The following is a 57441-nucleotide window of genomic DNA, read 5'->3' as shown; positions in this document are numbered from 1 at the left end:
CGGATTGATCACCGCCACCGGAAACCGGATCGCCGCCGCGGTGAGCGGCGCGGACACGCGCGCAGAGTCTCCCGAGGAGGAGATCCACGACCTGGTGCGATCCAGTTTCCTGATCGCTACGGTCGGCGGGATCGTCGGCGGTGCGGTGTTGATCGGTCTCGGCTGGGCGCTGCCGTGGCTCGGACAGGATCCCGGAGTGCTGGCCGACACCCGGCCCCTACTGGTGGCGCTCGCACCGGGCCTGGTGCCCTGCTTGTGGTTCCAGGTGTTGCGGCAGTACACCGTCGGTATGCAGCGTCCACAGGCGCTGCTGCTGGTGACACTGGGCTCGGTCGTCGTGAACCTGGTACTGGCTCTGGGGTTCATCCACGGCCGAGCCGGGTTACCCGCCGTGGGTCTCACCGGGATCGGCGTGGCGACCTCACTGGTGCACACGATCACGGTCGGAGTGTTCTGGGTGATGGTTCGGCGCGACAGCCGACTCGGGCCCTCACTGCCGGTGAGCCCCCTGCCCGCGCGGGCCACAACGGTCCGGGCAGAACTGCGACTGGGGATCCCGATCGCACTCACCTATGGCTCCGAGGCGGGAATGTTCTCCGTACTCGCTCTGGCGATGGGCGCACTCGGACCGGCGGCCCTGGCGGCGCACAATGTGGTCTATCAGATCATCTACATCGTGTTCCAGGTGGCCATCGGCCTATCGCACGGGGTGTCGATCCTGGTCAGCCACGCCGTCGCCCGGGACGAACGCCAGCGAGCACGGACTCTGGCCCGGCTCGTGCTGCGCCATGCCGCGGTGGTCGCAGCCGTCACCGGCCTGCTGTACGCGGTTGTACCCGGCCTGGTGCTGTCGCCCTTCTTGGACTCCGCCGACGCCGATGCCATCCGGATCGCGCACACGCTGTTGCTGATCGGCATCGTGCTGCAGTTCTTCGATGCCGCCCAGAACATCGGGATCGGCCTGCTGCGTGGTCTGGGGGCGACGCGCGCGGGCTTGCGTCTGTCCCTGATCGGCTACTGGGGTGTCGGTCTGCCCGGCGCGGTGCTGCTCGCTTTCCCCGCTGGACTCGGCGCCGCCGGCATCTGGTGTGGACTGACCGCGGGCCTGGCCGCTACGGCCGCTCTCTTGCTCCACCGCTACCTCACACTGCTCGACACGACGCGGAGCGACCGGCCGCGGCCACACCCGGAGCGGAGAACTCTCGAGACCCAAGTGGGCCAACAACATTGACACTCACGCACCAGATTGATAGTTGTTCGATATGACCAATCCTTCCTCTGATGCAGTGTTCGAATCCTCCTATCGCGGTGACGATTCCGGTCCGTGGCTGGGCCATCGGCCACCGTGGAGCCTCGGCGAACCCCAGCCCGAGATCGCTGCGCTCATCGACGCCGATCTGTTCCACGGCGACATCCTCGACGCCGGCTGCGGCGAGGCCGCTCTGTCGCTCCACCTCGCCGAACGCGGGTTCACCACCGTGGGGCTGGACCGATCACCGGCGGCGATCGAGCTCGCGCGCACCGAAGCCGGCAAACGTGGCCTGAGCACAGCCAGCTTCGAGGTTGCCGACATCAGCTCCCTCACCGGCTACGACGGCCGCTTCAGCACGATCGTCGACAGTGGTCTGTTCCATTCGATGCCGGTCGAACTACGGCAGGGCTACCAAGAGTCGATGGTGCGCGCCGCGGCGCCGGGCGCCTCCTACTTCGTCTTGGCGTTCGACGGGGCCAGCGTGCCCGTGGGGCGCACCAACCCGGTCACCACCGATGAGTTGCGCACCCTGGTGGGTCGATACTGGGTGATCGACGAGATCCGACCCGCCCGCATCCACGCAGACGATCCCGACGACCTGCCGGCATTCCGCGAGTTCTGCGGTCCCGACCTCCGCGACGAAGGCAATGGGCGCAAGTCGGCTCCCGGTTTGCTGCTGTCGGCTCATCTGGCCTGACGGTTCCGACCCTCAGGTCGAAGGTATGAGGTAGTCGTCGCCGCCGATGTACACGGTGTGCCCGTCGGGAACCGGGGCGTCGAGAGCCTGCACGATGGCATCTGCGAATTGGTCCAAGGTCGGCAGCTGCCCGGTGCTGCGCCGGGCGGCGACTGCCCCGGGGTCGCGGCGCTCGAGCAGACGAACGATGATCGTTCCATCGACCATGTCACCGGAGACGACGACGAATTCGATTCCACGAGTGCCGAATTCAGGGATGAGTGCCCGAAGCGCATCCTCGCCGGCGCGTTTGCTGGCCGCGATCGGTTCGTATCCCTCCGGTAATGCCCTGCCCGTGCTGTGGAAGTGCGCTTGATGGCTGGTGACGAACACGATCCGCCCACCAGGGGGCATCAGCGGCACCACGAGGCCGGTCAAGCGGACCTGAGCATCGCGATTGATCCGAAGCGCATAGCCGGGCTCGGCATCTCGTTCCAGTCCGCCGGACGCGTTGAGCACGACCGCGTCCAGACGACCGAACTGTTCGCCGATCTGCCCCACCATCGCGGTGACGTCCGCGGTGCTGGCAAGATCTGCACCGATGGCCGACGCGCTGCCGCCAGCGGCGATGATGTCGTCGACCACGGCCTGTGCGCGTTTGCTCTTCTCGCGGTAGTTGATGACGACGTGAACATCCGGTGCAGCCAACCTCCGCGCGGTCTCCGCCCCGATGCTGCGCGAAGCACCGGTCACCAACACGACCCGCCGCGCGGTGCTGTCCACCCGATCCATCAAGCGCCTCCTTGTGCCCCTGCAGTACTTCTCGATCAGAATCAACTATGGTGGTTCGAAATGAGAAGCGCAAGTGATCACTCGGGCGCCACGAGTCGCGCCGACGATCCCTCCTATGCCTCGACCCTAGCCGCGATCGACCTGTTGGGGCAGCGGTGGATACTTCGCGTCGTGTGGGAACTCGAATCAGGGCCCCGCGGATTCCTGCAATTGCGGCGCAGCATGGGCAACTGCTCGTCCAGCATGTTGGCCGATCGCCTCCAGCGGCTGCAGTCGGCCGGCTTGGTCGACAAGCACGGCCCACGGGGAGCCTACGAACTCACCCCCGCCGGCACGCGACTGATCGCGTCGCTGCAGCCCCTCTGGGATTGGTCCCAGACCTGGACAGCCGACCGACGACATGCCCCCGGCCCGGCGGCCGACCCGCCATCGACCTGACCGGGAGAGCCCGAAAACCGCCGGTCGGATGCCGTATGCTGAGCAAGCTACCACCCGTGGTGCCTACGGGTCGTAGGGCGGTGGGACCCGCCGCACCACAACCGCGACATCCGTCGCCAACGGCCCCTACTCGACGCCACATTCTTTCCTGCCGGTCAGGGAAGCGGGATGAGTAGGAGACTGCCGTGTCGATACCCGAACCGGGTCTCACCGACAAGCCCGGTCCGTTCGCGGTCCGTCGCCGCAGGGCGTGGCGCACTCACGTGCCGGTCATCGCCGCAGTCGCTGCCGGAGGTGGGATCGGTGCCACCGCCCGCTACGCCGCCACGGTCGTGTGGCCGACGTCGCCCAGCTCCTTTCCCTGGACCACTCTGGTGGTGAACGTCACCGGCTGTGCACTCATGGGAACGCTCTTGGTGCTGATCACCGAAGTCCGGACCGGACACCGGATGCTGCGCCCGTTTCTGGGGACCGGAATCCTCGGTGGCTACACCACCTTCTCCGCCTACGCTGCCGACACCCACCACCTCCTCGACACCGGCCACGCCGCGACCGCGTGGATATACCTCGGCGTGACGCCGATCACAGCGCTGATCGCCACATGGACCACCGCCGCCCTGACCCGCCACCTACTCCTGCGGAGGACAGCATGACCCGGCTCACCGGACCCGCCCTGCGTCTGACGGTGTTCGTCGGCGAAAGCGACACCTGGCGCCACAAACCGCTGTTCAGCGAGATCGTGCACCGCGCCCATCGCGCCGGCCTCGCGGGGGCCAGCGTGTTGCGCGGCATCGAGGGGTTCGGCGCCTCCTCGCGCATCCACACCACCCGCGTACTCTCGCTCAGCGAAGACCTGCCCGTCGCCGTCATCGTCGTCGACGATCCCGACCGTATCCGGGCCTTTCTGCCCCAGCTCGACGAGCTCGTCACCGAAGGATTGGTCATCCTCGACGACGTCGAGGTCATCCGTTACATCGGCCGGCAGGGCGAGCGCCGATGACGTGGCTGCTCGTGGTGATCGGCGGCATGGTGGGCGCGACCCTGCGCTACGTCACCGATCGGGCGGTGCAGTCCCGCCACGACACGGTGTTCCCCTGGGGAACCTTCACCGTCAATGTCATCGGTAGCTTCGTCCTCGGCGTCCTCGCCGGCGCGTCGAGCAGCACCCATGTGCAACTACTGGTCGGCACCGGCCTGTGCGGGGCCTTGACCACCTACAGCACCTTCAGCTACGAAACCCTGCAGCTGGCCGGCACTGGCGCCCGCATCTATGCCCTCGCCAACCTGCTGGGCACACTCGGCGCGGGCCTCGGCGCCTACTTCACCGGCAGCACCATCGCCGATGTCATTCGGAACTGAACCCACATCGCTGCTCGGGCGCCGACCGGGCGCCGACGCTATCCTGACGGTGAACCACATCGGTGGCGGATGTATCGCCGGGAGGGATGGTCTGTGCGGTGCCCACAACCAGAGTCGCGGAGCACCCCCGTCCCGATCATGTGCTGTTCCACTTCAGCGATACCCATCTCGTCGCGGGACGAGACCCGCTCTACGGCGATGTCGATGCCGATCTGCGCCTGCGCGAACTCCTCGACCACGCCGCGGCCAGCCGGATTCGACCGACCGCCATCGTGTTCACCGGCGACCTCACCGACCGCGGAGAACCAGCCGCGTACACCAAGCTGAAATCCATTGTCGAGCCATTTGCCAATACCGTGCAGGCCCCCGTGGTCTGGCTCGGCGGAAACCACGACGATCGCGGCGCCCTGCGGGACCGACTACTCGGCGAGCCCCCCGCACTGTCCCCGCTGGACCGCGTGCATCTGATCGACGGCCTGCGCATCATCGCCTTGGACACCTCGGTACCCGGCGAACACCACGGGGAGATCTCCGACGATCAATTGCAGTGGCTGGCCACGATCTTGGCCGAACCGGCCCCCTTCGGCACCATTCTCGCGATGCATCACCCACCGGTGCCCTGTGTGCTCGATCTGGCCGTCATCGTGGAGTTGCGCGATCAGCACAAGCTGGCCGCCGCACTCGACGGCAGCGACGTGCGCGCCATCCTCGCCGGACACCTACACTTCTCCACCAGCGCGATGTTCGCGGGGATTCCGGTATCGGTGGCGTCGGCGAGCTGCTACAGCCAAGACCTCGGTGTGGCCCACGGCGGGTTGCGCGGCCGCGACGCGGCGCAGACATTCAACTACGTCCACATCTACCCCGAGACCGTGGTGCATTCGGTGGTCCCCATCGACCGGGGCGAGACGGTCGGCGCCTCGGCCACTCCAGAACAGGCGCGACGGCGGCTGGCCGACGAAGGCATCGTGATCCCATCGGCCAGCCGGATTCCGCGGGTCATGCGACGCCCGGTGTCGGCTCCGGAATCGGATGACGAGGCGGTGCGCTGAGCCGCTCCCACGGTGCGGGATCCGGATAGTAGTCGGCGAGAAATGCCGAGACGGCCCGTACCCGCTCGGCTTCGGCCACCTCGGGGAAACTGCCATCGTTGAGGCAGAAGAAGTCGACGTCGCGGTGCTGGGCCAATCCACTCAGCATCGCGAGTCCGGCGCGACTGGTCGTGTCCACATAGCGCGTTCTCGCCACCTCCTGTGGCGCTGCACGACCGGTCAGCAACGCATAATAGTGATACAGCGAATTGGTGACCGAGATATCGGACGCCGCCCGGAAACGGCTCGAGCTCGTGCGAGCGAAATCGGCGGCGAATTCTTCTTCCATCTCCTGGAGCACACTGCGACGCAACGGCACCGGTGTGTGCTCCAAGTGCCGCGTGATGACACAGCCGAAACGCTCGGCCAGCAGCATCCGATTCACTCGAGCGGCATTTTCGAAACCGCTGCGACGCGCATGGGTGCGCCCCGGACCGATCCTGGTATCCGCCTCGATGAACCGGCTCACCCCGCCGGGGGTGAAGAACATCGACGGTCGCACCGGCCGAGCGAAGAACATGTCGTCGTTGGAGTACACGAAGTGTTCGCTGAGTCCCGCGATATGGTGCAACTGCGCTTCCACTGCGTGGGAATTGAAAACCGGCAACCCCGCTGTTCCGCGGAAGTGATCCGCCGCGCGCACGACGGTTACCTTCGGATGGGCCACCAGCCACGCCGGCGGTGTGGAATCGGTCGCAATGAAGATCCGGCGAATCCAAGGCGCGTTCTTGTAGACCGACCGCAGGGCATACCTCAACTCGCCGACCTGCCGGATTCTGGCGTCGGCGTCATCGCCCTCACCCACGACCGTCTGGGCGAGCATTCCGGCCCGCCGTGCGCGGAAATCGGGATCGGAGCCATCGACCCAGGAAAACACCACGTCGATATCGAATCCGACGTCGCCGGTATGCGGCGCGAACATGTCCACCAGGGTGGGCCAATTCCGGTCGAAAAGCCGCACCCGGGTGCGCCGGATATCGGCGACATCGAAAACTCGGCGGGTCAGTGCGTTCGGGCGCGGACACCTCACCACGCCCCCGCGGTATTCCCACAATTCCAGATCGACATGATGCACCGGGTCGCGGTCGCGCCCGAGCCGGAACACATTGTGCTGCAGGTGCACACACGAGAAGCCGGCGGACATGGCCGTCGCGATCACCCGGCGCACAATCGGTCGGTACGCCGCGTCGGCGGCGAGCACCACACGCTGCCCGCCGTCGCGCACCAGCAGGAACGGCACCTCCGCCGCCGCCAATTCGGCACGCAAGTACCCGAGATCGTCGATCGTTGCGGCAGACACGGCGAGATTGCTCACCGTGGGCCGCGTCACCACTTCTATTGCCCCCGAGTCGGTCGCTGCGTTGCCAGCCATGACTGTCTCCACTTCGTCTGTCCACCGGTGTCGTGCCGTTCGGTGCGCTGGGTAGAGCCGCGATCGCGTCGGTGCGGTGGCATCGACATGCGGCCCACGCCCAGCGCGGTGCCGTTCAGGGATGGGGAATGGTGCCGTAGCGGGGGTACGACGATGTGGTCTCCTGGTATGCGGACGACTGGTGGACCATTTCGTTTTCACCTCACTCACGGCCGGACGCCGGGGGCGTCGAGACAGAATCGTCATGGACGAAGACGCTGCACTGGTCGGTGCGCGACAAAAGGGTCGGTAGCGGTCATATGGCCGCTACGACGGTCCCGGACGGCATTCGCCGGCCGAAATGTGGCGTGTCCGATGAATCGGGCGCCTCTACGCATGATGCAACGTCGGTTACATTCCGTCAAACGACGTAGATCGTCCCCGCTGTCGCGCCCGGGACCGCCTCGCGTCCCGATACGTCCATGTGCCATTTCAACCGGGACAATTCTCGATACACTGGACGAGTACCGATCGGCCGAAGCGAGACCGAGATGGGCACGAATTACGACTCAGGCCACGTCGCCGACCACTATCAGCAGGCCAAACAGCACCCATGGCGCTCACTGGTCGAGGAATACTCCCTGCTCTCGCTGGTCGGGGATATCAGCGGCAAGAAGGTAGTGGACATCGCGTGCGGCGAGGGATACTTCACCCGGCGGCTGCGCCGCGCCGATGCCGCGACCGTGGTCGGTATCGATATCTCCGAACGCATGATCGACATGGCGCGTGCGCAGGAGGAGTCTGATCCGCTCGGTATCGACTACCGCGTCTGCGACACCCGGACGATCGGGCCACAGCGCGATTTCGACGTCGCGGTGTCGGCCTGGCTTCTGAGTTACGCCGATAGTCGCGCGGAGCTGGCCCGCATGTGTCGGGGCATAGCATCCTGGCTGCGCCCTGGAGGTCGCTTCGTCACCCTGACGTCGAATCCCGAAGTGTACTTCTTCAGACCACCGCCGGACTATCGCAAATACGGATTGCGGATGACGCTGATGGACCACGTCTACGAGGGCGCCCCGATCCGGTGGACCATCGATCTCGGTGACACCGAATTGGAGATCGAAAACTACTATCTGCCCCTCGACGCGTTCGAACCGACATTCCACGACGCGGGCTTTCGCGATTTTCGGATTCATCCACTTCAACTCGATCCCGGCTCCCAGACCGTCGAGAACAAGCGATACTGGCGCGAGTTCATGGACAATCCGATCGCCCTGTTGATCGACTGCATGAAGGCCTGACCTGTCCGACGACGAGCACCAGGCGAAGTTCGGACAACCAGGTGCAGTCCCAGCAGACAAGCCGCGCAACACCTTAGACTGCTAGCAGCGTGGTCGGCCCACCGCGCGCGACGACCGATGAGGTGACGAAGATGGCAGTCGGAGCCCGCCCCACCCCCCGTCGACCCGACGTGACGAATCATCCCGAACTGGATACGCTCCCGGAATGGCCGCTGGAGACGATCGGGGTGCTGGTGACGACCGATCCGACGCCGCATGCAATTCCGGTGTCGTGGCCGGTGCGGGCCGGCGACCGACAGATCTTGATCAGCCTGAAGTCCAACCGCGGCTCGCTGGCTCGGCTACGCGAGCGTCCCGAGGTGGCGCTGCTGATCCTCGGCGGCGGCGACGTGGCGCTGTGCGCTCGGGGTACCGCACGCGTCATCGCCGAGCAGATGCCTTCCGCCGAGGATTACGTGGCCGTTCGCATCGACATCGACGCAATCGACGACCACCGGCAGTCGGCTTTCGCGGTCACGAAGGGAATTCAGCGCACGGTACTCGACGACGAAAGTGAGTTGCGCGGATTGCGCAGTCGAGTGAACACGTTGCGGTCCTGGTCGCAGAACCAGGCGGCGCAGAACCAGCCGGCGCAGAACCAGCCGGCGCAGGGCCGGGCATAGCATCGAGACACCGTTTCCGGTTTACACGAAAGATCTGCGGCACGACGGTGCCGCGTGGAAGGGGATCATGAGCGTCACATTGGCCAAAGGCGGCAACGTTTCGCTGTCCAAGCAGTCGGTCGATCTCACCGCGGTAGCGGTGGGTCTGGGCTGGGATGTGCGCACGACCAGCGGCGCCGACTACGACCTCGACGCCAGCGCGCTCGCATGTGGGTCGAACCTGAAGGTGCTGTCCGATCAGCACTTCGTCTTCTACAACAATCTGCGGTCGCCCGAAGGGTCCATCGAACACACCGGTGACAACCTCACCGGCGTTGGCGACGGTGACGACGAGACGATCAATGTCGACCTGACGGCAACACCACCGACGATCACGAACATCTTCTTTCCGGTGTCGATCCACGACGCCGACGCCCGCCGCCAGTCCTTCGGCCAGATCCGTAATGCCTATATCCGCGTCGTCGACGCCACCACCGGAACAGAACTGGCCCGCTACGACCTCACCGAAGACGCGTCCACCGAAACCGCCATGGTCTTCGGCGAGCTGTACCGCTACAACGACGAATGGCGATTCCGCGCCATCGGCCAAGGCTACGCGTCCGGACTCGCGGGAATCGCCCGTGACTACGGCGTCAATGTCTGAAGGCCGCCGGACTCGGGAACAACACGCTCTACCTGCCACTACCAGGCCAGAAGGCGCGCCAATCCTGCGCCGACAGCGGAAGGCGTTGCCCGCGATCTGCCTCTGCGGAGTCCTCGGCCGCGCGAATAGCCGCGGCGAAGGTGACCGTCGCCCTGCGCAGCCGGTCCTCGGCGCTGTCCGGTCCGCCGAGTCGCACGACGTGCAGCGCTTCGGGGATCAGGTCGACAGGTAGCCCGGCGCTGGCGCTGCGCGAGATGATCTTCTCGGCCAGCGCCAGTGCCGGTTGGGCCATGGCGATTCCGTCCAGACAGGAGCGCCGGGACTTCTCCGCGGATTTGCGTTCCTCCCACGCCTGTTCCTGCGCGGCGACCTTATCCTCCACCGAGGCGTGCGGATCGGGCTCGACGTCGAGAAGGGGACTACGATCGACCAACTTGGCGACCAAGGCGGCGGCAACGTCGTCGACCGTGAATTCCCCTGCGGCCTCGGCGATCCGGGAGTGGAAGAGCACCTGCAGCAGCAGGTCACCGAGTTCTTCCTGGATCGTCTCCACGTCGTCGTGCTGGATGGCATCGAGCAACTCGTAGGTCTCCTCCAGCAGATACGGCCGGAGCGACTCGTGGGTCTGGGTGACCTCCCACCCGCCGAATTGCCAGAGGCGGTCCATCACCTGGACGGCTTCGGCCAGGCCGGCCGCGATCGCGGCCGAATCGACTCCCACAGCCGGTGGCTCATCCGGCACAGCAGCGCCCTGCCCACTGTGCGCCGCCCGCTGCGCCGCACGGTGTCGCGCCGCACGTAGCACGGAGACGTCCCGGTCCATCGCGCTCATCGGGGCGCCAACTCGGCGGCGACGGTGAGATCCACTGCACCCTGCGCCTTTCCGTCCAAGGCCAGCAGCAAGTCGGCAATGAACTGCAGCAGCACCACATCGCGAACCCGGTCGGCTCCGACGCTGTCGTGCACCCGCGGCAGCGGAAGCTGCACCACCCCGGACGCGGCGCGATACCCGGCCGACGGGTAGACCCGCTTGAGTCGCAGCTGCTTGGAATCGGGCAACTGCAACGGCGAGATCTTCAAGGTCGTTCCAGTCACCGCGATGTCGGTGATCCCGTATTCCCGGGCGAGCAGGCGCAGCGTGGCCACCGACACCAGACGACCGACTTCGACCGGTAGTGGCCCGTAGCGGTCGACGAGTTCCTCCACCACCAATGCCAGTGACGAATCCCCTTGGGCAGCAGCAATTTTTCGATATGCCTCCAGGCGGAGGCGATCACTGGCAATGTAGTCCGGCGGGATGTGTGCATCCACTGGCAAGTCGATACGCACCTCCTTGATCTCCTCGGTGGTGATCGGCTTGCCGTCGGCAGCGGCGCGATACGCCTCGACCGCCTCGCCGACCAGACGCACATAGAGGTCGAAGCCGACACCCGCGACGTGGCCGGACTGTTCGGCGCCGAGCACATTGCCCGCTCCGCGAATCTCCAAGTCCTTCATCGCGACCGCCATCCCCGCACCGAGATCGGAGTTCTGCGAAATAGTGGCCAATCGGTCATAGGCGGTCTCGGTGAGCGGCTTCTGTGGCGGATACAGGAAGTAGGCGTACCCACGTTCTCGGCTGCGGCCGACTCGACCGCGCAACTGGTGCAGCTGCGACAGCCCGAGCGCGTCGGCGCGCTCCACGATCAAGGTGTTGGCATTGGAGATGTCCAACCCGGTCTCGATGATCGTGGTGCACACCAACACGTCGTACTCACGCTGCCAGAAGCCCTGCACGGTGGACTCCAGTGCATCTTCGTTCATCTGGCCATGCGCGACGACCACCCGCGCCTCCGGAACCAGATCACGAATCCGCTTGGCCGCCTTGTCGATCGACGACACCCGATTGTGCACATAGAACACCTGGCCGTCGCGGAGCAATTCTCGCCGAATGGCCGCGGTGACCTGCTTGTCGCTGTAGGAGCCGACATAGGTCAGTACTGGGTGGCGTTCCTCGGGCGGGGTGAGGATGGTCGACATCTCGCGGATGCCGGCCAGACTCATCTCCAGCGTCCGCGGAATCGGCGTCGCCGACATGGTGAGCACGTCGACATGAGTACGCAGCGCTTTGATGTGCTCCTTGTGCTCGACGCCGAAGCGCTGTTCCTCGTCGACCACGACGAGACCGAGATTCTTCCAGCGCACCCCGGTCTGCAACAGCCGGTGAGTACCGACCACGATATCGACCCCACCGTCGGCCATTCCTTCCAACACGGCGCGGGCCTCGGCGGGATCGGTGAACCGGGACAAGCCGCGCACCGCCATCGGGAAGCCCGCTACCCGGTCGGTGAACGTCTGCAGATGTTGCTGCGCGAGCAACGTCGTGGGAACCAGCACCACGACCTGTCGGCCGTCCTGCACCGCCTTGAACGCCGCACGCACCGCGATCTCGGTCTTGCCGTAGCCGACGTCGCCGCACACTACCCGGTCCATCGGGACCGGCTTCTCCATATCGGCTTTCACTTCGGCGATGGCGGTCATCTGATCGACGGTCTCGGTGAACGCGAACGCGTCCTCCATCTCCTGTTGCCACGGAGTGTCGGGCCCGAACGCGTGTCCGGGCGCTGCTTGCCGGGCAGCGTACAGCTGCACGAGTTCGCCGGCGATCTCACGGACGGCTTTGCGCGCCTTGCGTTTGGTATTGGCCCAGTCGGAACCGCCGAGCTTGGACAGACTCGGCATTTCACCACCGACATAGCGCGACAGCTGATCGAGCGACTCCATCGGCACGAACAATCGGTCACCGGGCTGACCACGCTTGCTCGGCGCGTACTCGATCACAAGGTACTCACGGCGGGCATTGCCGACAGTGCGCTCGATCATCTCGACGAACTTGCCGATGCCATGCTGATCGTGCACCACCATGTCACCGGCGTTCAACGCGAGCGGATCGACCTGGTTGCGGCGCTTGGCCGGCATGCGCTTGCCCTCCGCCGGCGCGGTGACTCGGTTGCCGGTGAGATCGGACTCGGCGACGATCACCAATCCGGCGTCGGCGAAGATCAGTCCATCGTGTAGCGCTCCACACAACACGCCGACCACGCCTCGACCCGGTTCGGCCCCGGGCTCGAGCGTCGTGGCGGGCACGTCGGCGTCGGCCAACCGTTCCAGAATACGTTGCGCCGTACCATGTCCCGCGACGACCACAACCGCCCGACCACCGGTCGAAACGTGCGCGCGCAACGTGGCGAACATCGTCGCCACCAATTCGTCCGACCCCCGCGCAGCAGGGCCGGGCTGCACCGGCAGCACGACCTCTGCGCTGTCGCCGGAGGCCAGAGGGCTCAATGTCCACCAAGGCAGGCCCCGATGGCCGGCGCCCGCTCGAATCTCCGGCAACGGTCGATAGCCGGAGGCGGCCAGATCCAGGCCTTGTCCGCCCAGCGGCGCGGCGCCACCGAACGACGCCGCGGTCCACGATGCCTCCAGAAACTCCTCGCCCGTACGGACCAAGTCGGCTGCGCGCGTACGGATCTTCTCCGGGTCGCACAGCAGCACGTGCGTACCTTCGGGCAGCACGTCGGTGAGCAGGCGCAGCTCACCCGGTTGCAATACCGGCAACAATGCCTCCATGCCGTCGACCGGGATACCCTGGACGAGCTTGTCCAGCATCTCGACCAACGCCGCGTCCTGCGCGTTGTTCGCGGCGACATCGGCAGCGCGCTCGCGTACATCGGCAGTGAGTAGCAGTTCGCGGCAGGGCACCACGACGATCGCATCCACCGTGACGTCGGGCAACGAGCGCTGGTCGGCGACAGCGAACGGCCGCACATCGGTGATCTCGTCGCCCCAGAATTCCACCCGCACCGGATGATCCGCGGTCGGCGGAAAGACGTCCAGAATTCCTCCGCGCACCGCGAACTCACCGCGTTTGCCCACCATGTCGACCCGTGAGTAGGCGAACTCCACCAGCCGCACGAGCAATCCATCGAAGTCGAGCTCCGCACCCACCTGCAATACGATCGGCTCGATATCGCCCAAACCGGCCGCCATCGGTTGCATCAACGACCGCACCGTGGTGACCACCACCCGCAACGGCGCCGGATAGTGCGGATCGTCGGGGTGCGCGATCCGGCGTAGTACCTCCAGTCTGCGTCCAACGGTGTCCGCTCCCGGCGAGAGCCGCTCGTGCGGCAACGTCTCCCACGAGGGAAACTGCGCAACCGCGGGACCGAGTATCTCGGTCAATTCGACGGTCAGGTCGTCGGCCTCACGACCGGTCGCGGTGACCACCACCAGCGGCCGCACAGCCGCGGCCGTCGCCGCGACGAACGGTCGCACCGCCGCCGGCGCGACCAACTCGACCGATGTGGTGCCGATCAGCTCTGCGACGGTCCGAAGCGAGGAATCGGCACCGGCCGCGGCGGCCAGTCCTGCCAACGGCGGGCGGTGGGTGGACATCGACAACTCCTGAGCACAAGCGGGCGTTTCGAGCGGCCAATCGAGTCTAATGGGGCCGCTGTCGGCCCCGACTCCGGCACCACTGGTGTTCTGCGTCCTCGCTCGGGCAGTGTCGGTGTCCCTGTGGTCTCGGTGGGGCCACACCGCCGCAGGGATACCGATCACACGGAGTTCGCCCCGGCACATCGACCCACACCGCGCAGATCCCGCGCAACGCGCCCGGCCACCACCGGTGCGGCCGGCAACGGGGCCACGGCTAGGGGATGTATCGGCCGCTAGGGGATGTATCTGCTCAGTCGCCGAGCAGCGAACTCGCGGAAGTAGGACAGTTTTTCCGAAGGAACGATCGAGGGAAGAACGAAGTGCCAGGCACGCTCCATTCGAACCGCAACCTGATCGATGGTTTCGGTACCAACCGCGATGATGTGAACGCCCGCGGCCATCTCCTGCAACAGCAGCCCGATGACCTCGGCCTCCAGGTCGGGGAGCAAGTCGCCTTGGGCAATGGCCCGCTCGGCGAGCAGTCGATAGGTGTCGCCCCAGGTCTTTGCAATATTCTCGCCCTGCGCACCGCAGTAGTCGCCGATCTGGTGGGTCAACTTGAGCATGGCGCCGACCATCGGGTCGTTCATCGATAGATCCGCGACGACATAGGTGATGCCGATACACGCTTCCAACGCCGGTACCCGGGAATCGAAGAAGCCCTGGCACGCGCTCACCAGTCGCTCGTTGCCCTGGTCGACCACCGCGCGGGCCAGCTCTTCCTTCGAGCCGAAGTGAAAGTACAAGGCGCCCTTGGTCACGTTGGACTGCGCGATGATCTCGCTCAGGCTCGCGTTCGCATACCCCAAGCGTAGAAAGACATCGGCAGCGCCTGCCAGAACAGAGTCACGGGTTATCTCCGCGCGCGCTTGCCTAGCCATCAGATCCGCCTGTCATCCCAAAACCAGCCATCCTGAAGTAGACCGACATTCCGAAGTTGACCGACTTACCGCCCGAACAGCACCCAAAGGATGGGTGAACCGTACCACCAAGCGCGCGCGTGACAGCCGATTCGAGCATTTGGACAGCCCCACCGCGCAATTTGCCGGTTAACAATTCGGGTCACTCACCAGTGCCCGTGCGCCATTCCGAGCTCAGCTGCGGATCGGCCTCCAGATGGCTCAACCCATTCCAGCACAAGTTCACCAAATGTGCCGCGACAACCTCTTTCGAGAATTCGCGCTCGTCGAGCCACCAGGTCGCGGCCGTGGCGACCTGACCCACGAGGGCCTGCGCGTACAGGGTGGACAGGCTCGTGTCGAACCCGCGCCGCTCGAAATCACCTGCCAGGATATGGGCCACCTGGTTGGTCGCCTCGTTGAGCAAACTGGAGTACCGGCCCTCCGCGGCGGCAGCGGGCTGATCGCGCACCAGAATCCGAAACCCGTCGGTCCGTTCCTCGATGTAGGTCAACAACGCCAGTGCAACCTGTTCCAGCCGAACTCGGGATCGGTTGCGAGTGAGCGAGGAGGTGATCATGTCGAGCAGCATCGACATCTCGCGGTCGACGACCACCGCGTACAGCCCCTCCTTGCCGCCGAAGTGTTCGTAGACCACGGGTTTGGAGACTCGAGCGCGCTGCGCGATCTCCTCGATCGAGGTCGCGTCGTACCCACGTTCGGCGAACAGCGCGCGACCGATCTCGATCAACTGCCTACGCCGCTCGGTACCAGTCATACGGGGACGGGACACCCGATGCGACTCGTTCGACGACACCGCTCCACCTCCTCGCCCAGCATGCAACCATCACCAGCGCCCACGTGTGGCTGCGTCAACCCTTCCAGATCGAGCCGCGACGCACCCGGTCGACCCTTGATCTCCTCGGAACGAGTCACGCGACGACGTTCGGGTACCCGGTCCACACACCAGGCCGCCGCGCGCGGAGCGTCACATGCAGCAGAACACCCGGAACACGAGGTCACCGCGCCGGCGGCACGCCCGGGTGGCCCTGGCATCCGGGCCCGCGAGGCTCTGGCATCCGGGCCCGCGAGGCTCTGGGAACCGGACCACAGAGGCGCTGGGAACCGGGCGCGCCATACCCTCCGAGAAACGGACACACGAGACCGATCGGTCGAACCGATCTGCGGATCGGTTCGACGGATGGGACCTCGGCATGCGAGGATCGTTCCCGTGCCGAGGCACAACGGCGGAGTGTCCCAACCCGCCGAAGTGGCAGTCCGCCGTGGTGTAATGGCAGCACATCTGATTTTGGTTCAGAGAGTTCAGGTTCGAGTCCTGGCGGCGGAGCTCGAGAGCACGATGACTACGTTGGCCCGCGCATCGCTGACCAAGCACGACGACAGCACAGCACGATGACAGGCAGCCGAGGGAGATCCATGCCACAGCAGACCGCCGTCGTCGTTCTCGCAGCCGGTCCCGGGACGCGAATGCGGTCGAAAACCCCCAAGGTGCTGCATTCGCTAGCCGGTCGAAGCATGCTCGCACACGCGCTGCATGCGGCGAACGAGATCGACCCCGCCCACCTCGTCACCGTGGTAGGGCACGATCGCGAACAAGTCGGCTCGGCGGTGTCCGCGGTGGCCGACGAGCTGGGCCGGGAGATCACCCCGGCCGTGCAGGAGCGTCAACTCGGCACCGGGCATGCCGTGCAGTGCGCGCTCGAAGCGCTGCCGCCGGACTTCACCGGCGACGTCCTGGTCACATCCGGCGACGTCCCACTGCTGGACGGACACACCTTGGCTGCGCTGCTCGACGAGCACCGCAGCTACGCCGAACGCCCGGCAGTCACCGTGTTGACCTTCGTACCCGAGGATCCGAACGGATACGGGCGCATCATCCGCGACGAGGACGGACAGGTCACCGAAATCGTCGAACATGCCGACGCCACCCCGGAGCAGACTGCGATCACCGAGGTGAACTCCGGCGTGTACGCGTTCGACACCCGCGTCCTGCGCACCATGATCGGCCAGTTGTCCACCGCGAATGCACAGCACGAGCTCTATCTGACCGACGTCGTGCGCCTCGCCCGGGAAGCCGACCACCCCGTACACGGCGCCCGATTGGTCGACGCGGCCAAAGTCACCGGCGTCAACGACCGCGTTCAGCTCGCCTCCGCGACGAGCAGGCTCAACCGTTACATCTTGGAACGGCACATGCGCGCGGGCGTCACCATCATCGACCCCGCCTCCACCTGGGTAGACGCCGGCGTGCGGATCGGTCGGGACGCGGTGCTGCGTCCCGGTGTGCAGTTGCTCGGCAACACCGTGATCGGAGAGGACGCCGAGATCGGCCCGGACAGCACCCTCACCGACGTCGTCGTAGGTGAAGGGGCGCGGGTGGTGCGCACTCATGGCGACGGCGCGACGATCGGGCCGTCGGCGACGGTCGGCCCGTTCAGCTATCTACGCCCCGGCACGGTCGTCGGCACCCGAGGCAAGCTGGGCGCATTCGTGGAGACCAAGAACGCCTCTATCGGCGCGCACTCGAAAGTGCCGCATCTCACCTACGTCGGGGATGCGACGATCGGCGAGCACAGCAACATCGGCGCGTCCAGTGTCTTCGTCAACTACGACGGCGTGAGCAAACACCACACGGTGGTCGGCTCACATGTGCGTACCGGCAGCGACACCATGTTCGTCGCACCGGTGACCGTGGGTGACGGCGCCTATACGGCCGCGGGTACTGTACTGCGCAGGAGCGTTCCGCCCGGGGCTCTGGCAGTCTCGGGCGGACCGCAGAAGAACATAGAGGGCTGGGTGCAGCATCACCGTCCGGGAACGGACGCGGCGCGCGCGGCGGCCGAGGCCACAGCGGCCGGCGAGATGTCGGGTCAGACAATAGAGCAAAAGGATGGCAAACAGCAGTGACCGCGTCATGGATCGACAACCAGAAGAACCTGATGCTCTTCTCGGGACGCGCTCATCCTGAGCTGGCCGAACAGGTCGCCAAGGAACTCGACGTCGATGTCACACCCCAGGTTGCGCGAGACTTCGCCAACGGCGAGATCTTCGTCCGATTCGAGGAGTCGGTCCGCGGGTCCGACGCCTTCGTCCTGCAGAGCTTTCCTGCGCCATTGAACGAATGGCTGATGGAACAGCTCATCATGATCGATGCGCTCAAGCGTGGCTCCGCCAAGCGGATCACCGCGGTATTGCCGTTCTACCCGTACGCCCGGCAGGACAAGAAGCACCGCGGCCGCGAGCCGATCTCCGCCCGGCTGGTCGCCGATCTGTTGAAGACCGCGGGCGCGGACCGGATCATCACCGTGGACTTGCACACCGACCAGATTCAGGGCTTCTTCGACGGCCCGGTCGACCACATGCACGCCCAGTTGCAGTTGGCGGACTACATCCGCACCAACTACAGCCTCGAACACATCACTGTCGTGTCTCCGGATTCCGGTCGCGTACGGGTCGCCGAGAAGTGGGCCGACTCGCTCGGCGGCTCACCGCTGGCGTTCATCCACAAGACACGTGACCCGCTGGTGCCCAACCAGGTGAAATCCAACCGGGTCGTCGGCGAAGTCGAGGGTCGCACCTGCATCTTGATCGACGACATGATCGACACCGGTGGCACCATCGCGGGGGCGGTGAAGATGCTCGAGGAAGCCGGCGCCGGTGACGTGGTGATCGCCGCGACACATGGTGTGTTGAGCCCACCCGCCGCCGAGCGCCTCACCACCTGCGGCGCCAAAGAGGTGGTGGTGACGAATACCCTGCCGATCAGCGAGAGCAAGAAGTTCCCGCAATTGACCGTGCTGTCCATCGCGCCGCTGCTGGCGCGCACGATCCGTGAGGTGTTCGAAAACGGCTCCGTCACAGGTCTTTTCAACGGCAACGCATAGCTGACGCCCGGCGCAGACCGGGGCTGGCAGTTGCATCCGGTCAGGCGCGATACTGGGGTTATGGCGCGTGATCGTGTAGAAACCGAGATGGGTGATGACGCTCAGGCCGACGAGATCCGCGAGTACCAGCGCAACATCGTGGATCCTCCGGAGGACCTGCGCATCCGCTACCACGAGAACGACGATGACGGCAGGCTCGGTATCGGCGACGAACTCGACCAGGAGTGGACTCAGGACAACGGCCGGATCGAGGAGGACGAGGCGGACGACCGGCCCGCAGAAGTTGCTGCGATCGAGATCGTCGACGAGGCAGACCTGTGAAGGCCTGCCAGCCGAACCGTCGTGCTGTCACCACGGGGATCGAGTGACGTTCCCCGGCCGGCGCGTGCCGTGACCGGCACCAGCACGGCTAGGAGGGCGCAATGAACATGCCGAGGTATCCCGAACCCACAGACGACGCACAGCGCGAACCCGATCCGCTGTCGTTGTCGAAGCATCCCGAGGATTCCCACGCCGGCCAGCGCACACCTCCACCTGCCGCCGATGCCTCGGTGCCGACGCTCGACGGCAGCGCCGATAGCTCCGTGCAGCCGCCCAGCACCCCGTTCGCTCCCCCACCCACGTCCCCAGTCGAGCAGTGGCAGTCGACCGGCTACCCGCACGAGCAGTCGCTCGGTCCCGCTGCCTACCCACCGGTCGTGCCGCCGCCACCGGGTCCACAGCAGCCGTATCTCCCGGACGCACAGCCGCAGCCCTACCCGGCGGGGGGTTATTGGGGCTATCCGCCATCCGAACCACAGGCGCAGGGCAACTTTCCACCACCCGGACCACACTCGCAGCATGGCTATCCGTCACCCGGATACCCGAACTACCCGGGCCCGGGATACCACCCGTATCCCCCTCCGCAGCAGTCGGGCAAGGTGTACTCGATCGTCGGATTCGTCTGCGCTGCGACTGCGCTGCTGTTCTGCCCGATTGTGATCGGTACTGCCGGAATCGTCCTCGGCGTCGTCGGACATACCAAAGGCGAGCCACTCGGCAAATGGGCCGCGATCGCAGCAGGTGTCGGTACGGTGGTCGGAACGGTGCTCGGACTCTGGATGTACTCCGACATCTTGGGTGGCTGAGCTCGCGACACGAGCATGCGTTTCGTGTTCTCGTTTCTCTGCGCCGACTGCGACGAGCTCAACCGGCAAGCCGGGGATCCAACGATATTCCGGACTGCGCGCCGAGGCCGACACCTCGCCTTCACCTGGAACACACCCGACAGCCATACGAGACCACTGGGAGCACGAGCATGACTGGATTCACCGGCTTCCCGCTGGCCGGACTGGACTTCTACGAAGATCTCGAGGCCGACAACTCGAAGACGTTCTGGACGGCACACAAAACTGTCTACGACGAGTCGGTGCTGGCCCCGATGAAGGCGCTCGCCGCCGAACTGGAGACCGACTTCGGCCCGGTCAAGATCTTTCGCCCCTATCGCGACGTGCGATTCGCCAAAGACAAGTCACCGTACAAAACCGGCCAGGGAGCGGTGGCCGGCGCAGCGCCGGGGGTGGGCTGGTATGTCGAGATCAGCGCGGCGGGGTTGCACGTCGGTGGCGGGTTCTACATGGGTACTCCCGCCCAGCTGGCGTCGCTGCGCGCCGCGATCGACGACGACACCCGGGGCGTCGAACTCACGCCGATGCTCGGCAAGCTCACCAGCGAAGGGTTCACGGTCGGCGGGGAGAAGCTGAAAACCAAACCCAAGGGATATGCCGCCGACCATCCGCGCATCGATCTGTTGCGGCACAAATCACTGACCTGCGGCAAACAATTCGGCGCACCCGCCTGGCTGGAAACGCCGCAAGCTGCGAAGGAAGTGCGCGGCGCATGGCAGTCGATGCGGCCGCTGATCGAGTGGCTGACTGCGGCGGTTGGTGGCGAGCCGGCATGACGACCCGCCACCACCCGTAGTGCAATCAGCGTCGCTCGGCGAGGATCAGCGCGAAACGATCGTCGGAATCGGTCCAGACTCGCCTGGTGGCGAAACCCGCGTGGGCGAGCTCGGCATCGAGGCCCGCTACTCGAAATTTCGCCGAGACCTCGGTGCGTATCTGCTCACCGCGACCGAAACCTACCGTAAGGTCCAGGTCGGCGACCGTGACGGTCATATCCTCGGTCGCTTCCAACCGCATCTCGATCCACCCGTTCGCCGAATCCCACACAGCGACATGTCGGAACTTCTCCGGCACGAAGTCGGCACGAAGTCGGGAATTCAACACGTGCAGCACATTACGATTGAATTCGGCCGTGATCCCCGCAGCGTCGTCGTACGCGGGAACGAGGATCGTCGGCTCGATGATCAGCCCCACACCGAGCAGCAGAAACTCGCCGGGCGCGAGCACGTGGTGGATCCTCGCCAGGAATCCGGCCCGTTCCTCGGGGATCAGGTTGCCGAGGGTGCTGCCGAGAAAGGCGATCATCCTGCGGCCATCATGGGGCAGGGTCTCCAGCGTGTCGGTGAAATCGCTGACCACGCCGTGCACGGCGAGCCCAGGGAACTCGGCCGCGACCGCATCCGCCGCAGCACGCAGCGCCGATGACGAAACATCCTGCGGTACATATGCGCGCAGCGGCGCATGCGCACTCAATGCGGTGAGCAGCAATCTGGTCTTCACCGCCGAACCCGCACCGAGCTCGACCAGCACCTCGGCCTGAGCCACGCGGGCGATGTCGCCGACCACCCGCTGCAGCAACGCACGCTCGGTGCGGGTCGGGTAGTACTCGGGCAGCTCGGTGATCTGTTCGAACAGCGCGCTGCCCCGAGCGTCATAGAACCACTTGGGTGGTAGCCACTTCGGACTGGCCGACAACCCCCGACGCGCGTCGACGCGCAGCGCCCTGGTCAGGTCGTCGTCGGTCATGTGGATGTCCAGTGTCGCAGCGGTCATGTCGCAGGCCTTTCACATCAGAAGAGAGCGTCCACGGACAACGCGCCGGGTCGGGCTGCTACCACGCTGCGATCACCGATCGCCTGCCAGCGTGGGTCGTCGTCGAGCGGTTCGGAGGAGACTATGGCGAAGGTGTCGGTGACCAGCGCCGATAGCGAGTGATGGCATGTCGTGGCCCACACTTGCGTCCCGTCGGAGAGCAAGAGATTGAGCCGAGCGTCCGGTGTTCGATCGAGAATCGCGGCAACGAGCAGCCGCACCGCAGCCGCAGCCGCCGACCATTCGCCGTCCGGTGATCCCGTCGCCAGCAGATCACACAGGAGCACCCACAGCATTGCCGCGTCGGTGGCGGACTCCACCTCCAGCAGCCGCGCCGGCGCGAACAGCTCCTCGGCGCCGAGCTCGGCCGCGGTGAGCGCGAACTCCGCGGCCACAGAGGTCAGCGTGCGACGCCAGTCGGGGACGACGCCGTTGTGGCTGAAAGCCCAACGGTCACGGACGAACGGCGCGCACGCCGAGCGTTCCACCGGCATGCCGACAGTCGCCGACCGCACCGCGCCCAGCACTGCGGTGGATTCCAGCTGCGGGAGCACCTCCTCGACGGCGGGATCGGTCCAGATCGGCGCAGCATTGCGATATCGGCTGACGGTGACCGACTCGTCCGGAGCCGCGACCCACCACGCGACGCCGAAACCGTCGGCGTTGATGGTGCCACCATGGCGCATGTCGCGCGGGACCCACGCCTGGGTGCGCAACGAATGCGACCCGAGGGTGAGCATCTCCCCCACACGCACCGACGGGCCGACGTAGGCGAGATGCCTACACATCGGCGCCCGCCGGCGGCGCCCCAGAAACACCAGCGCCCACTCGCACCCGCGCCACGCATCTCGAATGGATCTGTGTGCCCTCCGGTCCCCTCGATCGGCGCGGAGCACGCTGTGTGCAGGTCACTCGCCCTCCCCCGGTCGAAGTCCCCGCGCCAAGCGAAATCCAGAGAAGATCTGGCGTCGGATGGGGTGGTCCCAATTGCGAAACGTCCCGCGGCAAGCGACCGGATCGGTGCCGAAAGAGCCGCCACGCAAGACTCGGTAGTCGCCACCGAAGAACACCTCTGAATACTCCCGATAGGGGAAGGCGTGGAAACCCGGGTAGGCATCGAAGCTCGAGGCGGTCCACTCCCAGACATCGCCGATCATCTGGTGTGCGCCGATGGCCGATGCTCCAGCCGGGTATGCGCCGACCTCTGCGGGCTCCAGATGACGCTGCCCCAGGTTGGCGGTGGAGGCCCCGGGCTCCGTATCACCCCACGGGAATCGACGTACGGCGCCGGTCGCCGGATCGAACCTGGCCGCCTTCTCCCATTCGGCCTCGGTGGGCAGCCGTTTGCCCGCCCAATTCGCATAGGCTTCGGCCTCGAACCAACACACATGCACGACCGGCTGACGCGGACGTAGCGGCGTCGTCACCCCGAACACTCGCCGACACCAGCTTCCCGACGAATCACGTTCCCAGAACTGCGGCGCGACCAGCTCGGCCTCGATACGGTGTGCCCAACCTCGAGCAGACCAGAGTTCCGGGCGCTGGTATCCGCCATCATCGATGAACGCGACGTACTGCGCGTTGGTCACCGGCGCGGCATCGATGGCGAAGCCCGGCAACCACACCTGATGCGCAGGGCCTTCATTGTCCAAGGCCCAGGCGTCGGTCGAGGTACCCATGGTGAATTCCCCGGCCGGGACGACGACATCCCCGGTGACGGCGACCGAGGCCGTAGGGGCGGCCGGCGCGGACAGCACGGCAGCGCCGGCACGCAATTGGTGGGTGGCCAGCATGGTCTCGTCGTGTTGCTGTTCGTGCTGGGCGATCATGCCGAACGCAAAACCGCGGTCGACAAGCCGGGTGCCCTGTAACGTGCTGCGCTCCAGCACATCCCACACCATGTCCCGCACGGTACCGATGTAGCGGCGCGCCTGGGTCGGGTCCAGCAATGGCAACCCGGGGCGATTCGCTCGGGCATGCTTGAAGGCATCGTAGAGTCCGTCGATGTCGGCACGCACCGATTCCCGGCCGCCGACCTCGCGGACAAGCCAGAGTTCCTCCTGGTTGCCGATATGCGCAAGATCCCAGACCAGCGGACTCATCAATCGTGAGTGCTGAGCCACCAACTCGGCATCCTCGACACAGTCGGTGAGGGCGAGCGTGCGCTGGCGTGCCCGAGTGAGCACACCAGCGATCCGTTCTCGCAGTTGTGCCACATCGGAATGGTCGATCGACCCGGGGGGCGATACGGTCACGGGAAACATCTCCCTGGTTCGTGGGGATTCGGGCTGCTCACTGCAGTGTCATACGGTGCGGACAACACGTCACACGATGCGGACGACACGTCACACGATGCGGACGACAGCGATGCGGTCTCTGCTGGCGAGGTGATGCGTCGCACGCGCGGCGATGCCGATGCGCACCGTGTCACGGGCCCGCCGCCGGGGGGCGCGCACCGGCGGCGGTTTCGGTGTCGGTCGGGGTGCGCCCACGGCGACATCGTTCAGCAGCGGCCTCGATCGCGCGAGCGGCCGATTCGCTCGTCGCGTGCGCGCCCGCAAGGCACAGCAACGCGACTGCCGCGGCGCGAATATCGGGGTTTGCCAATCCGTGGCGGGCGGCGTCCACCCAACGACCGGCGAGCGGCGCGGCCAGCGAGGTCGCCTCTGCCACCACTGCCGGGCCGGACATGAGGGCGTCGATCACGTGCACCGGGACTGCCCACGACTCGCCCGGCTGAGCGTCGAGGTAGCGGACCTCCAAATGGCCCGAGGCGCGCACCGGAGGAAACAACGTGGTGAGGTGATAGTCCAGATCGCTGGTATCGGGGCGGCGCCCCACTTCGTCGTCCAGCGCGCCGGACAGCCAGTCTGCGAAGGTAGCGCCGGGCGGAGCGGCCCATCCCCCCTTGGGATCGGTGGACTCGGCCTCGTCTGGCCTGCGGACGCACAGCAGCGGGACGTCCAGCGCCCATCTGCTGTATGCGGCCATGGGGTCGGTCCACTCCGGCACCGGAGGACGGGTTCGCGCCGTGTCCACCCGCAGCCACGCTCGCATACGCTGCGAGGCCCATGCTCCAGGCGGCGCGCCCCGCAGGGCGGGGGAACAGGCGAAGGCAGCGACCAAGGCGGGACCGATGGCATACAGCGCGGTCCAGCGCGCGGTCACATCTGCGGCATCGGTACCCGCATCAACGCTGACCTGCGTCGATGCGGTATTGCACATCATCAGCTTGCCGAACGGCCCGATACCGCCGAAGGAGCGCTCCATGGCACGATACCGAGGCAACTGCAGGATGCGCTCGGGACTGCGCTCGGCGTCCGCGGCAACGGAAACAGTTCGAATGGAGCGGGATTGGAGAAGATTCTGCAACTGGTGAGCGTCGTCGCGCAGCCGGTCGCACAACTGGTCGACAGTGGGGCAGGGAGCGCTGGACAATTCGATCTGACCGCCGGGTTCCAGCGTGACCCGACTTCCTCCCGGCAAGGGGAATGCCGGCGAATCAGCAGCGATGGTCCGTGGGGCGTGGGGGCCGAGAGCATCCGCCAGGGCGGAGACGTGCGGGCGTGAGGCAGCCGCAAAGTTCGACGCCGAAGACCGTTCCTGCACGGTGAGCCACTCGAGTTCGGCGCCGATCAAGGTTGGAGGTCCGAGCTTGAAGCACACTCCGCCGACATAGGCTTCCGCCGCCGCGCGGGAGGCCAGTTCTCCCTGCTCGACGGTATGATCGGCCGACCCAGGACTCTCGAGCGTGACCGCCATGCCAACCTCCACTGGGCATCCGATATGTTGTCCACTGCTCTTCGACCAACACTGCTGCTCTTCGACTATCACTGCTGCTCTTCGGCTATCGCTGCCCGCCACGGTGGCCCGGACGCGCTGATCTTCGAACCGCGCTGATCTCTTGAGCGTAGCCACCCGCACCGACAGAAAACCGGTATGGAGTCGATCAATCGACCCGATAAGGTCAGCTGCATGCTCGATGACCTCCGCGTACGATCCGACACACCCGGATGCAGGACCGATTCCGAACCCGGTCCGGTCTTCCTCGACAGCGCCGGGTCGTCGCTGCCACCACGGGTGGTCACCGACACTGTCATCGCGCATCTTCGCCGAGAAGCCGAGGTCGGTGGCTATCGAGCGGCGAATGAACGACTCGACGATCTCGCCGACGTCAAGACAGCCATCGGCACGCTGATCGGCACCGACCCGAGCACCATCGCGCTGAGCGACAGCGCCAGCCGTTCATGGTCGGACTTCTTCTATGCGGTCCCTTTGACCCCCGGCGACCGTATCCTCATCTCGGAGGCGGACTACGCGAGCAATGCCGTCGCTGCGCTCCAGCGTGCACGTGCCACCGGCGCGACCGTGGAAAAGATCCCCAGCGACAACAACGGCCAGATCGACCTCGACGCATTCGCCGCACAGGTCGACGAGCGGGTCAAGCTGGTGTCGGTGTTGCACGTGCCGACCAATGGCGGCTTGGTGAATCCCGTCGCCGAGGCGACCCGAATCGCGCACGGGGTGGGTGCGTTGGTACTGCTCGACGCCTGCCAGTCCGCCGGCCAGCTCCCGGTGAACGTGGTCGAACTCGGCGTCGACGCGCTGTCGGCCACCGGCCGCAAGTGGCTCCGCGGCCCCCGGGGCACCGGATTCCTGTATCTGCGGGCCGACCTCGCGCGATCCATGGAACCTGCGCGGCTGGACCTGCACAGCGCGGAATGGACCGGGCCCTGGGACTACCGGCTCGCCCCCGACGCCAGACGTTTCGAATTCTGGGAGTCCGACATCGCGGGGCGGCTCGGTTTGGGCGCTGCGGTGCGCTACCTGCTCGATCTCGGGCCGGACAATGTCTACGCCGCGATCGCGGCTCGGGCCGAATACCTGCGCCGAGCATTGCCGGAGATCCCGGGCGTGACAGTCCGCGACCTCGGCGTGCTGCGCAGCGGTATCGTGTCGTTCACCGTCGAGGGCATCGACGCCGTCGATGTGCGCGACCGGTTGCTGAAACACGACATCACGGTCACGGTCAGCCACGCCCGCTCGACGCTGCTGGACATGACCGGCCGCGGTCTCGCGGCCGTGGTGCGCGCCTCGCCACACTGCTTCGTGAGCTTCGAGGACCTCGATCGATTCGTCACCGCGGTGGCGGGGCTGTCGCACTGACCCCGGACGCCCACCGAGCGCCGGACGCCGAGGAGCTCGCACCGTCCGCGCAACACGCAACCCCGATGAATCGGTCGAGACAGACTCGGCACCCAATTGTCTTGCGGCACTGCCGAACCGGTGCCGAGGTTAACATCACACCGCGACCTCGGGATACTTGTGGTAAGACGCTGTCCCCTTCTGCCGTGGGTGTTGAGGAGTTGGACGTTGAGCAGGTTCACCGTCACGATGTACGCCACAGCGCACACCTCGGAGCGTGGGCTGGTGACCGGTGAACCGGACGCTCCGCTACGTCGCACCTGGGGCGACATACACCGACTCGCCCGGCGCATGGCGGGCGGACTGGCCGAGGCGGGTATCGGACACGGCGACTCGATCGGGGTACTCGCTGGTATGCCGGTGGATATCGCGCCCGCGTGCCAGGCCATCTGGATGCGGGGCGCGTCGATCACCATGCTGCATCAGCCGACCCCGCGCACCGATCTCGTCAGGTGGGCACGCGACACCCAGACCGTACTGACCATGATCGACGCGCACGCAGTCGTGCTCGGCGCCCCGTTCGAGGCGGCGGAGCCGCTGTTGCGTGAACGTGGCATCGCCGTGGTGCGCATCGATCGGCTGCCCTACGGCCGCGGTATCGACCCGATCGTCACCGCCGAGGACGACATCGCGCTGCAGCAGTTGACGTCTGGTTCGACGGGGGCTCCGAAAGCAGTGCAGATCACGCACGCGAACTTCTTCGTCAACGCCTGCGCCATGTTCGACCGGGTGAAGTTCCAACTCGACGACGATGTGATGGTCAGCTGGCTGCCTCTGTTCCATGACATGGGCATGATCGGATTCCTCAGTGTTCCCATGCAATTCGGCGCCGAAGTCGTGTGCGTGACGCCATTGGACTTCTTGACCCGGCCGCTGGTGTGGGCACAGTTGATCGACAAATACCGTGGAACCGTCACCGCCGCGCCCAACTTCGCGTATGCATTGCTGGCCAGGCGACTACGACAAGCCGAAGACGACGCGTTCGATCTCAGCGCAGTGCGCTACATGTGGAACGGCGCAGAACCGGTCGATCCGGACACCATGGACACACTGGCCGCGGCCGGACAGCGATTCGGGCTCGACCCGCACGCGCTCACCCCGGTCTACGGCATGGCCGAGACCACGTTGGCGGTTGCGATCCCCGGTCCTGGGCAGGGACCCGTGTACGACGTGATCGACGCCGAACTGCTCGATGCACTCGGCAAGGCCGTGCCGGTGGCGCGAGAACAGACTCGGCCGGCCAGCACGCGCCGGCTGCCCACGCTGGGTCACCTGGTCGAGCATCTGGAAGGCCGGATCGTCGACGGCGAGCGCCGCCCGCTTCCGGCGCGGTCGGTGGGAACGATCGAATTACGAGGTCCCGCCGTCACATCCGGCTATGTGACAGTGGATGGGTTCCGCCCCGCCTGCGACGCCGACGGCTGGCTCGATACCGGGGACATCGGCTACTTCACCGACGAAGGCCTGATCGTGATCTGCGGCCGGGCCAAGGACGTGATCATCATGGGCGGTCGAAATATCTATCCCACCGATGTCGAACGGGCTGCCACCCGGGTGGACGGTGTCCGACCCGGCAATGCGGTGGCGGTGCGCCTGGATGCTGGCCAACACCGGGAGAGTTTCGCCGTCGTGGTGGAAAGCGGTGGCCACCAGAACCCCGACGAAGTCACCCGACTCGAGCGCGAGATCGTGCACAGAGTGTTCACCGAGGTGGGCGTTCGCCCGCGCACGGTTGCGGTTCTCGGCCCCGGCGCATTGCCGAAGACCTCCTCGGGCAAGCTGCGACGCGCTGCGACCGCGATGCACCTGACGCATTGCCGACCCACCGCCGCGGTCGAACGCCGCTGGGCAACCGGGTGAGTTCGAGCCGGATTCCTCCTGGTACGGCCCGGCTCAGTCCCCATTTCCTGGCTTCGGTGGGGTCGGTTCCGAAGCTGCCGGTCAGTGGAGTTGGTTCTGCGCACCCGCCAGACCGACCCGAAGCAACAACTCCACCGCGTCGGCGGCCTGGTCGACGATGAGCGGAATCTCTTTCCGCTCCGGCGACGAGAATGGTTTCAACACGTAGTCGGCGGGGTCCTGTCGGCCAGGCGGGCGACCGATACCGATCCTGGCGCGGAGGTACTCCTTGGTGGTCAAGGCGCTGGAGACGGAGCGTAATCCATTGTGGCCGCCCTCACCGCCGCCGCGCTTGAGCCGGATCGCGCCGAAGGGCAGATCGAGTTCGTCGTGCACCACGATCACCTCGGTCGGCGGCACGGAGAAAAACCGTGCCAGCGCCGCCACGGGTCGACCGGAGACGTTCATGAACGACCGCGGCTTGGCGATCAGCACTGGCCGGTCGTCCAGCCGGGCCTGGACCACGTCGGCTCCGGACTTCTTGTGCACACCGAAACGGGCGCCGACGCGCTGCGCGAGTACGTCGGCGACCAGAAAACCGACATTGTGCCGGGTGCGCTCGTATTGGGCGCCCACATTGCCCAGACCGACGACGAGCGCGGGGCCGGGGTCCGTGGGGTGAGCGCGTGAGTTCACCACAGTTTCGATGTGCGTCGGCTCTGGCGCTTATTCGGCGCTCTCGCCCTCGACCGAGCTCTGAGCAGCCGGCGCGGCGAGGACATTGACGATCAGCGTGTCCGGATCGGCGACCAAGCCGACGCCGGGCGGCAAGGTCAGCGCGCCGGCCGTGATCTGAGTGCCCGGCTCGACACCCGCAACCGAGACCTCGATGGCCTCCGGCAGGTGCAGCGCATCGGCCTCGATGGTGACGGTGACGGCTTCTTGGGTGACCAACGTCCCCGCGGCGGCGTCGCCCACGATCGTGACCGCAACATCGGCGGCGACCTTCTCACCACGCTGGACGATCAGCAGGTCGGCGTGCTCGATGTGACGCCGAATCGGGTGCACCGCCACAGACTTGGTCAGTGCGAGCTGCTTCTTGCCATCGATGTCGAGTTCGAGCAGTGCGTTGGTGCCGTGCTCACGAAGGATCGCGGCGAATGCGCGCGCGTTGACCGACAGATGCTGCGGAGCGGCCTGGTGGCCGTACAGCACGGCCGGAACATTGCCAGCGCGCCGCGTACGGCGGGCAGCGCCCTTGCCGAACTCGGTGCGTACGGAGGCTTCGAGAACACTGGCGTCGGACATGACTGGATCTACTCCTACGGCTCTAATCCTGGCTATCGGCTGGTACTCGTCAGGGTTGCGTCACACCTGATCGGCGGGTCTGCTCGTCGGGGCGCATGCCGAACGTGGACGGCCAAGAGCCGGGCCGCGTCGATCACGGTGTCGCAAGTCTGCGGTCACCCTCGCCGAGACAACCCAACTACCATACCGCAACGGGCGTACACCCAATGAATCGACTGGTCCTCGCCACCGTCCCCGCGTCCGAGGTGCGTCGCGTACGCTGGCGGGGCCGCCGCTGGATCGTCTGTGAAAGGTTGTTTGCGTTGAGCGCCTTCTGTGAGGGTGACGTCGCACCCGCGCCCCCTGGGTTGCTCGCGGAGGTCGCCCGACGGCGCACGTTCGCGGTGATCTCCCATCCCGACGCCGGCAAGTCCACGCTCACCGAGGCGCTGGCACTGCACGCCCGAATGATCTCCGAGGCCGGCGCGATTCATGGCAAGTCCGGCCGGAAATCGACCGTCTCGGACTGGATGGAGATGGAGAAGGCGCGCGGCATTTCGGTGAGCTCGACCGCGCTGCAGTTCACCTACCGCGCCGCAGGCTCCGAGATCGACAATGTGATCAACCTGGTCGACACCCCCGGCCATTCGGATTTCTCCGAAGACACCTATCGGGTACTCACCGCCGTCGACGCCGCGGTCATGCTGATCGATGCGGCCAAGGGCCTGGAGCCGCAGACGTTGAAGCTGTTTCAGGTCTGCCGCCATCGCGGCATTCCGGTGATCACGGTGATCAACAAGTGGGACCGACCCGGACAGGCTCCGCTGGAGTTGCTCGACGAGATCGACGAGCGCATCGGCCTCACCCCCACTCCACTGTTCCTCCCCGTCGGCATTGCCGGTGATTTTCGCGGCCTGCTGCGCCGCGGCCCCGAGGGGAAGCCGCTGGAGTACGTCCATTTCACCCGTACCGCAGGGGGCGCCACCATCGCTCCGGAGGAATCGGTCGATCCGGACACCGCGCGTGCACGAGAGGGTGAACCGTGGCTCGCCGCCGCGGAAGAATCCGAACTCCTCGCGGCGACGGGACAAGATCATGATCAAGAACTGTTCTTGGCCGGGCAGACCTCACCGGTGATCTTCGCCTCCGCGATGCTGAACTTCGGCGTGCGCCAATTGTTGGAGACATTGGTCGCACTCGCCCCGGCACCCGGTCCCCGCCGCGACGTCACGGGCGCGCCACGTGACACCGACGAGCCGTTCAGCGCCGTGGTTTTCAAGGTGCAGGCCGGAATGGACGCCGCCCATCGCGACCGGCTCGCGTTCATGCGCATCGTCTCCGGCGAATTCGAGCGCGGCATGGTGGTCACCCATGCGCAGACCGGGCGGCCCTTCGCTACCAAATACGCGCTGACGGTGTTCGGGCGCGAGCGCACAACCGTCGACACTGCCTACCCGGGCGACGTGGTGGGCCTGGTCAACGCCAGCGCTCTGGCGCCGGGCCACACGCTGTTCGTGGACAAGAAAGTGGAGTTTCCGCCGATTCCCTCCTTCGCGCCGGAGCATTTCGCCGTGTTGCGCGCCCAGAGCGCGGGCAAGTACAAACAGTTCCGCAAGGCTGTCGACCAACTCGATTCCGAGGGCGTCGTGCAAGTACTACGCAACGACGTCCGCGGCGATGCCTCCCCTGTTCTCGCGGCTGTCGGCCCCATGCAATTCGAAGTGGTCACCGCGCGCATGCTCACGGAGTTCAATGTGGAGACCACGATGGAGCGCATCGGCTACAGTCTGGCGCGCCGAACCGACGCCGCCTCCTCGGACGAACTCCACCGTCAGCGCGGCGTGGAGGTATTCACTCGTTCCGACGGTGCGTTGCTCGCACTGTTCAGCGACAAATGGCGGTTGCAATATATCGAGAAGGAGCATCCGGCGCTCACCCTGGAGCCGTTGGTGGCCACCGCCGACTGATCGAGCCGCCCGATCGATCAACCAGCCTCGGACTCCGGCCGCAGCGACGCGGACCCGGGGTCGCGTTCGACCGAGGCGACGCCGTCCTCGCGGGCGATCAAACCCCACCGGCTGGACGTCAGACGAAGGCTTGGCAGGTCGCTGAGGGAAAGTACGACCTCGTAGGTGCGCTCGTAACCAGTGTGTGCGATCCGCCAGTAGCCGTCGTCGCAGCGGACATAGCTGTCGGAGTAGAAAGCGGCGCCGCGCAGCAGCATGTTGTGCCCGGGAATGAGTACGGTGTCGGCGAGATACCAGGTGCCACGGGCGGCGTCTCCGTCGACGTCGATCTCCGGATGGTCACACCGGTGCTCGGTGATCACATGCGGACCGAGGGTGTTGCGCATGAACGCGATGAACGCCTCACGTGATTCGAACTGGAGATATTCACTGTAGGTCGCCGTCGCCTCGGGGACCATGGTGTCAGCGAATTCATCCCACGACTTGGTGTCGAGGGCCCGCAGATAGCGGTATTTCAGTCGACTGATAGCCGACAGGTCGTCCAGATCGCGTTCCCCGCGCACATGTCCGCGCGCCGCTCTCGGATCGCTGCGTACCTGTCCGAAGTCGATCGGACCTGCATCGAACCGCAGCCACGCGTCCGCCCGTTGATCGCCCCCGCTCGAATTCTCTTCGCCGGGGTCTCGTCCGCCCGGATCGCTGTCCTGGGCCTGCCGCATGACCTCGGGATCGACCCCGGTCCCGCCGCGCTCATGTCGGCCGTGGGGTGATCCCGGATCGGCGCGGTCCTGTCCGCCGGGACCTACGCCCCGATCATCACGTAATTGCCCGGCGACGCCCACACCGGGGTCGCCGCGCCCCTGCCCGCCGGTTACCTGATCCATACCCTCAACAATTCCACCCCGAGTCCAGAATTGGGAGTGTTGTATCAGATTGCTATCGGCAAGACGGAACGAAGACGGCACCCGCCCGACCGACAACCTCGAGCGAAAAGTACACAAATACGCCCAGACGCCGGTAATCGACGCTGTCGCATCAACCGCCGATAGTGAAACAGGTACGACAGAAATCTTCACCGAACTCGGTCAGTCGGAGGCTCTTGCGGACGATTTTCGGTACCCGGCCCGCTCGCCTCAATGCCGCCTCCACAACGGGCTGTACCTCGAGCACCATGTATCGGCTCAAAACCACCGGATCGTCGGACGTCAGAGTCAAGCCGAGCCGGTTGAGATTGATCAGGTAGGACCGCGCCCGGTCCGGATACCGCACGCCCGCCTGCTCGGGCACCGACGTGAGGTCTCCTTGTACCAATTCCGAACCGATACCGAGCGGGCGATTGGTACGCACGTCCACCAATGGCTGCGGACCGTTGAGAGCCATGAAGCGCAGCATGCGGGCCTCGTCCGGGGCCAGTTCATCGAGAATGCGGTCGTAGGCCGGGTGCACGTCCTCGGTGAAGTAGACATCGGCCGACCTGGCCAACAGCGCGTCGCCGCGACGACGCAGCTCCTCGGTGGTGGCCGAGTGCAGGTACGGCCCGATCGCGGGTGGCTGCGGCCCGGCGCCATTGGACGCTGGTACGTAGCTGACGATTTCCCGCACCGAACCCTCGGTCACGCCGAGCGCGCTGCGGGCAATGGACCGCAAGGCGTTTCCGGTCCGCTCGGCGATTTCGGCCGAGGAGTCGCCTTCCAGCGCGGCCTGGGTGATCTCCCGAGTGACTTCGACGGTGGTGCCCACCGCCCACTGACTGCCGCGTACAACGGTCCCCGCCGCCAATCCGGCCGCTCGGAATACGCCGCGGATCAGCCTGGCTTCATTGCTGATCTGCCGTTGTTCGACATCCGAACTGCGTTCGACGGAATGGGAGCCGGGGCGGGCCACGTCCTGTCCGGTCCTGTCGTCTGCCACATTCTCTCCGCTGTCGCGAGGTGATGGTATCGCCGGGTCAACGAATCCGCTCCACAGGTTACTTCCCTTTGTCCCGACGGGCATTCGCAGCACCCGATGTCGAGCCGTACGACCTGCCCGCGGCGCGCAATGAGCATTCGTCGCCGAGCGGATGCTAGTTTTGGGTGCCGGTGAGGCGGCGATCACCGGTGTATCGGCAGGAGGGTGTCGTGTTGGAGAGCGTATTCGGAATCCATCCGACGATCCTGCTCGAACTCTTGACCATACCCCTTTTCACCGGGGTCATCGGCTACATCACCAACTGGACCGGCGTGTTGATGCTGTTTCGCCCGGTCGCATTCCATGGCTTTCGTCTTCCTGGTTTACACGCGCTGTATCCATTCCTTCCCAAACGAATTCAAGTACTGCCATTGCTGAGCTACGACGGCCGCATCGGCTGGCAAGGCATCGTCCCGTCGCGTGCGGACAAGATGGCCAGCATCGCGGTCGACAAGGGTCTGGCCAAACTGGGCAGCGTCGCCGACTTCTACCGCGAGCTCGAACCGGACAAGCTGGCCGAACATCTGGCGGGAATCGCCGATACCCAGATCAGGGACATCGTCGAGGACATTCTGCGGCGTGAGCACCCACAGCTGTGGTACAACCTGCCCAGTCAGGTACGAGACATGGTGCACGCGAGGGTGCGCCAACAGTTACCCGACATCCTGCGCGGACTCACCGAAGAACTGGGCGCCAACATCGATCAGTTGCTCGATGTGAAACAGATGGTCATCCGATATTTTCAAGCCAGGCCGCACCTACTCAACACGCTGTTCCAGGTACTCGGTGCGAAGGAACTGCGTTTCATGCAGAACTTCGGGTTCTATTTCGGCGCGCCCATGGGCGCCGTCCTGGTTGCCGTGCTGCACGTGACCGGGTGGCCCACCCTGCTCGTGCTGCCGATCGGCGGCGTGGTCATCGGGTGGGTGGTCAACTGGATCGGCATCACCATGATCTACGCCCCGGCCTATCCGAAATGGTGGTGCCCATGGCGACAAGGCTTGCTGATCAAGCGGAAGTCCGAAATCTCCGACGGCTACGCCGAATTGGTCTCCAGCCAAGTCATCACCGTGGCGAACATCGGCGACGAGTTGCTCACCGGCCCTCGCTCGGACCGCACGATGCAGATGCTCGAGGAGACTCTGCGCCCCGCCGCCGACCGCGCACTGGGGCCGGCGCGCCCCGCGGTCAAGTTCGTGCTCGGCAGCCGCGAATACGACTCGCTGCAAACGACACTCACCACCGAGGCAATGGCCATCGCTCCGATCGCGTTCGCCGATCCCGAGTTCAATGTCCGCCAGGGCAGGCAGATCAACGAATACATCGCCCGGCAGATGGCCACGCTGTCGCCGCCGGACTTCGTCGACATGCTGCGCGCGGCCATCAAGCAGGACGAATGGCTTCTTTTCGTGCATGGCGGCGTCTTGGGACTGTTTGCCGGATACGCTCATATTCTGATCTTCGGGACAGGAGTGGCGACATCATGGCTATAGCGGATCCGAGCGACGGTGAGATCTCGACCGTCGAGCGCGCGGCGGCGAGCGCCGAGCCGTCACGCGCACTCGCCCGACGACCGGTTTCGGACATCGTCCGAACCGACGAATTCCTGCAGCGGGTCGCGTCTCCCGGCGTCGCCGTGCGTGCCGCGACCGGGGTCGCGCGAGTAGCGTGGACCGCTGTTTCCGAACTGACCTCCTGGGGGTTGGGGACCGCGGCCGGAGTGACCGCGACCGTCGTGCGACGCAGCGTCGAAGGAGCACCTCCGAGTGAAGTGTTCGCCGAGGCGGAAGCCGAGGTACGCACCGCGGTGCGCTCGGCGCTCGGACTGCCATCCGTCGGACAACCACCTGCGCCCGAGCGCGTACCGACGCTGCGCGAACAGGGTGCCGCGCTCCTGCGGCTATCGGCGAGCGCGCGCAGCGAGGAGGACAACCACCCGGCCTTTGCCAGCATCCTGGCCGAATTGACTCCGGACGAGGCGCGTGTCTTGCGCTTGCTACACCTGGATGGACCGCAACCGTCGATCGATATTCGCACTGGACGCTCGCGTGGGTTCGGCGCCGAACGCCGCGTCGTCACCATGCTCACTGTGCTCGGCGAGCAGGCCGGCCTGCGCTTTCCCAACCGGATTCAGCAGTATTTGACCAACCTGCGTCGACTCGGCTTGGTCGAGCACACCCGGGAGTCGGTCGACAACCCGAACCGCTACCAACTGCTGGAGGCGCAGGCGCCGGCGCGGCAGGCGCTGAAACGATCCGGATTCGGCACCAAGGTGATCTACCGCAGCGTAGTCCTCACCGATTTCGGCGCGGACTTCGTGCGCACCTGCTTGCCGGTAGTGGTGGGAGACGACCAGGCCTCCGGACACTAGGTCCGGCTACCCGAATTCGGTCCGGCTCGCCGTTTCGGAATCGTGCCCACCCCCGCCCGCGTCGTGGGCGGCTGCGGCAATGAGCCGAGCGGTCGCATTGTGCAGCGGATAGGCTTGAGCATCGTGTTGTCCGTAGTGCCGAGTCCCGTCACCGTGCGTGCGCCGTCCAAGGTGAACCTCCATCTCGGAGTCGGCGACCGGCGGGCCGACGGCTATCACGAGCTGACCACCGTATTCCAGGCGTTGTCGTTGTGCGACGATCTCGAGATCACACCCTCGGCGTCGCTCTCGGTGCGAGTCACCGGTGAAGGCGCGTCCGATGTACCGACCGACCGCACGAACCTGGTGTGGAAAGCCGCCGTGCGGTTGGCACATCTCGGTGGTCGCGCGCCGCTGGTGGAAATCGCCATTGCCAAAGGCATTCCGGTGGCCGGCGGCATGGCCGGCGGCAGCGCGGACGCCGCCGCAGCGCTCATCGGACTGAACGAGCTATGGGATCTGGGTCTGTCCAAGGACGAACTCGCGGCGGTGGCCGCCGAACTCGGCAGCGATGCGCCATTCGCCCTGCATGGCGGCACGGCACTGGGCACGGGTCGCGGGGAGCACTTGCTTCCGGTGCTGTCACGCAGCACGTTTCACTGGGTGCTCGCCTTCGCCAAGGGCGGCTTACCCACTCCGGCCGTCTTCGCCGAGCTCGATCGGCTTCGCGAGCACGGTGAACCGCCTCGACTCGGCGAACCGCAGCAGCTGATGCATGCGCTCGCCTCGGGCGATCCGCGCCAACTGGCGCCGCTCCTCGGCAACGACCTCCAGGCGGCCGCGTTGTCACTGAAACCGGAACTACGCCGCGCCCTACGCGCGGGGGTGGCTGCCGGCGCCCTGGCCGGACTGATTTCGGGATCGGGTCCCACCTGCGCGTTCCTGTGTGAGGGCGAGGAATCCGCGATTTCGGTGGCGGCCGAACTCGCCGGTGCGGGCGTGTGCCGCAGTGTACGAACCGCCACAGGCCCGGTGCCGGGCGCCCGCATCGTGAACGACAGCTCACCCAGCCGACGCTGACCCGACCGGGTCGCGGCGATCTGGGCGCATCGTGCCGGCGCCCTCGCCGGCGCTGGGCAGCCGCTCGTCCGTACCAATCGGTACTCTGGCGCGGGGCACGACACGGAAGGATTCATGTCCAACCTGATCAATCTCGAACAAGTCCACAAGAGCTTCGGAATCGAGCCGCTGCTGGACAACGTGTCACTCGGCATTCACGCAGGCGAACGGATCGGGGTGGTGGGCCTCAACGGTGGCGGCAAGACCACGCTACTCGAGGTGCTCACCGGCATCGAGGAACCCGATAGCGGCCGAGTCAGTCGACTCCGCGGGCTGCGCGTGGCGGTCGTGACCCAGCGCGGCACGTTGCCCGAGGCGGCGACGGTCGGCTCGACCGTACTGGCGGGCTTGGCCGACGATGCGATGACCACCGAGGTAGCCGAACACGAATGGGCCGCCGATCCCCGGGTTCGGGGCGTGCTCGACGGTATCGGGATCGCCGATCTCGGCATGGACACCGTGGTGGACACCCTCTCCGGGGGAGAACGCCGCCGGGTGGCGCTCGCCGCCGCGCTGGTGCGCGAACTCGACTTGCTGGTGCTGGACGAACCGACCAACCATCTCGACGTCGAGGGGGTGCAATGGCTGGCAGGCCACCTCCTGAGCCGACGCAGTGCATTGGTCGTGGTGACCCACGACAGGTGGTTCCTCGACACCGTCGCAACCAGTACCTGGGAGGTGGTCGGCGGCAAGGTCGACAGCTATGACGGCGGCTACGGCGACTGGATCTACGCTCGCGCCGAGCGTGCTCGTCGAGCCGATGCGGCCGAAGCCCGGCGGCGGAATCTGGCGCGCAAGGAATTGGCCTGGCTGCGGCGCGGCCCCCAGGCCCGCACCTCCAAGCCGCGCTACCGGGTCGAGGCCGCAGAAGCGTTGATTGCCGATGTGCCGCCGCCGCGCGACACCGTCGCACTGGCCACCTTTGCCCGAAAGCGGTTGGGCCGGGTGGTGATCGAGCTGGAAGATGCCACGATCACCACCGCGGACGGTAGAGAATTGGTCCGTGATCTGACCTGGCGATTGGCGCCGGGCGCGCGGATCGGTCTGGTGGGTGTCAACGGCTCGGGCAAGACCACGCTGTTGCGGGCCTTGGCCGGAGAGGCCGCCCGAAACGGCTCGGCTCTGGCCGCGGGCACGCGTGTTCAGGGCCAGACGGTACGCATCGGCTGGCTGCGCCAAGAACTCGACGATCTACCGACCGATCTGCGCGTATTGGAAGCCGTCCAGCAGGTTGCACAACGAATCACACTGGGTGACAAGGAGATCTCGGCCGGGCAACTGGCCGAACGGCTGGGCTTCGGCCCTACCCGGCAACGCACGCCTGTGCGCGACTTGTCCGGCGGGGAACGTCGCCGCTTGCAGCTGACCCGTATCCTCATGTCCGAGCCGAATGTGCTGCTCCTCGACGAGCCGACCAACGACCTGGACATCGACACCCTGCAGCAGTTGGAGGATCTGCTCGACAACTGGGCCGGCACCTTGGTCGTGATCAGCCACGATCGCTATCTCATCGAGCGTATCTGCGACTCGACGTGGGCGTTGTTCGGCGATGGGAAGCTCACGCATCTACCTGGCGGCATCGAGGAATACCTGACCCGGCGCACGACTCGCGAGCCCAGTCGAGCCCGCGAAACCCGACCGACGACCGCATCGGTCCCAGCGCCCGTCACCGACTCCGCGGCCTATCGGGCAGCCGGTAAGGAACTGGCTCGCCTCGAACGCTCCATCGACAAGCTGTCCGAACGCGAACAGCGCCTGCATGTGGCAATGGCAAACGCCGCGACCGATCGGGACGCGCTCGTCGATCTCGGGTCCGAACTCGCGCAGGTACGTGCAGAGAAGGAAGCCGCCGAAGAACGCTGGCTGGAACTGGCCGAACACCACTAGTGGCGCAGAGGGCGAGCCTTGCACTCAATACCCATAGGGGGTATGTTACCGGTGCGGGGATACCCCGCTACCGTATGAGTGTCATGGAGAAGGAGTCGGACATGCCCACTGCCACTTACACTGTCACCGGGATGACGTGCGGGCATTGTGTCAATTCGGTCAAAACCGAGATCGGCAAGATCGGCGGCGTCACCAGCGTGGACATCGATCTGGCCAGCGGCGCTGTCCGAGTCGACAGCACCGCGCCGATCGCCGACGCCGATATCAGCGCCGCCGTGGACGAAGCTGGATACGACGTCGCGGTCTGATTCCGGACGAAAGCACACCCGACGAAGCACGAAACCCGATCGGAACCAGCCGCACTACGCCTGGTCGACCAGTCGAACGAACGCCGCTGTATCGAGAGTCTCGCCGCGGGCAGTCGGTGCGATGCCCGCGGCGAGCAACCGCCGCTCGGCCTCCGCCGGCGAGCCCGCCCAGGAGGCAAGTGCGGCACGGAGGGTCTTTCGACGTTGCGCGAAGGCGGCGTCGATGGCCGCGAACACGCGGCGGCGGTACGCAGTGTCGGTCGGCCAGGCAGGCCGGGGAAAGCGATCGATCCGGACCAGGCCCGACTCCACCCGCGGAACCGGCCAGAACACATGGGTACCGACCGCACCCGCACGCCGCACGCTCCCGAAGAAACCCGCCTTCACGCTGGGCACGCCGTACACCCGGCTGCCGGGCTCGGCAGCCAACCGATCGGCCACCTCGGCCTGCACCATCACCATGGCGACCGTGATGGTCGGCAGTTCGGCCAACAGATGCAGCAACACCGGAACCGCCACGTTGTAGGGGAGATTGGCCACCAGGGCGGTGGGCATCTGCGGTAGCTCCGCAGCCGTGATACGCAACGCGTCCGCCGTGACCACCGACAACCGCTCGACCAATCCTGGCGCCCGATCCGCCACGGTCCGCGGAAGATTCTGCGCGAGCACCGGATCGATTTCGACCGCAACCACTGCATCCACCACGTCCAGTAACGCCAGGGTCAACGAACCCAGACCGGGCCCTACTTCGAGCACTGTGTCCGCGGGTCCCACCCCTGCCGCGGTGACGATCCGGCGCACCGTATTGGCGTCGTGCACGAAGTTCTGCCCGCGTTGCTTGGTGGGCCGTATATCGAACCGTTGCGCCAGCGCTCGCACGTCGGCGGGCCCGAGCAATGCGGCGCTCCCGCGAGCACGGATCTCAGGTTCGGGCACTTCGAAAATGTATCAATCGCGCCGCTGGGGACTGGCAGCTCCCCCCACAGCCGACCTCCTACGGCCAGCACGGAAGGCCACGGGATCGGCGCCATCGTATCGGCCGCGGGGACTGCGCGTGGGCCACGGTGGCGCCGCAGATCACCCGAGGTCGGCGACCTGCCGGGACCCGATCTGCCACGCCTGCTCACCTGCCATGGCGGCGGCGTGCGTTCCACCGGTCGCAATGGCCAGGGCGGCGGCGACGATCAATATCAGTAGCACCGCTGCTATCGCGAGGTACAGCAGCGGGGAACGCGACTGGTTCATCCGCGTGAAGGGGGACATGGTCACAGTACGATAACGGCACCTGGCCGCGGCGGCAACCACTGCGCCCCGCGCGCCGCCTGCGCGAGGGCCGGCCACCGCGACACCTGCAGACTGCCCCGCCTTCACAGAGGGTAGATGCGGCGAGCGTTCGCAGCGGTGACCTGCGCCAATTCCAGAGGGTCCTGTTCTCGCAGTGCGGCCAACGCGCGCACCGTGTACGGCAGGCAGTACGGTTCGTTCGCCGCACCGCGAAACGGATGCGGAGTCAGGTACGGCGCGTCCGTTTCCACCAGAATCTGCTCAGCGGGCACGACCGTGGCCGCCTCCCGCACCTCGTGGGCATTCTTGAAACTCACCGTGCCGGAGAAGCTCAAGAAGTAGCCCTCGGCCACGCAAGACAGCGCCATATTGGTGTCCGAGGAAAAGCAGTGAAAGATCACCGTGTCCGGTGCACCCTCGTCCAGCAGCACCGCCAGCACATCGTGGTCGGCCGCACGGTTGTGGATCATCAGCGGCTTGCCGACCCGCTTGGCCAGGTCGATATGCCAGCGAAATCCCTCGATCTGCGTTTCGATGTCGGCACAACCATCGAGCGTGCCAGGCCAGTAGTAATCCAGACCGGTCTCGCCGACCGCGACCACCCGCGGGTCTGCGGCGAGGTGTTCCAGCTCGGCCTTTGCCGCGTCGTCGAGCGCATTCGCCCTGGTCGGATGCAATGCCACAGCGGCGAAAACGCGATCGTCCCAGTGCGCAGCGCGCACTGCCCACCGCGCAGCGGCCAAGTCGTCGGCAACGGTGACCACCTGTGCGACGCCCACCGAGGCGGCTCGGTCCACGATCGCGGCGACCGAGGCGGCGTCGGTCGCACCGCAGGCGTCCAGGTGGGTGTGTGCATCCACGATCGGCGCGAGTGGCTCGGGTAACGCAGGGGCGGGACGTGTGGCGCTCACTGCAGGTCCCCCTCCCGGAGTGCGACCACAGTCGAGGCAACCCGGAGATCGGTCCACGGGATATTCACGCGAGCGAAGAATTGCACGCGCATTACAGTAGACACACCATGAGTGAGCGAAGCGAGCGAACCATCAACATCGTCGCCGGTGTGGTCGAGTCGGTGCCGAGCGGCTGCGAGGCACGAGCATGAGCGCGGCCGATCGCCCCCCCTTCTACATCACCACGGCCATCGCCTACCCGAACGGTGCGCCGCACATCGGGCATGCCTACGAGTACATCTCCGCCGACGCCATCGCGCGATTCAAACGGCTCGACGGCTATGACGTGTTCTTCATGACCGGTACCGACGTTCACGGCCAGAAGATGCAGCAGGCGGCGGTCGCCGAGGGCATCCCGGTGGAACAACTCGCCGCGCGCAATTCCGACGCGTTCGAGGCGTTGGACAAGACACTCGACATCTCTTTCGACCGATTCATCCGCACCACCGACGAGGACCACCACGTGGCCAGCGCCGCGATCTGGGAGCGGATGCTGGCCAATGGCGACATCTACCTGGGCAACTATTCGGGCTGGTATTCGGTACGCGACGAGGCGTTCTACGCCGACGAGGAGACCGAGGTGCTGGCCGACGGCACTCGAGTCTCCCGCGAGTCCAGAACCCCGGTTACCTGGACCGAGGAGTCGAACTATTTCTTTCGGCTCTCGGCATATCAGGATGAATTGCTCACCCTCTACGCAGAGCACCCCGAATTCATCGCCCCCGCAACGCGTCGCAACGAGATCGTCAGCTACGTCGAAGCGGGGCTGAAAGACCTGTCCATCTCGCGTACCACCTTCGACTGGGGCGTACCGGTGCCCGGTCACCCCGACCACATCATGTACGTCTGGGTCGACGCATTGACCAACTACATCACCGGTGTGGGTTTCCCGGATGTGGACTCGGCCGCGTTCCGGACGTTCTGGCCCGTCGACGTCCACATCATCGGCAAGGACATCACGCGGTTTCACACGGTGTACTGGCCCGCGTTCCTGATGTCGGCCGGTGTGCAGTTGCCGAAACGCGTCTTCGTGCACGGCTTCCTGTACAACAAGGGCGAGAAGATGTCCAAGTCGGTCGGCAATGTGGTCGACCCGCTGGAACTGGTCGAGAACTACGGCGTGGACGCGGTGCGGTTCTTTCTGCTACGCGAGATCTCCTACGGCCAGGACGGCAGCTACAGCCACGAGGCCATCGTGAGTCGCATCAACAGCGATTTGGCCAACGAGTTCGGCAACCTGGTGCAACGGTGCTCCAAGCTCGTCGCGCGCGACTGCGGTGGCGTCGTACCGACACCTGGCGAGTTCACAGCCGACGATCGCGGTCTGCTCGATCTCGCAGGCACACTACTGGAGCGTTGCCGGGCCGAATTCGATACCCAGCAGATGCATCTCGCCTTGGAAGCGATCTGGCTGACCCTCGGCGAGACCAACAGATATTTTTCCGCGCAGGCGCCATGGGCATTGGCGAAGGCCGGTACACCGGCCGACCACGCCCGCGAGGCCACCGTGCTGTATGTGACTCTGGAAGTGTTGCGCATCGCCGCTGTTCTGACTCAGCCGGTGATGCCGGCCGCCGCGGGCCGCGTACTCGATCAATTGGGTCAACAGAACCGAACCTTCGCCGATCTCGCGACCCCGATCGCGCCCGGCGTATCACTGCCCGCACCGGAACCGGTCTTCCCCAAGTACATCGAGCCGAAGGACTGAGGCCGGGACGCGGACGCCGCTTGGCGCCAGCAAACGCGCGAGCCGCGCGAGAGCACACGCCATGAACCACCGCGACATTCACCTCGTGGCGTCGCGGGGTGCAGTCGCCGTGCCATGAGATGCTTTGTCGGATAATGGAGCATCGGTGCGCGGCCGGTGTGGCACCCGGACCGGGTGCGATCGGTACGACGACGTCTCGTTCCGCATCGGTTCCGGCACAGAGAGGGCACATATGCGCCAACAGCAGCATGCGACGGCACCCATCCAGCGGCCCGGATTCGCCGAGCGCCATCGCGCCGCACGCGATGCCGCCCTCACCTCGCAGCGCGGCAGGTTGGTCGAAGCCATGGTGGAATCCGTCGATCGCAAGGGCTATCCCGCGACCACACTCACGGATATCGTTGCCCGAGCACGGGTTTCGCGTAGCACGTTCTACGACCACTTCGCCAACAAAGAAGAATGCTTCGCCGAGGCTGCACATACCGGGGTCGACATCATGACCTCGCGAATCGTCGAGGAGCTCGCCCAGCTGCCGCCGGAAACCGATGCCGTGGCAAAGGTCGAATCGATAGTCGTGACCTTCTGCCGGACAGTGGCCGCCGAGCCCGACTTCGCACGCCTGGTTCTGGTGGAATCGTTCAACGTCAATCAGGCCGCCGTCGGCTATCGTGACCTGGCCGTGGACCGGTTCGCGCAGTTGTACCAGCAGTTCTACGACCAGGCGCGCATCGCCGACCCGACACTGCCGGAGCTTTCCGACGATCTGATCGCGCTGATTCCGGACGCGATCGGCGAACGGACCCGGCGCGTCATCATCTCCGACGGTCCCGCGAGCGTACCGCGGCTGGCGCCGCTGTTCGTCCAGTTCGTCGTATCCGCGCTGGGATTGCACACCATGTAGTCCTCGCGGCAGTCGGCTACCACATCAGTGGTGAGCATCACTGCGAAGCCCCCTTCAACTACGGCGGGCAGCGAGTACCGCGCCATAGAGTTCGCGACGAGAAACAGCGTGCGCGGCAGCGATTTCGGCGCAGGCGTCCTTCAGTCGCATGCCGTCGGCGGTCAGCGCTTCGACTGCGTCGACCAGCGCTGCGGGATCGGCGGAGGTGGGTTGGGCTCCGGCTACGACCACAGTGATCTCCCCCCGCGCGCCGTCGACTGCCCAGGCTGCGAGTTCGGCGAGGGTGCCGCGAATCACCTCTTCATAGGTCTTGGTCAACTCACGGCACACGGCAGCGCGGCGATCCGGACCGAGGACTGCCACAGCGTCCGACAAACAGTCGGCAAGGCGATGCGGCGCCTCGAAGAAGACACAGGCACGCTGTTCGGCGACCAAGGTATGCAACCACTCTCGCCGCGGACCCGATTTCCGCGGCGGGAATCCATCGAAGCAGAAGCGCTCCACGGGCAAACCCGACAGCGCCAAGGCGGTGGTCACCGCCGATGGGCCGGGCAAGCAGGTGACCGGAAGGTCGCGTGCCACACACGCCGCGACCATACGGTAGCCGGGGTCACTGACGGACGGCATGCCCGCGTCGGTGACCAACAGCACGGTACTGCCGGCTGCGATCGCATCGACGAGCCCCGGGATCCGCGCGACCTCCACGTGGTCGTAGAAACTCACCACCCGGCCGGTGATCTGCACATCGAGCGCCTTGGCCAGCGATCTGACACGCCGCGTGTCCTCCGCGGCGACGATATCGACCGTGGACAGCGCAGCGCGAAGTCGCTGCGACGCGTCGTCGACCGCACCCATCGGTGTCGCCGCAAGTACCAGCCGACCCACCGTCACCTCGCCACCACCGCACTCTCGTCCGCACTTTCCGAACCACTATTGTGACCCGATGGTCGGCCAGGGACGGGGCCGACCGAGCGGTCACCGGTATCACCGACGCACAACCATGTGCGAAGCACAGCATACGATCGGGGCGTGACCCAGGTGACCGACCAACGCGCGACCACACCGTTCGGGGCCGTGTCCTCCTGGTCGAGTCCTGGACCGTTGCGTCCACCACCCGACATCGGGCCGACCGACCGACTACGCGGCTGGCTGGTGACGGCGCTTCTGACCGCCGTCGCGGCGGTCACCCGATTCACAATGCTCAACCACCCCACCGACGCGGGCAGCCCGGTATTCGACGAGAAGTACTACGCCACACAGGCCTGGCAAATGCTCACCGGTGGCTGGGTCGAGGACAACCCGGGCTATGGGGTGGTGGTACACCCTCCGGTCGGCAAACAGCTCATTGCGGTCGGTGAGGCGTTGTTCGGCTATACCAGCTGGGGGTGGCGATTCAGCGCCGCAATCGCCGGTACAGTGCTTGTGCTGCTGGTGATCCGGATCGTGCGTCGGATGACGCGGTCCACCCTGATCGGTGCGGTGGCAGGCATCCTGCTGATCGCCGACAGCCTCACCTTCGTCTCTTCCCGTATCGGCATGCTCGACATCTTCCTCGCGTTGTTCGTGACCGGCGCCTTCGGCTGCCTGATCGTCGACCGTGACGACGTCCGCGCGCGATTCGCGCGCGTGGCTGCGGAAGGCCGAATCGACGTCACGGCCTGGGGGCCACGTCTGGGCGTACGCTGGTGGCGTTTCGGAGCAGGTCTCCTGCTCGGTTTGGCCTGCGGGACCAAATGGTCCGGGATCTATTTCGTCGCGGCCTTCGGGGTGCTGAGTGTGTACTTCGATCTCTCGGCGCGGCGGAGCTACGGGGTGCGGCTCCCGTGGCTCGGCGTCGCCGTCCGCGATATCGTTCCGGCAGTATACGCACTGGTCGTGGTGCCGATCGGGGTCTATCTGGCCAGTCACTGGGCCTGGTTCGCCAGTGAAACCGGCGTATACCGATACATGCCCGGCAACCCTTCGGCTCCGTCGGATCCGATCGGCACCGACGGCTTCTGGTCGCACATCCCCGACGCGCTTCGCTCGCTGTGGTATTACAACGCCCGGTCGATGGAATTCCATACCCAACTGACGAATTCGGCGGGCAACCATCACCCCTGGGAGTCCAAGCCCTGGACCTGGCCGATGGGTCTGCGTCCGATGCTGTACTACTACGCCGACACCGGTGTCACCGGTTGCGGTGGATCCCAGTGCGTGAAGGCAGTGATGCTGGTGGGTACGCCAGCGATCTGGTGGATCGCGGTTCCGGTGCTGGTCTGGATGATATGGCGTAGCGTGGTTCGCCGCGACTGGCGCTATGGCGCGGTGCTGGTCGGATATGGCGCAGCACTGCTGCCCTGGTTCGCCACCATCGACCGACAAATGTACTACTTCTACGCACTCCCGATGGCCCCGTTCCTGATCATGGGCCTTGCGCTGACGCTCGGAGACATACTGGGCCGAGCCCGCCCCGACACGATCCCGCGCAGCGCCGCCGGGGCCTTCGTCACCACCCGACGCAATGAACGACGCAGCCTGGGCCTCCTCGTCGTCTGTCTCTACCTGGGGCTGGTGATCGCCAATTTCATCTGGCTATGGCCGGTTCTCACTGCCCTACCGATCACACCGAGTGCGTGGCACAACCAGCTCTGGCTGCCCAGCTGGCGCTGAACGTCGCGACACAGCCCCGGTCAGCCCTTCAACGCCGCCTGCACATACCGTAGGGCAGCCGCGTCGTCCAAGCCCAACCTGCGTACCGTCGCGACATACGCAGTCGCCGCCCGTCCGGCCATGTCCTGAGTCGGATCGCCCGAAGACGCGATGAAGGATCCGTGCCTGCCACGAGTTTCGATAACTCCGTCGGCCTCGAGTTCGCGGTAGGCCCGAGCCACGGTGTTAGGTGCGAGTCCGAGCTGCGCGGCCAGCGCGCGGACGGTGGGGATCTTGGTTCCCGCCGCGAGCTCGCCCGAGCGAACTTGATCGATGATTCCCAGGCGCAGCTGCTCATAGGGTGGCACAGCCGACGCGTGGGACAGCGTGATGGTTACCATGGCGCGCTCACACGTCCCTGCGGGACAGCGGACAGGATAGGCAGCGCGGTCCCCCTCGACCCGACCCCAATTCGGAGCCGGGGATACGCAATACCTCGATACCGGCGTCCTCCAGTCTGGCGTTGGTCATCTCGTTGCGCTCGTAGGCGACCACGACGCCGGGAGCAAGGGCCAGCGTATTGTTACCATCGTCCCATTGCTCACGTTCGGCGGTGATTCCGTCCAATCCGGTGTCGATGACTCGTAGCTTACCGATGCCCATCGCATCGGCCGCCGCTGGCAGGAACGGGTCGGGGCCACGAATGCCGACCCGGCCACCGCCGTACCGGCCGCCGTAGTCGTTCTCCTTGTGAATCGTGAACGCGCACAACGAGTCACGCACAGCGGGATACATCACGACCGCGTCGGTGGCCACCATGGTGCACACGGTGTCCAGGTGCATGGTGGCGCGGCTCTGCGCGATCGGCACCACGAGCACGGTGTGCGCCAGGTCGTCGTCGAACAAACTGCGTGCCAACGCTTCCGCACCCGCGGGCGAGGTGCGCTCCCCGACACCCACGGCGACGACGCCATCGGACAACAGGAGCACGTCCCCACCCTCGATCGGGGCAGTGTGTGATTCGTAGGCGCGACGCACACCGAGGAAACGCGGGTGGAACGCATAGATCAGATCGGTCAACGAGGTCTCCCGGCTGCGAGCGGGCAACGCCAACGCGGTGATCGCGACCCGTGGGCCGACCCAGAAAGAAGAATCCCTGGTGAACAGGAGATTGGGCAGCGGATCGATCACGAAGTCCGCACCGTGGTGCATGCGCCGAACCAAAGACGTGGCGTCGGGGCCGAACGGCAATTCGTCGAAGGTCATGCCCGCCATCAGAATGCCGGCCAATTCTCGGGCCGGCACGCCTCGCAGGAAAGCAGCCAATTCGTCGGCCAGTCCGTGTCCGAGCCGGCGCGCATCGACCGCGGCCGAAATGCCCTGGATGCGGGCCGCGCCGCTGACAGCGAGGGTCTCTGCCAGCAGGTCCGACAGCAGCAATACCTCGGTGTCGCGGTCGCGCAGCAGATCGGCGAATGCATCGTGCTCGTGTTGTGCGCGCTCCACCCACGGGATGCCGTCGAACAGCAGTTGGTCGTTGTTGCGGGGCGTCAGCCTACGCAGCTCGTCACCGGGCCGGTGCAGCAGCACCGTACTCAACGTGCCGACTTCGGAGGTCACCGCCAGGCGCACACCGTCCATCCCCGGATCGGGCCCCGGCGCATCCGGGTCGTGCCGCGCGGATACCGCATCTGCTCCCATGATCAGACCGTAGTTCCCTGTGGCCTTCGAGGACACGGAAATCTCGGCTTCCGCAACCAACCACAGCGCGGATACCCGATTCCACCGCGACTCCACGATACCTGAAGTATGGTTTAGGTAATCGAAGGAGCATGCATGTCGACAACCGATTGGCGAGCGCAAGAGCTGACTCCAGGGCAGCTCTCCGAGCGTAGTGGAGTTGCGGTCTCCGCGTTGCACTTCTACGAACGCGAAGGGCTCATAACGAGCAGACGCACCAGCGGGAACCAGCGACGATACACTCGCGAGACGCTACGCCGCGTGGCCTTCATCCGTATCTCCCAGCGCGTGGGCATACCACTGAGCCATATCCGCGCCGCGCTCGACCTGCTTCCCGCAGGACGCACGCCCAGTCGTGAGGATTGGGGGACGCTGTCCTCGTCGTGGCGTGCCGACCTCGACGATCGGATCACCCAACTGATTCGTCTGCGCGACGACCTCACCGGCTGCATCGGCTGTGGCTGTCTGTCGCTGGATGCCTGTCGCTGGGTCAACGAGCACGATCGACTCGGGGCCGACGGTCCCGGCGCCCGGATACTCGACGTACACCTCAACGACCCGCCGCGGTCGACACCTGGCAGCACCAGTCATTGAGTCCGGTCGGCGCCGACACCGGCCACACCGCTATCGACCGAGTACTGTGAGCATGCCCGCAACGGCCCGCGGCCAGGTGAATTGCTCGGCACGCCGGCGCGCTGCGCGGCGGCGCTGTGCTCGCGGGAGGGCCAGCACAGCGGTGGCAGCCCGCGCGAATGCGGACGAGTGGTCCGCGGCGATGGCCCCGCAATCCGTGGTCACGATGTCGGCCACCGCCGACGACCGGCTGGCAACAACCGGCGTACCCGCAGCGAGCGCCTCCAACGCGGCAAGCCCGAACGTCTCGTGCGGGCCGGGCGCCACGGAGAGGTCGGCCGTGGCGAGCAGGGATGCAAGCACCGCCCGGTCGGCAATGAACCCGGTGAACACCACCGACGGAACCCCACCGGGCAGCGTGGGCAACGCCTGTGCTCGCCGTTGCAGGACATCCCGTCGTGGGCCATCGCCTGCGACGATCAGCCGTGCACCGACGCCCATGTCGTGCAATGCGCCCACCGCCGCGATACTCCGGTCCACACGTTTCTCCGCCGAAAGGCGACCACAGTGCACCAGCAGCGGATGCCCGCGCACACCGAGATCCATCCGCAGCCCGGGGTCACGCCGACACGGACTGAACATGTCCAGGTCCACTCCCAGCGGCACCAATTCCACATTCGTCGCACCGATCCGCACGAACTCCGCTCGGGCGAACTCGGTGGTGCAGACGACGATGTCGTAGTCGGCAGCAGTGCGCCGATTGGCGGTGTCGGCACAGCGGCGCGCGACCGGATCGGGTAGCACCTGCCCGAGCAGCCGGTCGAGGCGCTCATGCGAGATCATCACACCGGTGACGCCGCGGCGCCGGGCCCACCGCCCGAAGCCACGCAGCGTCAACCGATCGGAAACTTCCAACACATCCGGGCGCAGCCCGACCAGTACGTCGGCCACACGACGCGGGTCCGCTGCGCGGTAGCCGCCGGTCCACGCAATAGTCGGGGCGGGCACCGTGACGCGCGTTACCCCAGTCGGCAGGATCTCCTCCGACCGGCGTGGCCCCGGCACAATGAGCACCACATCGTGACCAGCAGCGGCATACCCCCCGCCCAAGTGGTGCAATGCAGTGCGCAACCCCCCCGATCGCGGGCCGTAGAAGTTCGCCAGCTGAACTATGCGCACTCCGCCGATCCTGCAGCGCACCGGCCGACCGACACCCAACTGTGGATGAACACCCGGTGAGAACCGACCGACCACTGGATGCGGAACGGGACACCAACACCGGGAACCACTGCACGGCGCGACACTGGGTCACACCCCGCGGTCACCTCGTTGCGGGTCGATGTCGAGCGGAATCTTGCCGAGGGCCAGATGAGATTCGACCTGCTCCGCAGGCATGGGGCGAGCGATCAGAAAGCCCTGCGCACGATAGCAACCGAGGCCGACCAAGGTGCGCGCGGCGACCGTCGTTTCGACGCCCTCACCGACAACGCCGAGTCCGAACGATCCAGCCAGACCGATGATCGATTTCACTATGGCCAGATCGTCCATGCTGGCGCCGAGCCGCTGTACGAAACCGCGATCGATCTTCACCGCGTCGACCGGCAGGGCTTTGAGATGCGACAGCGAGCTGTAGCCGGTACCGAAGTCGTCGATCGCGATCTGCACGCCCATCCGCTTCAATCCACGGAGGGTGACCTGGGTTCTGGCCAGGTCCTGAACCACGACGTGCTCGGTGATCTCGAGGCACACCGAACTGCCGTCGATGCCGAACACCCGAAGGATGTCTTCGATCCGCGCGACGAAATCGAGGCTGACCAACTGCACCGGCGACACATTGATGCGCATCACGACATCACGTGCGATACCGCGACGGCGCCATTCGGCGAATTGCGCGCACGCCGACCGGATCACCCAGCGGCCCAATTCACCAGCCAGATTCGTGGCCTCGGCGACAGCGACGAACGCCGCCGGCGGTAGCAGCCCTCGGGTCGGATGCAGCCAGCGGACCAGTGCTTCCATCGCGACGATGCGGCCGGTACGCAGATCCACCTCCGGCTGGTAATGCAGCACCAGTGAGCCGTCCAACACAGCACCGCGCAGGTTGAGTTCGACGTCATCTTGGAGTTCGAACTGCGCGCGCATGGCATCGGTGAACACCGCAACGCCGTTGCCACCGCCCGACTTCGCGGCCAACAACGCGTAGTCTGCACGGCGCAGCACATCGGTGACAGTGGTCTCGCCTGGAAAACCGAGCGCCACACCGGCACTGACCCCCCGACTGACGCTCTCGCCGCCGACCGTGACGCGCCGGGCGATCAATTGTTGAATGCGGTTCGCCTCCCCCTCCGCGGCGACTGCGTCCATGGGCTTGGCGGGAACGATGACGAATTCGTCGCCACCCAGTCGAGCGATAACGTCGTTCGGGTCCAGATGATCACGCAAGCGGGACGACAATGTGCGGATGAAATTGTCCCCGGCAGTATGGCCGAGGAAATCGTTCAGTGCTTTCAAACGATCCAGGTCGAGAAAGATGGCTGCTACCGGACCGGGACTGCCGCTGCGTAATCGCTCTTCCATGTGCTCGAGCAGCGCGCGCCTATTGGCCAGTCCGGTCAAATCGTCGTGTAGTGCGATATACCGAAGTTGCTCTTCTGCAACCACCCGTGCCTGCAACTGCGCGAACAGCGCCGCAATGGCCTTCAGTACGTTGAGTTCGCGATTGCTCCATTCCCGGTCACCGACCTTGACGAATCCGAGCATGCCCGTGGACTCGCCTCGAGACAACAGCGGTACGGCGGCCGAGGTCACCCCGGAGATTCCAGATCCCTGGCGAATGGTCTCCTGGTATTCGGCGAATTCCACGCCGGGATGTGCGACCACCGGCTCGGTCGCATTCTCCAATGCACGAAAAACTGGGTCGGCGTCGGCGAAATGTATCACAGCAAGCGGATCCGGCTCCGGTATCTGCGGCCGCCGGGGCCATTCCGCGACAAGCACCGTGGCTCGACGTGCGCGATCGGTATGTCGCACAAAGCTGGAGTCCACGTCGAAGTACTCGACCAATCGATCGAGCACACGTTCGGTGGCGGCAACCATCGTTGTGGCGTCCACACCCATGAGCTCCGAAGCGACTCGAGTCACCAGTGAGTCCAGTGTCCGCCGTGGCACATTGTCTCCGATCACGCTTAGATGCTGGTGTCCACGCCGAGCATCGGACGCCGCCTGCTGTTCACCGTTGCCGCGGAAGCGTCGCCCAGGCGGAGCACCAACGCCATGGTCTCATGCTCGGGCACTTCCAGCAGGTCCAGGAAACGACCTCGGAGCGACGCTAGTGTATCCGCGAAGCCGGAGGAAATCGGGCCACGTTCACCCGGGCGTCGGGCATGTGAGGCGCCTTCGGTCTCGATCGCGCCCTCCGACATCCGCTCGGCAACCATCCGGTGCAACACATCTCGGCCACGGCGAGATGCCGATTCGACGAGTGCAGCGACGAACGTCGACACCGATCGACCACCGGCGACCGAACCACCCACTGCGTGCCCGTCGTAGCACCGTCGTACTCCCTGCTCATGAGAGTTCCTCGGCACGAATGTAGTCGGATCCACAGTTGTTCGCCCTACTCCATCGCCGCGCCGCCCTGCACGATAGTCCAGCCCGTGTAGCACCCCCACGGCTCGAGGGCCGAGAGGAAGTCACTCGAGAAAGTATCCGTCATGCGGCGGAGATTGACCAGATTTCTAGCTAATATTCCGAAAACTCTACGGTACCCCACCATTTTCGCAGGTCAGATCAGCATCGGGCGATATCACGACAAAAGTAGAGACCGGTTGGTCTAATATAGGTTAGCGAACGGTAACCTATATTACGATGGAAATGAAGAGCTCCACCGACTGCGAACCATGCCAGATCTCGATCTCCTCACGGTAAGCACGAGTGATCTCTGCCGACGCAGTCGCATCATCGACCTGCGCCCAGACATCCTCCACCAGATCGTGATAGTCGCCATTCGGTGTGAAACGGGCGTAAATTCCTTTCGGAACCCGCACCAGAAGATCACCCACCGGAACTGCCTCCGGTGAGGCGTATTCGAAACAGACCACCGCGTTGTAGTTTCCGGCCGGGTCCGGCACATACACCGTAAACATCGGCGAGTCCACAACCGCTCGATCGCGCAGGCGGTCTTTGAGGAACTCGATCAGGTCACTGTTGCTGACCTTGAAACTCGGACGGACGCGCGGGACGACCAACCCGCCGTAGATCGCGTCGGCGCGGACTGCAATCGTGTAGCTCATCGGTGGTCGACCGCCAAGTAGAGATCGATCTTGTAGGCGTGTGGGTAGCACTCGAAATCGCCGGTGAAGGTGCGTTTGATGAGATTGTGCTCCTCGGCATAGGCGATCTGCATCCACAGGTCGGTCATCACCTGCGGGAAGTTGCCCACCGACGAGAAGCGTGCGTACGCGCCGCGCGGTAGACGGGCGACCAGGTGCCCCCGAGTGATGCCATCGAAGGATGCGCACTGGTAGCCCACGATCTGCGTGTTGTACGTCCTGAGCTCGCCGCAATAGTCGGTGTAGGCGCTGGCCAACGGCCCACCGAGTTCCTGGTGCAGTACGGCCGCCCAGGCAGCCTCCAGATCCCGGTCCTGCAGTTTCCCGAGCGCGCGTTTCGGGCTGCGCACCGGTAGTCCGGCAACCCACGTCTCGTCCCGCTCGACGATCTCAAACTGCATGAAAAGACTCTTTCGAATGAAGCCAGGGTGAGTTGTCTGCATCCGGTCGACCGGAAACGCCATGCTACCAATCCATACGGCGTGTCGCTGATCACACATCATGCCCGCTCGTCATTCGGGCAGCGCGTTGAACTGGTCAAACGTCCGGTTCGGGTCGATCGAGCCCGACAACGGTGATCCACCCGACCGACCGGTTCCACTGAGGCATCATGGACATGACCGTCGGTTACCGATCGTGTGGCCACATCGAACGGAGTTCCGATGACCGACAGCCCGATACCGGACCCACCCGCTGCCATGGCGATCTGCTGATGCTCGACCACGCTGAGCACTGACATGTGCCGAACCATTGCCGAGCTCGACGCGGCAGTCGCCGACTGCTTCGCCTGCCCGCGCTTGGTCGCTTGGCGGGAACATGCCGCGCGGCACAAACGCGCCGCCTACCGTGATCAGCCCTATTGGGGCCGCGCTGTTCCCGGCTTCGGGCCAGCAGACGCGCACATGCTGATCGTCGGACTCGCCCCTGCGGCGCACGGCGGTAACCGCACCGGACGCATGTTCACCGGCGACCGCAGCGGCGACGTGCTCTTCGCCGCGCTGCACGCGGTCGGTTTGGCCAATCAGCCGACTGCGACCGGCAGGGATGATGGTCTGCACTTGACCGGAGTGCGGATCACCGCTCCGGTGCATTGTGCGCCACCGGACAACAAACCGACCCCGGCCGAACGGGACCAGTGCAGCCACTGGTTGACCACCGAGATGCGCCTGCTGACGCCGACCGTCCGTTCGGTGGTGGTGTTGGGTGCGTTCGGGTGGCAGGCGCTGCTCGGTGTGGTGGCGCGCGAGGGCCGCGTCGTACCACGACCGCGACCGAAGTTCGGCCACGGCGTGCGAGTCGACCTGCCGGCGACCCAGACCGACCGGGCGCCCCTGCACCTGTTCGGTTGCTACCACGTGAGCCAACAGAACACCTTCACAGGACGGCTCACTCCAGCGATGCTGGAGACAGTTCTCGGCGAGGCGGCCGCGACCGCCGGCATCGCGACATATCGGTCATCTGCCCCGTGAGTATGGCTCGTACCGCGAATCGTCGGCTCCAGCGAGCAGCTCACACGTGGTCGACCAACGTCATGTGGCCTTCTTCATGGGCGCAGTGCGCGCAGCAGAAGAAGCTTCCGCTCGCTTCGACCCCGTGACCGAGAATTCGACAGGAGCAGTGCAGGCACACCGGAGCGAGCGCGTTGATCGCGCATTCGAAGCTGTCGAAGGTGGCGGACCGACCGTCGCTGGTGATGGTGAACGTCTTGTCGTACTCGTTCCCGCAGGTATCGCAGGTTGCCATGCGGTATCACCGATCCTCTCGAATAGCTGATCGACTCGTCGGGATTCGCGGTACCCACCAGCGCCGAGGCGAAACGACCTCATGCGTGCGAGCCTCTACCGGCGACACCGTGGTCCACCGCCCGGTGACGACAGACGATGCGCGCGCAAAACCGGACCGCGAACCGTAGCAGGCAGTGCAGAATGACCGGTCGAGAGTGCTCGATTCGAACACAAGGAGCGTGATCGACAGTGACAGGCAAGCGGCTGGCCCGGCATAGCGCCCTCGTCGCGGCGCTGTGCGCGGGCACATTCGCCTCGTCGGCGGCCCCGGCGACGGCCGATCGACCTACATTCACCACAATCGGCGTCATCCACACCTTCGGCGACACCTGCTACGGCCAAGCAGATGCGGGTGCGTCTTCCCCACGGGGAACCCCCGGGACCGCCCGTTTCGGCATCAGTTTCGTCAACTACACCCCCTTCGGCGTACCCTGCACCTTCACCGCTTTCGCCAACTGGCGCAACCTCGACACCGGCGCCGTGGGAACTGTCGCCGTACCCATCACCAGTCGCGGCTCGGCGGCCCAACCTCCACAGACCACCTTCGCCCGCCTGCCCACCGGAAGCGGGCGGGTACACATCGGCGTCACCACCGACTACCTGCACCTCGGGACACCTTTCAGCGAGATTCGAATTCGCTGAGTTCCGTCCACGCACCACGTCACCGGAGCGTAGTTCCACATCACCGGAACCACGGCGCGACAACCAGAACATCCGGTCACGAATGTCGTGGTCGGCGATAGCCGAGGCCATCGCCGACCACTGCGCGTGGGGGCCTGCTCATATGACCACCCACGAAATGCGCTGCACCTGGCTGCCATCGCCCCACGCGGGAGGGCTGGCTGCGCTGCCGTCACACCCCGACGGGCGGCACTTCGAAGACAACAGCTCGTCCGAGATGCCAAGGATCTGTGCCCACCGCACCAACTGTTTTTCAGCGTTTTCACCCCTTGAACAGGCCGCGGTGGGACAAGATTCGACGCCGACCACGATCATGTTGATGGATCAACGCGAGTTGGGGTCAGCCGATTGTTGATGCCATCAACACGGATTCGGTAAACCAGCAGGTCGCGTTAGTGTTGTGAAGCAATACATCGAAGACCAGAGACGGCCTGGTGGCCCCGAGAAAGGGAAGTTGACGCGCTAACCCGGCCCTGAAGGACCGGGCTTGCGCGCTACGTTCCTCGGTCACCCAGATCGACCTCGGCGCACACTTGGTAGAGGCGCACGTTGGTTGGACCGACCGGGCTGCCGTACAGGTCGGTCGTTGATGGCTCGTGTTGATGGCTTCTTGATCGAAGTAGCATCATAGCCCTGACCTGCACGTTTTCGGTGGAGCTAAGGGGAATCGAACCCCTGACCTTCTCGATGCGAACGAGACGCGCTACCAACTGCGCTATAGCCCCGTGCGGCTCCACCGGAACCGCGCTGTGACACTGTATCAGGCCAGAACCCCGGACTCCGAATCAACGATCTGAACTGCCCGGATGCGCCTGATCATGCACCAGCCGCATGGTCGATGTTTCCGCTGGTGCGCGCACGTAGTGCACGAGCTGTCGCGGGGTCGAACGGGTCCAGATGATCGAACATGGGATCTTCGTCATCGGGTTCGATGTGGGCGGAGCGGCGGCGCAGGGCGCGTGCGGTGTCTCGATCCATGGCGTCGAACTGGTGGGCCCCGACTCGACGCGACCTCGGATCGACGTCGCCACGGCGCTGGCCACGGTTGAGGCGAGCGGCGCGCCGGCGCCGAATCTCCTCTTCCATCCGCACTTGTCTGCGCAAGTACGCCAGGTAG

At 65.6% G+C, this 57441-nt stretch carries 56 protein-coding genes and 2 tRNA genes (2 of these 58 running past the window's edge); 30 read left to right on the top strand and 28 right to left on the bottom strand.

What is annotated here, in order from left to right; translation table 11 throughout:
- On the top strand, positions 1-1231 hold the 3' portion of the coding sequence (locus K940_RS27895) for an MATE family efflux transporter (protein ID WP_051407099.1). Its footprint begins 191 nt before the window's first position; only the last 1231 of its 1422 coding nucleotides appear in the window; its start codon lies off the left edge, out of view; it ends in the stop codon at positions 1229-1231.
- Between the two features lie 31 nt (positions 1232-1262).
- Positions 1263-1949: a class I SAM-dependent methyltransferase gene (locus K940_RS0111630; RefSeq protein ID WP_036528297.1), complete on the top strand. Its 687-nt coding sequence runs from the start codon at positions 1263-1265 to the stop codon at positions 1947-1949.
- Positions 1950-1961: 12 nt separating this feature from the next.
- Here the strand turns inward: K940_RS0111630 and K940_RS0111625 are convergent, their stop codons facing one another.
- Positions 1962-2720 carry an SDR family oxidoreductase gene (locus K940_RS0111625; RefSeq protein WP_028477697.1) on the bottom strand — a complete coding sequence of 253 codons (759 nt, stop codon included), beginning with the start codon at positions 2718-2720 and terminating at the stop codon, positions 1962-1964.
- A gap of 60 nt (positions 2721-2780) precedes the next feature.
- On the opposite strand from K940_RS0111625, the gene K940_RS0111620 reads away from it, so the two are divergent.
- The 5 genes from K940_RS0111620 to K940_RS0111600 all read left to right on the top strand — a co-directional run bounded on the left by K940_RS0111620 (position 2781) and on the right by K940_RS0111600 (position 5569).
- Complete coding sequence (locus tag K940_RS0111620) at positions 2781-3158, top strand: helix-turn-helix domain-containing protein (RefSeq protein ID WP_081706299.1); 378 nt, start codon at positions 2781-2783, stop codon at positions 3156-3158.
- Positions 3159-3343: 185 nt separating this feature from the next.
- Positions 3344-3811, top strand: coding sequence for a CrcB family protein (locus K940_RS0111615; RefSeq protein WP_028477695.1), 468 nt, complete (start codon positions 3344-3346; stop codon positions 3809-3811).
- On the top strand, positions 3808-4158 hold the full coding sequence (locus tag K940_RS0111610) for a DUF190 domain-containing protein (RefSeq protein WP_028477694.1): 351 nt from the start codon (positions 3808-3810) through the stop codon (positions 4156-4158). The genes K940_RS0111615 and K940_RS0111610 overlap by 4 nt, the downstream gene beginning before the upstream one ends.
- Positions 4155-4517, top strand: a complete 363-nt coding sequence (gene crcB, locus K940_RS0111605; protein ID WP_028477693.1) for a fluoride efflux transporter CrcB — start codon at positions 4155-4157, stop codon at positions 4515-4517. Before K940_RS0111610 ends, crcB begins: the two co-directional genes overlap by 4 nt.
- 98 nt (positions 4518-4615) lie before the next feature.
- Positions 4616-5569 (top strand): phosphodiesterase, encoded by a 954-nt coding sequence (locus K940_RS0111600; protein WP_196812167.1) that lies wholly within the window; start codon positions 4616-4618, stop codon positions 5567-5569.
- Here the strand turns inward: K940_RS0111600 and K940_RS0111595 are convergent.
- Positions 5517-6980, bottom strand: coding sequence for a stealth family protein (locus K940_RS0111595; protein ID WP_028477691.1), 1464 nt, complete (start codon positions 6978-6980; stop codon positions 5517-5519). The genes K940_RS0111600 and K940_RS0111595 overlap by 53 nt on opposite strands.
- A 530-nt stretch (positions 6981-7510) precedes the next feature.
- On the opposite strand from K940_RS0111595, the gene K940_RS0111590 reads away from it, so the two are divergent.
- From K940_RS0111590 to K940_RS0111580, 3 genes are all read left to right on the top strand, one after another.
- A complete protein-coding gene (locus tag K940_RS0111590) occupies positions 7511-8260 on the top strand; it encodes a class I SAM-dependent methyltransferase (protein ID WP_028477690.1) in 750 nt (249 codons plus the stop codon).
- Between the two features lie 131 nt (positions 8261-8391).
- On the top strand, positions 8392-8922 hold the full coding sequence (locus K940_RS27890; RefSeq protein WP_051407098.1) for a hypothetical protein: 531 nt from the start codon (positions 8392-8394) through the stop codon (positions 8920-8922).
- Positions 8923-8989: 67 nt separating this feature from the next.
- On the top strand, positions 8990-9565 hold the full coding sequence (locus K940_RS0111580) for a TerD family protein (RefSeq protein WP_028477689.1): 576 nt from the start codon (positions 8990-8992) through the stop codon (positions 9563-9565).
- Between the two features lie 28 nt (positions 9566-9593).
- On the opposite strand, the gene K940_RS0111575 is transcribed toward K940_RS0111580, so the two are convergent.
- The 4 genes from K940_RS0111575 to K940_RS0111560 all read right to left on the bottom strand — a co-directional run bounded on the left by K940_RS0111575 (position 9594) and on the right by K940_RS0111560 (position 15724).
- Positions 9594-10232, bottom strand: coding sequence for a MazG family protein (locus tag K940_RS0111575; RefSeq protein ID WP_231390342.1), 639 nt, complete (start codon positions 10230-10232; stop codon positions 9594-9596).
- Between the two features lie 161 nt (positions 10233-10393).
- Complete coding sequence (gene mfd, locus K940_RS0111570) at positions 10394-14005, bottom strand: transcription-repair coupling factor (RefSeq protein ID WP_028477687.1); 3612 nt, start codon at positions 14003-14005, stop codon at positions 10394-10396.
- 275 nt (positions 14006-14280) lie between these two features.
- Positions 14281-14928, bottom strand: coding sequence for a TetR/AcrR family transcriptional regulator (locus tag K940_RS0111565; RefSeq protein ID WP_028477686.1), 648 nt, complete (start codon positions 14926-14928; stop codon positions 14281-14283).
- Between the two features lie 181 nt (positions 14929-15109).
- On the bottom strand, positions 15110-15724 hold the full coding sequence (locus tag K940_RS0111560; protein ID WP_051407097.1) for a TetR/AcrR family transcriptional regulator: 615 nt from the start codon (positions 15722-15724) through the stop codon (positions 15110-15112).
- Positions 15725-16223: 499 nt separating this feature from the next.
- On the opposite strand from K940_RS0111560, the gene K940_RS0111555 reads away from it, so the two are divergent.
- The 6 genes from K940_RS0111555 to K940_RS0111530 all read left to right on the top strand — a co-directional run bounded on the left by K940_RS0111555 (position 16224) and on the right by K940_RS0111530 (position 20793).
- Positions 16224-16294 (top strand) — tRNA-Gln (locus K940_RS0111555).
- Between the two features lie 89 nt (positions 16295-16383).
- A complete protein-coding gene (glmU, locus tag K940_RS0111550; RefSeq protein ID WP_028477684.1) occupies positions 16384-17874 on the top strand; it encodes a bifunctional UDP-N-acetylglucosamine diphosphorylase/glucosamine-1-phosphate N-acetyltransferase GlmU in 1491 nt (496 codons plus the stop codon).
- Entirely contained in the window at positions 17871-18851 is a 981-nt protein-coding gene (locus tag K940_RS0111545; RefSeq protein ID WP_028477683.1) for a ribose-phosphate diphosphokinase, read from the top strand. Before glmU ends, K940_RS0111545 begins: the two co-directional genes overlap by 4 nt.
- A gap of 60 nt (positions 18852-18911) precedes the next feature.
- Positions 18912-19172: a hypothetical protein gene (locus tag K940_RS0111540; protein ID WP_028477682.1), complete on the top strand. Its 261-nt coding sequence runs from the start codon at positions 18912-18914 to the stop codon at positions 19170-19172.
- A gap of 101 nt (positions 19173-19273) precedes the next feature.
- Complete coding sequence (locus tag K940_RS30735; RefSeq protein WP_028477681.1) at positions 19274-19978, top strand: DUF4190 domain-containing protein; 705 nt, start codon at positions 19274-19276, stop codon at positions 19976-19978.
- 170 nt (positions 19979-20148) lie between these two features.
- Positions 20149-20793, top strand: coding sequence for a DUF2461 domain-containing protein (locus tag K940_RS0111530; protein ID WP_028477680.1), 645 nt, complete (start codon positions 20149-20151; stop codon positions 20791-20793).
- A 25-nt stretch (positions 20794-20818) separates the two neighbouring features.
- On the opposite strand, the gene egtD is transcribed toward K940_RS0111530, so the two are convergent.
- The 4 genes from egtD to egtA form a co-directional block, all read right to left on the bottom strand.
- Positions 20819-21790: an L-histidine N(alpha)-methyltransferase gene (gene egtD / locus K940_RS0111525; protein WP_028477679.1), complete on the bottom strand. Its 972-nt coding sequence runs from the start codon at positions 21788-21790 to the stop codon at positions 20819-20821.
- A 17-nt stretch (positions 21791-21807) separates the two neighbouring features.
- Entirely contained in the window at positions 21808-22617 is an 810-nt protein-coding gene (gene egtC, locus K940_RS0111520; protein ID WP_028477678.1) for an ergothioneine biosynthesis protein EgtC, read from the bottom strand.
- 120 nt (positions 22618-22737) lie between these two features.
- Positions 22738-24084, bottom strand: coding sequence for an ergothioneine biosynthesis protein EgtB (egtB, locus tag K940_RS0111515; RefSeq protein ID WP_231390336.1), 1347 nt, complete (start codon positions 24082-24084; stop codon positions 22738-22740).
- Positions 24085-24256: 172 nt separating this feature from the next.
- A complete protein-coding gene (gene egtA / locus K940_RS0111505) occupies positions 24257-25591 on the bottom strand; it encodes an ergothioneine biosynthesis glutamate--cysteine ligase EgtA (RefSeq protein ID WP_028477676.1) in 1335 nt (444 codons plus the stop codon).
- 213 nt (positions 25592-25804) lie between these two features.
- On the opposite strand from egtA, the gene K940_RS0111500 reads away from it, so the two are divergent.
- A complete protein-coding gene (locus tag K940_RS0111500) occupies positions 25805-26995 on the top strand; it encodes an aminotransferase class V-fold PLP-dependent enzyme (RefSeq protein WP_028477675.1) in 1191 nt (396 codons plus the stop codon).
- 207 nt (positions 26996-27202) lie between these two features.
- Positions 27203-28894, top strand: coding sequence for a fatty acyl-AMP ligase (locus K940_RS27880; protein ID WP_051407095.1), 1692 nt, complete (start codon positions 27203-27205; stop codon positions 28892-28894).
- An 81-nt stretch (positions 28895-28975) separates the two neighbouring features.
- Here K940_RS27880 and pth read toward each other — a convergent pair whose 3' ends face one another.
- Complete coding sequence (gene pth / locus K940_RS0111490) at positions 28976-29569, bottom strand: aminoacyl-tRNA hydrolase (protein ID WP_051407111.1); 594 nt, start codon at positions 29567-29569, stop codon at positions 28976-28978.
- Positions 29570-29599: 30 nt separating this feature from the next.
- Entirely contained in the window at positions 29600-30181 is a 582-nt protein-coding gene (locus K940_RS0111485) for a 50S ribosomal protein L25/general stress protein Ctc (protein ID WP_028477673.1), read from the bottom strand.
- 293 nt (positions 30182-30474) lie between these two features.
- On the opposite strand from K940_RS0111485, the gene K940_RS0111480 reads away from it, so the two are divergent.
- Positions 30475-32127, top strand: coding sequence for a peptide chain release factor 3 (locus K940_RS0111480; protein WP_051407110.1), 1653 nt, complete (start codon positions 30475-30477; stop codon positions 32125-32127).
- Between the two features lie 17 nt (positions 32128-32144).
- Here the strand turns inward: K940_RS0111480 and K940_RS27875 are convergent, their stop codons facing one another.
- Together K940_RS27875 and K940_RS33550 are read right to left on the bottom strand one after the other, a co-directional pair.
- Positions 32145-32672, bottom strand: coding sequence for a nuclear transport factor 2 family protein (locus K940_RS27875; RefSeq protein ID WP_231390341.1), 528 nt, complete (start codon positions 32670-32672; stop codon positions 32145-32147).
- 490 nt (positions 32673-33162) lie between these two features.
- A complete protein-coding gene (locus K940_RS33550; protein ID WP_231390335.1) occupies positions 33163-34038 on the bottom strand; it encodes an Abi-alpha family protein in 876 nt (291 codons plus the stop codon).
- A 209-nt stretch (positions 34039-34247) separates the two neighbouring features.
- Here K940_RS33550 and K940_RS0111465 point away from each other — a divergent pair, with 209 nt between their 5' ends.
- The 5 genes from K940_RS0111465 to K940_RS0111445 all read left to right on the top strand — a co-directional run bounded on the left by K940_RS0111465 (position 34248) and on the right by K940_RS0111445 (position 39741).
- The gene (locus K940_RS0111465; RefSeq protein ID WP_081706308.1) at positions 34248-35570 is read left to right on the top strand and encodes a hypothetical protein; all 1323 of its coding nucleotides are present in this window, start codon (positions 34248-34250) and stop codon (positions 35568-35570) included.
- Positions 35561-36448 carry an Abi-alpha family protein gene (locus tag K940_RS0111460; protein WP_028477669.1) on the top strand — a complete coding sequence of 296 codons (888 nt, stop codon included), beginning with the start codon at positions 35561-35563 and terminating at the stop codon, positions 36446-36448. Before K940_RS0111465 ends, K940_RS0111460 begins: the two co-directional genes overlap by 10 nt.
- Positions 36449-36571: 123 nt before the next feature.
- On the top strand, positions 36572-37507 hold the full coding sequence (locus K940_RS0111455) for a 4-(cytidine 5'-diphospho)-2-C-methyl-D-erythritol kinase (protein ID WP_028477668.1): 936 nt from the start codon (positions 36572-36574) through the stop codon (positions 37505-37507).
- A 114-nt stretch (positions 37508-37621) separates the two neighbouring features.
- Positions 37622-39433: an ABC-F family ATP-binding cassette domain-containing protein gene (locus K940_RS0111450; RefSeq protein ID WP_028477667.1), complete on the top strand. Its 1812-nt coding sequence runs from the start codon at positions 37622-37624 to the stop codon at positions 39431-39433.
- Between the two features lie 101 nt (positions 39434-39534).
- Positions 39535-39741 (top strand): heavy-metal-associated domain-containing protein, encoded by a 207-nt coding sequence (locus tag K940_RS0111445; RefSeq protein WP_028477666.1) that lies wholly within the window; start codon positions 39535-39537, stop codon positions 39739-39741.
- Positions 39742-39795: 54 nt separating this feature from the next.
- Here K940_RS0111445 and rsmA read toward each other — a convergent pair whose 3' ends face one another.
- The 3 genes from rsmA to K940_RS0111430 form a co-directional block, all read right to left on the bottom strand.
- Entirely contained in the window at positions 39796-40677 is an 882-nt protein-coding gene (rsmA, locus tag K940_RS0111440; RefSeq protein ID WP_028477665.1) for a 16S rRNA (adenine(1518)-N(6)/adenine(1519)-N(6))-dimethyltransferase RsmA, read from the bottom strand.
- Between the two features lie 141 nt (positions 40678-40818).
- Positions 40819-41004 (bottom strand): hypothetical protein, encoded by a 186-nt coding sequence (locus K940_RS32265; protein WP_155980816.1) that lies wholly within the window; start codon positions 41002-41004, stop codon positions 40819-40821.
- Between the two features lie 104 nt (positions 41005-41108).
- Positions 41109-41936 (bottom strand): TatD family hydrolase, encoded by an 828-nt coding sequence (locus K940_RS0111430; protein WP_028477664.1) that lies wholly within the window; start codon positions 41934-41936, stop codon positions 41109-41111.
- Positions 41937-42123: 187 nt separating this feature from the next.
- Between K940_RS0111430 and metG the strand changes: the two genes are divergently transcribed.
- Positions 42124-43683 (top strand): methionine--tRNA ligase, encoded by a 1560-nt coding sequence (gene metG / locus K940_RS0111415; RefSeq protein WP_028477663.1) that lies wholly within the window; start codon positions 42124-42126, stop codon positions 43681-43683.
- 232 nt (positions 43684-43915) lie between these two features.
- Positions 43916-44584, top strand: a complete 669-nt coding sequence (locus K940_RS0111410; protein ID WP_028477662.1) for a TetR/AcrR family transcriptional regulator — start codon at positions 43916-43918, stop codon at positions 44582-44584.
- A gap of 54 nt (positions 44585-44638) precedes the next feature.
- Here the strand turns inward: K940_RS0111410 and rsmI are convergent, their stop codons facing one another.
- Positions 44639-45475, bottom strand: coding sequence for a 16S rRNA (cytidine(1402)-2'-O)-methyltransferase (gene rsmI / locus K940_RS0111405; protein ID WP_155980815.1), 837 nt, complete (start codon positions 45473-45475; stop codon positions 44639-44641).
- A 138-nt stretch (positions 45476-45613) separates the two neighbouring features.
- Here rsmI and K940_RS0111400 point away from each other — a divergent pair, with 138 nt between their 5' ends.
- A complete protein-coding gene (locus tag K940_RS0111400; protein WP_028477660.1) occupies positions 45614-47236 on the top strand; it encodes a phospholipid carrier-dependent glycosyltransferase in 1623 nt (540 codons plus the stop codon).
- Positions 47237-47256: 20 nt separating this feature from the next.
- Here the strand turns inward: K940_RS0111400 and K940_RS0111395 are convergent, their stop codons facing one another.
- Complete coding sequence (locus K940_RS0111395; RefSeq protein WP_028477659.1) at positions 47257-47616, bottom strand: GntR family transcriptional regulator; 360 nt, start codon at positions 47614-47616, stop codon at positions 47257-47259.
- 7 nt (positions 47617-47623) lie between these two features.
- Complete coding sequence (arcA, locus tag K940_RS0111390; protein WP_028477658.1) at positions 47624-48856, bottom strand: arginine deiminase; 1233 nt, start codon at positions 48854-48856, stop codon at positions 47624-47626.
- A 195-nt stretch (positions 48857-49051) separates the two neighbouring features.
- On the opposite strand from arcA, the gene soxR reads away from it, so the two are divergent.
- Entirely contained in the window at positions 49052-49549 is a 498-nt protein-coding gene (gene soxR, locus K940_RS0111385) for a redox-sensitive transcriptional activator SoxR (RefSeq protein ID WP_028477657.1), read from the top strand.
- Positions 49550-49579: 30 nt separating this feature from the next.
- Here soxR and K940_RS0111380 read toward each other — a convergent pair whose 3' ends face one another.
- From K940_RS0111380 to K940_RS0111355, 5 genes are all read right to left on the bottom strand, one after another.
- On the bottom strand, positions 49580-50707 hold the full coding sequence (locus tag K940_RS0111380) for a glycosyltransferase (protein WP_028477656.1): 1128 nt from the start codon (positions 50705-50707) through the stop codon (positions 49580-49582).
- Between the two features lie 129 nt (positions 50708-50836).
- Positions 50837-52645, bottom strand: coding sequence for a bifunctional diguanylate cyclase/phosphodiesterase (locus tag K940_RS0111375; RefSeq protein ID WP_051407107.1), 1809 nt, complete (start codon positions 52643-52645; stop codon positions 50837-50839).
- A 68-nt stretch (positions 52646-52713) separates the two neighbouring features.
- Positions 52714-53115, bottom strand: a complete 402-nt coding sequence (locus K940_RS0111370; RefSeq protein WP_196812166.1) for a hypothetical protein — start codon at positions 53113-53115, stop codon at positions 52714-52716.
- A 270-nt stretch (positions 53116-53385) separates the two neighbouring features.
- Entirely contained in the window at positions 53386-53820 is a 435-nt protein-coding gene (locus K940_RS0111360; protein WP_028477653.1) for an effector binding domain-containing protein, read from the bottom strand.
- Entirely contained in the window at positions 53817-54260 is a 444-nt protein-coding gene (locus K940_RS0111355) for a GyrI-like domain-containing protein (RefSeq protein ID WP_028477652.1), read from the bottom strand. The genes K940_RS0111360 and K940_RS0111355 overlap by 4 nt, the downstream gene beginning before the upstream one ends.
- A 336-nt stretch (positions 54261-54596) precedes the next feature.
- Here K940_RS0111355 and K940_RS0111345 point away from each other — a divergent pair, with 336 nt between their 5' ends.
- Complete coding sequence (locus K940_RS0111345; protein ID WP_028477650.1) at positions 54597-55328, top strand: uracil-DNA glycosylase; 732 nt, start codon at positions 54597-54599, stop codon at positions 55326-55328.
- Between the two features lie 40 nt (positions 55329-55368).
- Here K940_RS0111345 and K940_RS0111340 read toward each other — a convergent pair whose 3' ends face one another.
- Positions 55369-55602, bottom strand: a complete 234-nt coding sequence (locus tag K940_RS0111340; protein WP_028477649.1) for a hypothetical protein — start codon at positions 55600-55602, stop codon at positions 55369-55371.
- Positions 55603-55832: 230 nt separating this feature from the next.
- On the opposite strand from K940_RS0111340, the gene K940_RS0111335 reads away from it, so the two are divergent.
- Positions 55833-56285, top strand: a complete 453-nt coding sequence (locus tag K940_RS0111335) for a hypothetical protein (RefSeq protein WP_028477648.1) — start codon at positions 55833-55835, stop codon at positions 56283-56285.
- A gap of 691 nt (positions 56286-56976) precedes the next feature.
- On the opposite strand, the gene K940_RS0111330 is transcribed toward K940_RS0111335, so the two are convergent.
- Together K940_RS0111330 and glpR are read right to left on the bottom strand one after the other, a co-directional pair.
- Positions 56977-57049, bottom strand: a tRNA-Ala gene (locus tag K940_RS0111330).
- Between the two features lie 91 nt (positions 57050-57140).
- Positions 57141-57441, bottom strand: partial view of a gephyrin-like molybdotransferase receptor GlpR gene (gene glpR, locus K940_RS0111325; RefSeq protein WP_028477647.1) — the end only. The gene runs 728 nt beyond the window's last position; only the last 301 of its 1029 coding nucleotides appear in the window; the start codon falls outside the window, past its right edge; its stop codon occupies positions 57141-57143.

This window comes from Nocardia sp. CNY236, from assembly GCF_000482385.1.
Taxonomy (GTDB): domain Bacteria; phylum Actinomycetota; class Actinomycetes; order Mycobacteriales; family Mycobacteriaceae; genus Nocardia.
Note: the sequence above shows the minus strand (reverse complement) of the source record. Positions and strands in the feature narration are given on the sequence as shown.

Excerpts from the sequence above, each read along its gene's own strand:
- K940_RS0111620 (WP_081706299.1), top strand. The coding sequence starts at position 2,781 with ATGAGAAGCGCAAGTGATCACTCGGGCGCCACGAGTCGCGCCGACGAT.
- K940_RS0111410 (WP_028477662.1), top strand. The coding sequence starts at position 43,916 with ATGCGCCAACAGCAGCATGCGACGGCACCCATCCAGCGGCCCGGATTC.
- K940_RS0111485 (WP_028477673.1), bottom strand. The coding sequence starts at position 30,181 with ATGTCCGACGCCAGTGTTCTCGAAGCCTCCGTACGCACCGAGTTCGGC.
- K940_RS0111355 (WP_028477652.1), bottom strand. The coding sequence starts at position 54,260 with ATGCAGTTTGAGATCGTCGAGCGGGACGAGACGTGGGTTGCCGGACTA.
- K940_RS0111360 (WP_028477653.1), bottom strand. The coding sequence starts at position 53,820 with ATGAGCTACACGATTGCAGTCCGCGCCGACGCGATCTACGGCGGGTTG.
- K940_RS0111395 (WP_028477659.1), bottom strand. The coding sequence starts at position 47,616 with ATGGTAACCATCACGCTGTCCCACGCGTCGGCTGTGCCACCCTATGAG.
- K940_RS0111630 (WP_036528297.1), top strand. The coding sequence starts at position 1,263 with ATGACCAATCCTTCCTCTGATGCAGTGTTCGAATCCTCCTATCGCGGT.
- K940_RS0111565 (WP_028477686.1), bottom strand. The coding sequence starts at position 14,928 with ATGGCTAGGCAAGCGCGCGCGGAGATAACCCGTGACTCTGTTCTGGCA.
- K940_RS0111625 (WP_028477697.1), bottom strand. The coding sequence starts at position 2,720 with ATGGATCGGGTGGACAGCACCGCGCGGCGGGTCGTGTTGGTGACCGGT.
- K940_RS0111450 (WP_028477667.1), top strand. The coding sequence starts at position 37,622 with ATGTCCAACCTGATCAATCTCGAACAAGTCCACAAGAGCTTCGGAATC.
- K940_RS0111590 (WP_028477690.1), top strand. The coding sequence starts at position 7,511 with ATGGGCACGAATTACGACTCAGGCCACGTCGCCGACCACTATCAGCAG.
- K940_RS32265 (WP_155980816.1), bottom strand. The coding sequence starts at position 41,004 with ATGTCCCCCTTCACGCGGATGAACCAGTCGCGTTCCCCGCTGCTGTAC.
- glmU (WP_028477684.1), top strand. The coding sequence starts at position 16,384 with ATGCCACAGCAGACCGCCGTCGTCGTTCTCGCAGCCGGTCCCGGGACG.
- K940_RS0111375 (WP_051407107.1), bottom strand. The coding sequence starts at position 52,645 with ATGGGTGTGGACGCCACAACGATGGTTGCCGCCACCGAACGTGTGCTC.
- K940_RS0111445 (WP_028477666.1), top strand. The coding sequence starts at position 39,535 with ATGCCCACTGCCACTTACACTGTCACCGGGATGACGTGCGGGCATTGT.
- K940_RS0111575 (WP_231390342.1), bottom strand. The coding sequence starts at position 10,232 with ATGGACCGCCTCTGGCAATTCGGCGGGTGGGAGGTCACCCAGACCCAC.
- egtA (WP_028477676.1), bottom strand. The coding sequence starts at position 25,591 with ATGGCGGTCACGCTCGAGAGTCCTGGGTCGGCCGATCATACCGTCGAG.
- K940_RS30735 (WP_028477681.1), top strand. The coding sequence starts at position 19,274 with ATGAACATGCCGAGGTATCCCGAACCCACAGACGACGCACAGCGCGAA.
- K940_RS27890 (WP_051407098.1), top strand. The coding sequence starts at position 8,392 with ATGGCAGTCGGAGCCCGCCCCACCCCCCGTCGACCCGACGTGACGAAT.
- egtD (WP_028477679.1), bottom strand. The coding sequence starts at position 21,790 with ATGACCGCTGCGACACTGGACATCCACATGACCGACGACGACCTGACC.
- K940_RS0111610 (WP_028477694.1), top strand. The coding sequence starts at position 3,808 with ATGACCCGGCTCACCGGACCCGCCCTGCGTCTGACGGTGTTCGTCGGC.
- crcB (WP_028477693.1), top strand. The coding sequence starts at position 4,155 with ATGACGTGGCTGCTCGTGGTGATCGGCGGCATGGTGGGCGCGACCCTG.
- K940_RS0111560 (WP_051407097.1), bottom strand. The coding sequence starts at position 15,724 with ATGACTGGTACCGAGCGGCGTAGGCAGTTGATCGAGATCGGTCGCGCG.
- K940_RS0111340 (WP_028477649.1), bottom strand. The coding sequence starts at position 55,602 with ATGGCAACCTGCGATACCTGCGGGAACGAGTACGACAAGACGTTCACC.
- egtC (WP_028477678.1), bottom strand. The coding sequence starts at position 22,617 with ATGTGTAGGCATCTCGCCTACGTCGGCCCGTCGGTGCGTGTGGGGGAG.
- K940_RS0111580 (WP_028477689.1), top strand. The coding sequence starts at position 8,990 with ATGAGCGTCACATTGGCCAAAGGCGGCAACGTTTCGCTGTCCAAGCAG.
- K940_RS0111595 (WP_028477691.1), bottom strand. The coding sequence starts at position 6,980 with ATGGCTGGCAACGCAGCGACCGACTCGGGGGCAATAGAAGTGGTGACG.
- metG (WP_028477663.1), top strand. The coding sequence starts at position 42,124 with ATGAGCGCGGCCGATCGCCCCCCCTTCTACATCACCACGGCCATCGCC.
- mfd (WP_028477687.1), bottom strand. The coding sequence starts at position 14,005 with ATGTCCACCCACCGCCCGCCGTTGGCAGGACTGGCCGCCGCGGCCGGT.
- soxR (WP_028477657.1), top strand. The coding sequence starts at position 49,052 with ATGTCGACAACCGATTGGCGAGCGCAAGAGCTGACTCCAGGGCAGCTC.
- K940_RS0111345 (WP_028477650.1), top strand. The coding sequence starts at position 54,597 with ATGTGCCGAACCATTGCCGAGCTCGACGCGGCAGTCGCCGACTGCTTC.
- K940_RS0111500 (WP_028477675.1), top strand. The coding sequence starts at position 25,805 with ATGCTCGATGACCTCCGCGTACGATCCGACACACCCGGATGCAGGACC.
- K940_RS0111460 (WP_028477669.1), top strand. The coding sequence starts at position 35,561 with ATGGCTATAGCGGATCCGAGCGACGGTGAGATCTCGACCGTCGAGCGC.
- arcA (WP_028477658.1), bottom strand. The coding sequence starts at position 48,856 with ATGGACGGTGTGCGCCTGGCGGTGACCTCCGAAGTCGGCACGTTGAGT.
- K940_RS0111530 (WP_028477680.1), top strand. The coding sequence starts at position 20,149 with ATGACTGGATTCACCGGCTTCCCGCTGGCCGGACTGGACTTCTACGAA.
- K940_RS0111540 (WP_028477682.1), top strand. The coding sequence starts at position 18,912 with ATGGCGCGTGATCGTGTAGAAACCGAGATGGGTGATGACGCTCAGGCC.